The organism is Allorhizobium sp. NPDC080224, assembly GCF_050281005.1.
In the GTDB taxonomy this organism is placed as follows: Bacteria; Pseudomonadota; Alphaproteobacteria; order Rhizobiales; family Rhizobiaceae; genus Allorhizobium.
Genome location: NZ_JBNNWJ010000001.1, coordinates 1564439 through 1620684, shown reverse-complemented (window position 1 = coordinate 1620684; position 56246 = coordinate 1564439). Strand labels below are relative to the sequence as shown.

The following is a 56246-nucleotide window of genomic DNA, read 5'->3' as shown; positions in this document are numbered from 1 at the left end:
TTAATCTGAATGATAAAATTCGATGGAGTGATCCTACCCTTACATCAAACCAGTTCGACGTCGAGCACGCCGGGGGTCGAGCGCATGGCGGCGGCGATCTCGGGGGAGATTCGGAAGCGTTCGGTCAGTTCCACCTCGATTTCGCGCTGGCCTTCGTCCTTGATCACGATGAAGGAGACGAGCCCGTCGCCCCTTGCGTTCAGATGTGCGGCGACAGCGCGCAAGGGACCGGAATCCCGGACGAAGACGCGCATCGCCTTCTGCATGCGGATCGACTGTTCTTCCAGCGACTGCGCCGTCTGGATGCGCAATCCGATGCCCTCGGGCCGCTCTTCCGCCTGAACTGTCAGCACCAGCGATTTCCCCGCTTCCAGAAGGTCGCGATACTGGTTGAGGCCTTCAGAGAAGAGAACCGCTTCATACTGGCCAGAGGCATCCGAGAAGGTAATGATGCCCATCTTGTTGCCGGTGCGGGTCTTGCGCTCCTGGCGCGAGATGACGGTGCCGGCGAGGCGGCCGGCGGAGGCGCCCTGCTTTACGGCCACCGAGAAATCCGCGAAATTCTGGACGCGCAGCTTGTCGAGCAAGTCTCGGTAAGCGTCGAGCGGGTGGGCAGACAGGTAGAAGCCGAGCACCTGGAATTCACGCATCAGCTTTTCGGAGGAAAGCCAGGGCGTATATGGGGCAAAAGCGATCCGCTCAGGGCCGCTTGCACCGCCGGAGCCGAACATGTCGGACTGGCCGCTGACGGCATTTTCCTGGGCGCGCTGGGCATAACCCATGATGCGATCGATGCTGCCGACGAGTTCCGCACGGTCGCGACCGAAGCAGTCGAAGGCGCCGGCGGCAATCAGGCTTTCGAAAACACGGCGATTGATCTGCTTCGGGTCGATCCTGAGGCAGAAATCCTCGATGCTGTCGAAGGGCTTGTCGCCGCGCACCTCGACGATGTGATCGACGGCGCCTTCGCCGACACCCTTGAGGGCGGCGAGCGCATAGTAGATGCGGTTCGGCCCGGTCTGGAAGTGACGGTAGGAGGTCTGGACAGAAGGCGGCACGACTTCGATGCCGAGGCGGCCGGCATCCTGACGAAAGTCGACCAGCTTTTCGGTGTTCGACATATCGAGCGTCATCGATGCGGCGAGGAACTCGACCGGATAATGCGCCTTCATATAGGCCGTCTGATAGGAGACGATGGCGTAGGCTGCAGCGTGCGACTTATTGAAGCCGTAGTTGGCGAATTTGGCCAGCAGCTCGAAGATGTTGTTGGCCTGCGGCTTCGAGACACCGTTCTTCATTGCGCCATCGACGAAACGGACCGACTGCTGGTCCATTTCCGCCTTGATCTTCTTACCCATGGCGCGGCGCAGAAGGTCTGCTTCGCCGAGCGAGTAGCCCGACAGGACCTGCGCGATCTGCATGACCTGTTCCTGGTAGACGATAACGCCCTGGGTTTCCTTGAGCAGGTAATCGATCTTCGGATGGATCGAGGCGATCTCTTCCTCGCCATGCTTGCGGGCATTGTAGACGGGGATGTTTTCCATCGGGCCCGGGCGATAGAGGGCCACGAGCGCGATGATGTCCTCGATGCAGTCGGGGCGCATGCCGATCAGGGCCTTGCGCATGCCGGCACTTTCCACCTGGAACACGCCGACCGTTTCACCGCGCGAGAGCATCTCGTAGGTCAAGGTGTCATCCAGCGGGATGGCGGCGAGGTCGACCTTGATACCGCGCTGCTCCTCGACGAAGTCGACGGCCGTCTTCAGCACCGTCAGCGTCTTCAGGCCGAGGAAGTCGAACTTCACGAGGCCGGCCTGTTCGACCCATTTCATGTTGAATTGGGTGACCGGCATGTCGGAGCGTGGATCGCGATACATCGGCACCAGCTTCGACAGCGGGCGGTCACCGATGACGATACCGGCGGCATGCGTCGAGGCGTGGCGGTAAAGGCCTTCGATTTTCTGGGCGATCTCCAGCAGGCGCGCAACGACAGGCTCTTCTTCAGCGGCCTCCTGGAGCTTGGGCTCCTCCTCGATCGCCTTGGAGAGCGGCGTCGGATTGGCCGGATTGTTCGGGACCAGCTTGCAGATCTTGTCGACCTGGCCATAGGGCATTTCGAGCACGCGGCCGACGTCGCGGAGCGCCGCGCGCGCCTGCAGCGATCCGAAGGTGATGATCTGGCCCACCTGCTCGCGACCATATTTGCGCTGCACGTAGCGAATGACTTCTTCGCGGCGCTCCTGGCAAAAGTCGATGTCGAAGTCGGGCATCGAGACGCGTTCCGGATTGAGGAAGCGTTCGAAGAGCAGCGAGAAGCGCAAGGGATCGACGTCGGTGATGGTCAGCGCATAGGCAACGAGCGAGCCCGCACCCGAACCACGGCCCGGGCCGACCGGGATGTCATGCTGCTTTGCCCATTTGATGAAGTCCGAAACGATCAGGAAGTAGCCGGGGAACTTCATGCGTTCGATGACCGAAAGCTCGAACTCCAGCCGGTCGCGGTATTCCTTTTCCTCATAGCCCGGCGCCATGCCGAGGGCTGCCAGACGCTGGTCAAGACCCTCGACCGCCTGGCGGCGCAGTTCGAGTGCTTCTTCCCGTTCGGCTTCCTCCGGATCATCGCTGCCACCGGTGAAGCGCGGCAGGATGGGCTTTCGGGTATCGAGCACGAAAGAGCAGCGGCGGGCGATCTCGACGGAATTCTGAAGCGCCTCCGGCAGGTCGGCGAAGAGCTTCATCATGTCCGCCCGGCTCTTCAGATAGTGGTCCGGGGTCAGGCGGAAGCGGTCGTCGTTCGATACGATGGCATTGTGGGCCACAGCCATCAGCGCATCATGGGCATCGTAGTCGTCGCGGGCCGGGAAAAAGGCCTCGTTGGTCGCGACCAGCGGCAGGTCATGCTCATAGGCGAGCTGGACCATGCGCCGCTCATGCGTACGATCATACTCACCATGCCGCTGCAATTCGACATAGAGGCGGTCGCCGAACAGACGCTTCAAGGCAAGCAGACGGCTCTCGGCCTGGGCCTTGTGACCATCTTTGAGCATACGATCGATTGGCCCGCCACCGGCGCCCGTCAACAGGATCAGGCCTTCGGTGCCGCTCTCTTCGAGCCAGGAGAGCTTTACATGGGTCGGCTGACCCGCGTCGCCGCCGAGATAGGCGCGGCTGACGAGATCGACGAGGCGCTCATAGCCTTCGGCATCCGATGCCAGAACGACGACGGCCGGCAGATCGGGCATATGACCGTTGCCGCCACGCTTCTCGCCGGTCGAATCCTCCATGTCGATCGACAACTGGCAGCCGATGATCGGTTGGATGCCATCACCGAGCGCCTTTTGCGAAAACTCGAGCGCGACGAAGAGATTGTTGGTGTCGGTGATCGCGATCGCCGGCTGGTCGTCGGCGACAGCCTTGCCGAGGATCTTCTTCAGCGGCAGCGCGCCCTCGAGCAGCGAATAAGCGGAATGCACGCGCAGATGCACGAAACCCGGACCGTCACCCACTCCACCGGACGCCTTTCTGTCGACGCTGTCCTCGCCCATACCGCTTCATTCCTTGATTTCTGAATCGGTCGGGATTTTCGGCTTTCAGGCTCACGAAGTCCAGAAGTAAGTCGGGCGGCAAGGCCTTGGTCACCAGCTTTGCCGCCCCAAAATGTCAGAGCGCCATCATCAGCAAAGCCATGCTGGATACGAAAACCGCCATCGAGGCAAATGCAGCAACGTCACGAAGAATTTCGGTCATTTCTGTCTCCTTGTCCCTTTATGTTTTTATTTTGTTCTTCTCTTGTTCCAATGTCAACCCAAAAAAACCGCAGCCTCGGTGGAACAAATTCCACAGAGGCGCAGGGACATCAGGAAAAAGGAGAAGAAAGCGGGCTGAGATCAGACGACGAGTTCGACGACCTTGCCGTCGACCAAGGTAACGCAGCGGTCCATCCGGCGGGCAATGTCGTGATTGTGGGTCGCGATCATGGCCGAGAGACCGGACTGACGGACCAGCGCTTCGAGCGCCGAGAAGACATAGCTTGCCGTTTCGGGATCGAGGTTGCCGGTCGGTTCGTCGGCAAGCAGCACCAGAGGGGCGTTGGCGACTGCGCGGGCAATCGCCACGCGCTGCTGTTCGCCGCCGGAGAGTTCGGCCGGGCGGTGATCGGCGCGATGACCGACACGCATGTAATCCAGAAGTTGCTTGGCGCGTTCGGCCGCCTCTGGCTTGGTGAGTCCGGCGATCAGCTGCGGCATCATCACGTTTTCCAGCGCGGAGAATTCCGGCAGCAGATGATGGAACTGGTAGACGAAGCCGATCGACTTGCGGCGAATGGCCGTTCGCTGCTCGTCGCCCAGTTCCTGGCAGGCAACGCCGCCAACGGTCACTTCGCCGCCGTCGGGATGCTCCAGAAGCCCGGCAACATGCAGAAGCGTCGACTTGCCCGTACCCGAAGGGGCGACCAGCGCCACGGTCTCGCCGGTGCGCAAGGTGAAGTCCGCACCTTTCAGGATCGAGAGTACGGTTTCGCCCTGGCCATAGTGGCGATCGATGCCGGCAAGCGAGAGAACCACGTCTTTTGCCATTGATTTCGGCATCCTCATTCGTAACGCAGAGCCTGGACGGGATCCAGGCGCGAGGCCCGCCAGGCCGGGAAGATGGTGGCCATAAAGGACAGGCTGAGCGCCATGATGATAACCGATACGGTCTCACTGGCGTTCATGTCCGCGGGAAGCTGGCTCAGGAAATAAAGTTCGGGATCGAAGATCATCGTTCCGGAGACCCAGGAGAAGAACTGGCGGATGCTTTCGATGTTCAGACAGACGATCACGCCGAGCACGACACCTGCCAGAGTTCCTGCCGTGCCGATCGCGGCACCCGTCATGAAGAAGATGCGCATGATGGCGCCCGATGTAGCGCCCATGGTGCGCAGGATGGCAATGTCGCTCGCCTTGTCCTTCACCAGCATGATCAGGCCGGAAATGATGTTCAGCGCCGCGACAAGCACGATCAGCGTCAGGATCATGAACATGACGTTGCGCTCGACCTGAAGGGCCGAGAAGAAGGTCTGGTTGCGCTGGCGCCAATCGGTGAGGAAGATCTGGCGGCCGGCAGCCTCCTCGATCAACGGACGCAGCTCGTCCACGGCATCCGGATTGGAGATGAAGAGCTCGATCGACTGAACGATGCCTTCGACGTTGAAATAGATCTGCGATTCCTCGAGCGGCATATAGATGATCGAGGCATCATATTCCGACATGCCGATTTCGAAGATGGCCGAGACCGGATAGGACTTCACCCGCGGATTGACGCCAAGCGGCGTCACATCGCCTTCGGGAGAGACCAGAGTGATCGTGTCTCCCGCCGAAAGCCCCAGCTGGGCCGCCATGCGCGAGCCAATGAGAACGCCCTCCCCGGTTGCAAAACCGACCAGGTCGCCGGAGCGGATGTTGGAGGAAACGACCGACAGCTTCGTCAGATCATCGGGGCGAATGCCGCGCACCAGCGCTCCGGTACCAGCACCCTCACGACCCGAAGCGAGCGTCTGCCCCTCAACCAGCGGCAGTGCCATGGTCACGCCCGGAACGGCGGCGAAACGCTCGGCCAAGCCGGCATAGTCGCTCAGCGGCTGGTCGACAGCCTGGACGACCATGTGGCCGTTAATGCCGAGAATGCGCGAGACGAGTTCCGTGCGGAAGCCGTTCATCACGGCCATGACGATGATCAGCGTCGCTACGCCGAGCATGATGCCGATGAAGGAGAAGCCGGCAATGACGGAAATGAAGGCTTCCTTGCGCCGGGCACGCAGATAGCGCCAGGCCACCATGCGTTCAAAGCCGGAAAAGGCGCGCGCAGATGCGGCCTTGTCCGTGTCCACCGTCTCGTTGCCAACGGCCGTCGTCGCCATGGTTTCTCCTTGCCTCGGGATCAAGTCTCAAGACCCGACCTTGGTTCGGCGTAAGGCTTTTGCCTTAGGCCGTCAGCTTGTTGATCGCCGCTTCGATCGTCAGCGTCTCACGCGCACCGGTCTTGCGGTCCTTGAGCTCGACTTCACCTGCAGCGACGGCACGCGGGCCCGCGATGACCTGGACCGGCACGCCGATCAGATCGGCGGTGGCGAACTTCGTGCCGGCACGATCGTCGGTGTCGTCATAGAGCACGTCCTTGCCGGCATTCTGCAGCGCGACATAGAGGCGATCGCAGGTGGTGTCGCAAGCCTCGTCACCCGGCTTCATGTTGATGACAACGGCGTCGAAAGGCGCGACCGAAGCCGGCCAGATGATTCCGTTCTCGTCATGCGAGGCTTCGATGATGGCCGGAACAAGGCGCGTCGGGCCGATACCGTAGGAACCCATGTGGACAAGATGCTCCTTGCCGTCCGGCCCTTGCACCTTGGCGCCCATCGGCTCGGAATATTTGGTGCCGAAATAGAAGATGTGGCCGACCTCGATACCGCGCGCGGAGAGGCGGTCGCCTTCCGGGATCGTGCCGAAAGCCGCTTCGTCATGCATTTCAGACGTCGCGGCGTAAACCGAGGTCCATTTGTCGAAAACGGACTGCAGGCCATCAACGCTGTCGAAATCGGTATCAGCAGCCGGAATGTCGAAATCGACGAAGCTCTTATGGCAATAGACTTCAGATTCGCCGGTGTCGGCGAGAATGATGAATTCGTGGCTGTGATTGCCGCCGATCGGGCCGGTGTCGGCACGCATCGGAATGGCGCGCAGGCCAAGGCGATCGAAGGTGCGCAGGTAAGCGACGAACATCTTGTTGTAGGAATGGATCGCGTCGGCCTGGGTCAGGTCGAAGGAATAGGCATCCTTCATCAGGAATTCGCGCGAGCGCATGGTGCCGAAGCGCGGACGGATCTCGTCACGGAACTTCAGCTGGATGTGGTAGAGGTTGAGCGGCAGGCTCTTGTAGGACTTGACCGACGAGCGGAAGATGTCGGTGATCATCTCCTCATTGGTCGGACCATAGAGCATCGGACGGTCCTGCCGGTCGCGGATGCGCAGCATTTCCTTGCCGTAATCCTCGTAGCGACCGCTTTCCTGCCAGAGCTCGGCCGACTGCAAGGTCGGCATGGACAGCTCGATGGCGCCCGCGCGGTTCTGCTCTTCGCGGATGATGGCGTTCACTTTGTCGAGCACGCGCTTGCCGAGCGGCAGCCAGGAATAGATGCCCTGGCTCTGCTGGCGGATCATGCCCGTCCGCAGCATCAGGCGGTGGGAGACGATCTCGGCTTCCTTGGGGTTTTCCTTCAGGATCGGCATGAAGTAGCGCGACAGACGCATAACGAATTCCAGATGGTTGTCGATGCCGCCGTATTGGCGGAATCAGCGATTGAAACGGGATGTCAGGAAGCGTTCATAGCCGGTTGGACTGGAGAAGAAAACCCGCAAGCGCCGTTCGCTCGCCTCGCCCACAGCCGGCATGCCAAGCGCCCAATTCGGATGCGCAGCCGGCAAGACAATGTCCCGTCAAAACCTGCAAATCAGGTCATTGCATGACCCTTATGCGACAAAGCGGCATGATTGAAATTTTTTTGGATGAGTGTAACAAATCTGCAAGATTCAGGGGTGACAAGGACCAATGATTGGGCTAGGTTCAGCCCATAAAAGAGGCAGGGAGTTCAAATCTTTGCCACACTCGCGGTCAAGTCTTGGGAGGATCAGATCTAGGCGCGCTTGTCGCAGCCCCTTAATTGGTGAAGGATCACGCGAAGCTTCGAACAAGGTCTTTTGACCTTGTTTTTTTTTGCCTAGTCGACGGAATGGGTGTGCTGAGAGGCGCCGATCAGCCTTGCGGCTCTACGCCCGGCATGATGACCGGCAGATCGTTGAAGCTGATGCCGAAATAAGTGCCGGCGACATACCAGGCTCCATAAATCAGTGCAGAGACGATGGAAGTTGTCAGGAAGATGCGCGCCGCACGGAAGCGGGTGGGAGCACTGGCGACCGTACCCGGGACCACGTTCTGATCCTCGTCCTGGGTGCGAAGGCCGATCGGCAAGACGGCAAACAGCACCAGCCACCAGATCACAAAATAGACCGCCAGTCCCGACAGGATCGCCATGATGTTTCGCTCCAGACATGAGATGGCGCCAAACGTTGCGCCTGCGCCGCTCTTTCTCCCCCTATAATCGCGGAAGCTCCCAGGCACAAAGACAAAAGCGTCGCAGGCCCGAACGACCCGCGATCAACAAGACTTCATCGGTTGGTGAATGGGCCTCAGACCTGTTCGAGTTCGATCAGGGTGCCGAAGAAGTCCTTCGGATGCAGAAACAGGACCGGCTTGCCATGGGCGCCGATCTTCGGCTCGCCACTGCCGAGTACACGAGCTCCAGACGCTGAGAGCTGGTCGCGGGCGGCAAGGATATCGGCGACCTCGTAGCAGATGTGGTGCATGCCGCCCGAGGGAGCCTTCTCAAGGAAGGCGGCAATCGGCGAATTCTCGCCAAGCGGTTCGAGGAGTTCGACCTTGGTGTTCTCTAGTTCGACAAAGACGACAGTAACACCGTGCTCAGGAAGCGCCTGGGCCTGGGACACGTTGGCGCCGAGCGTATCACGATAGCTCGCGGTCGCGGCGGTGAGATCCGGAACGGCGATGGCGATGTGATTGACGCGGCCGAGCATGTCTTCCTCCAGTCGTTGCGGGCAAAGATTAAGTCATCCCTGCCCGCCTCGTCCCTCAGACTTTGGTCAGGAACACCGTGACGATCGGCTTCTTGCCCCAGACTTCGTTGGCAGTCGAGCGCACCGCGCGGCGGATGGACTCGCGAACGGTGTCGAGATCCTTGCGACGGCTGCGCGGAATGCTTTCGACGGCGCCGAGAACGGCGTCGTAAAGCGTGTCCTCCATCAGCTCGCCCTCGTGGTCGACTTCGGGCAGACCGAAGGCAACGACATCGGGGTCGCCGAGGAAATCGAAACGGCTGTCGAGCAGCACGCTGACGGCGACATGGCCGACATAGGAGAGCTTTTTGCGGTCGGCGATGCCCATCTCTTCGATGTCGCCGACGAGCTTGCCGTCCTTGTAGACGCGGCCGAAGGGTGCCTGATCGATGACTTCGGCGGGGCCCGGCGCGACGCGCAGCACGTCGCCATTGCGGACACGCGGTACGGTCGGGATACCTGACTGAAGCGCCAGTTCCGTCTGGGCAACCAGATGGGCGGCCTCACCATGCACTGGCACGAGGATCTGCGGACGGACCCACTCGTACATCTTGAGCAGTTCGTTGCGGCGCGGATGGCCCGAAACGTGGACCAGCGCGTCATTGTCGGTGATGATGTGGACGCCCTGCTCGATCAGGCCGTTCTTGATCTCAAGAATCGCCTTCTCGTTGCCCGGGATGGCACGCGAGGAGAAGACGACCGTGTCGCCCTTCGTCAGCGCCACATTGCGCATCTCGTCGCGCGAGAGCTTGGCGAGCGCTGCACGCGCTTCGCCCTGACTGCCAGTCAGGATGATGACGACCTTGTCACGCGGTATGAAGCCGAATTCGTCCTCGGCAAGGAAGGGCTTGATGCCCTCCATGATGCCGATGTCCTGAGCAACGTTCGTGACGCGCTTCAGCGAACTTCCAAGCAGCAGCACTTCACGGCCGGCCGCCTCCGCTGCCTGGGCAATCGAGCGGATACGCCCGACATTCGAGGAGAAGGTGGTGATCGCCACACGGCCTTCCGCCGCTTCGATGATCTTCTGCAAGCCTGCGGAGACTTCCTCTTCGGAAGGCGAGACGCCGTCGCGCATGGCGTTGGTCGAATCGCAAAACATCGCCAGCACGCCCTCGTCGCCAACGGCACGGAAGCGCTCTTCATCGGTCAGCGGGCCGAGTGACGGATTGTGGTCAATCTTCCAGTCACCCGTATGGATGAGATTGCCGAGCGGCGTGCGGATGACGAGCGACATCGGCTCAGGGATCGAGTGGTTGACGCCAATCGCCTCGATCTCAAAGGGGCCGACATTGATGCGGTCGCCCTGCTTGAACGGCGTGATCGGAATCTCGGCGCGCGAGCCTTCATAGTCGCGCTTGGCTTCCAGCATGCCGGCGGTGAAGCGCGAGGCGTAGACAGGTACGTTGAGACCCGGCCAGAGGTCGTTCAGCGCACCGTAATGATCTTCATGGGCATGGGTGATGATGATGCCCTTGAGGTTCTTCTTCTGCTTCTTGATGAAGCTGATATCGGGTAGCACGAGATCCACACCCGGCAGGTCCGGACCGGCGAAAGTCACGCCGCAGTCGACCATGATCCACTGGCGATTGGACGGCGGACCATAGCCGTACAATGCGAGGTTCATGCCGATTTCTCCCACGCCGCCCAGCGGCAGGAAAACCAGTTCGTCGTTATTGGCCATTCTCAGTTCCGATCCAGTCTACCCGAAAAACACGTCTCCGGCGGCAACCGACATCATTCCGTCGGAGCCCCGGTCGAGCAACAAAATTCCCTTATCATCGATTCCGGAAAAGATACCGGAAATCGAGCGGTCCGGGAGGTTCACAGTTATTTTCTCGCCGATGCCACAGGCAACGCAACGCCAGCGCCGCACGATCTCGGCGATCCCCCTGCCCTCGTCCCAGACGGAAAGAACCTCTGCCATCTCGGCGAACAGATGGGCGAAAAACTCCGGCGGCGAGATCGACACGCCCTGGTCGGCAAGCGAGGTTACCGGATAAAGCGTCAAATCCGGGCGGTGGGCGATATTGATCCCGATCCCGATGGCAAGTGCCAGACGGCCATCGGCAATCCGTTCCGCTTCGAGCAATATTCCTGAGGTCTTCTTCCGGCCGATCAGTACATCGTTCGGCCATTTGATTTCGACTGGCTCGGCGCCCGGCGGCATCACCGATTGCACGGATGCATGAACGGCCAGCGCCACGGCAAGCGGCAGTGAGCCCAGCTCTTCGGCCGGTGCTGGATCCATCAGCAGAAGGGTCGAATAGAGATTGCCACGCTCGGACACCCAGGGACGACCGCGGCGGCCACGACCACCGGTCTGGCGCTCAGCCGTTAGCCATAAAAAACCGGAATCGCCCGCGCGAGCGCGGGCGAATGCTTCCGTATTGGTGGACGAAACTTCGTCGAGGGCTTCGTGCCGGAAATCGTCGAGCGAAATCCGGCGCGGTCTACCGAGGCTGGTCAATTAAACAACGTCTTTGCCGCAGCTTCAGCAGCGGTACCGAGAGGGCCGCCGACGAGGACATAACCGACCACGAAGAGACCGGAGAGACCGAAGACGAGGCGCAGCTCGACCGCCGTGCGGGCGAATTCGCCCTTAGCTTCGTCGAACCACATGACCTTGATGATGCGCAGGTAGTAATAGGCGCCGATGACCGAGGCCAGAACACCTATGATGGCAAGCGCATAGAGCTTGGCTTCGATGGCCGCCACGAAGACGAAGTACTTGGCAAAGAAGCCGGCGAGCGGCGGAATGCCGGCGAGCGAGAACATCAGCGCGGTCAGCACGAAAGCCATGAAGGGGCGCGTCGTCGACAAGCCGGCGAGATCGTCGATGTTCTCGACATTGCCGCCTTCCTTCTGGCGCATGGCCATGATGCAGGCGAAGGTGCCGAGCGTCATCACCAGATAGATCATCATATAGAGCAGGACGCCGGCGACGCCGGTGTCGTTGCCAGCTGCGAGGCCGACCAGCGCATAGCCCATGTGACCGATGGACGAATAGGCCATCAGTCGCTTGATGTTCTTCTGGCCGATTGCGGCAACCGAACCCAGCACCATCGAGGCAATCGCAATGAAGACGACGATCTGCTGCCACTCGGCGAAGATCGGCTGGAAGGCTTCGATGACGATGCGGACGAAGATCGCCATGGCGCCGATCTTCGGGGCAGCCGCCAGGAAGGCGGTGACCGGGGTCGGCGCGCCTTCGTAGACGTCGGGCGTCCACATGTGGAACGGAACGGCGGAGATCTTGAAAGCCAGACCAGCCAGTACGAAGACGAGGCCGAAGATCAGGCCAAGCGACGGTTCGCCCTGCGACAGAACAGCCGCGATTTCATCAAAGCCGGTGTTGCCAGTGAAGCCGTAGACCAGCGACATACCGTAGAGCAGCATGCCAGACGAAAGCGCGCCAAGGACGAAGTACTTGAGGCCGGCTTCCGTCGAACGCAGGCTGTCACGGTTGATGGCCGCAACGACATAGAGCGCGAGCGACATCAGCTCGAGGCCGAGATAAAGGGAAATCAGGTCATTGGCCGAGATCAGCAGCATGACGCCGAGGGTCGCGAGCACCAGCAGGACCGGAAACTCGAACTTGTCGAGATGGTCATAGCGGGCGTGCCCGACCGCCATGATCATAGCCGTGACCGAACCAATCAGGGCGAGGACCTTCATGAAGGTGGCGTAGCCGTCGGCGAGGTAGGCGCCATTGAAGGCCTCTCCTTCCGCGCCGGAGAAGACGAGCCAGGCACCAGAGAAGATTAGCAAAGCAATCGCCAGGCCCGTGACGACACTGTTCGACTTCTCGCCCGAAAACACGCCGATCATGAGCAGCACCATGGCGCCGACCGCCAGGATCAATTCCGGCGTGACCAGATGCAGGCTAGCAATGAGAGTTTCAACGGTCATGTCCAAAGGATCCTGTCGTCAGTTCGCAACCAGCGCCAGCGACTGGGCTGCTTGCAATGCTGCGGAGTAGTTGTTCACCAGATTGTCGACGGAAGCGGCGGTCGCATCAAGGATGGGAGCCGGATAAACGCCGAAGAAGATGGTGAGAGCGATCAGCGGATAAAGGGTCAGCTTTTCGCGTGTGGAAAGGTCGAGCATGCTCTTCAGGCTCTCCTTTTCGAGCGCGCCGAAGACGACGCGGCGATAAAGCCAGAGCGCATAAGCTGCCGAGAGGATGACGCCCGTGGCTGCAAAGAGCGCGACCCAGGTGTTGACGCGGAAGACGCCGATCAAGGTCAGAAACTCGCCGACAAAGCCCGAGGTGCCCGGCAGGCCGACATTGGCCATGGTGAAGACCATGAAGGCGAGCGCATATTTCGGCATGTTGTTGACCAGGCCGCCATAGGCCGCGATCTCGCGGGTATGGAGACGGTCGTAGATCACGCCGACGCAGAGGAAGAGCGCGCCCGATACGAAGCCGTGGCTGATCATCTGGAAGATCGCACCCTGAACGCCCTGCTGGTTGGCAGCAAAGATACCCATGGTGACGTAACCCATGTGCGCGACCGAGGAATAGGCGATCAGCTTCTTCATGTCGTCCTGCATCAGAGCGACCAGCGACGTGTAGACGATGGCGATGACGGACAGCGTGAAGACGAAGGGCGCAAAGAAATCCGACGCCAGCGGGAACATCGGCAGGGAGAAGCGCAGGAAGCCATAGCCGCCAAGCTTCAAGAGGATGCCCGCCAGGATGACGGAGCCTGCCGTCGGTGCCTGAACGTGGGCGTCCGGCAGCCAGGTATGAACAGGCCACATCGGCATCTTCACCGCAAACGAGGCGAAGAAAGCAAGCCATAGCCATGTCTGCATCTGCGGCGGGAAGTCGTGCTGCAGAAGGGCTGCGATGTCAGTCGTGCCGGCATCCCAATACATTGCCATGATGGCGAGCAGCATCAGCACCGAGCCGAGCAGCGTGTAGAGGAAGAACTTGTAGGACGCGTAGACGCGATCCTTGCCACCCCAGACGCCGATGATGATGAACATCGGGATGAGGCCGGCCTCGAAGAAGACGTAGAAGAGCACGATGTCGAGCGACACGAAGACGCCGATCATCAGGGTCTCGAGGACCAGGAAGGCGATCATGTATTCCTTCAGGCGCTTCTCGACCGAGGTCCAGCTCGCAAGAATGCAGAAGGGCATGAGCAGCGTTGTCAGGATGACGAACAGCATCGAGATGCCGTCGACGCCGACATGGTAGGAGATGCCGGTACCGAGCCAGGCATGCTTCTCCACCATCTGGAAACCGGTGTTCGAATTGTCGAAGTTGATCCAGATGAACAGCGACACAACGAAGGTGAAGACCGTCGTCAGCAGCGAGACGTTCAGGATGTTGCGGCGGCCGAGAGAAGTATCACCACGGGTCAGCAGAAGCAGGGCCACGCCGACCAGGGGAAGGAAGGTGACCGTCGAGAGAATGGGCCAATCGGTCATCAGAGGGAGCTCCCGAGCATCATCCAGGTAACAAGTGCCGCAATGCCGATGAGCATCGCGAAGGCATAGTGATAGAGGTAACCCGACTGCAGGCGAACGACCTTTTGGGTCAGGCCGCCGACGGCCGAAGCAACTCCGTTCGGGCCATAGGCGTCGATGGTTGCGACGTCACCCTTCTTCCAGAGGAAGCGGCCGAGCGCCTTGGAGGACCGAACGAAGAGGAAGTCGTAGAGCTCGTCGAAGTACCACTTGTTGAGCAGGAACTGGTAGAGCATCCACTGCTGTTCAGCGAGCTTCTTCGGTGCCGATGGGTTCTTGATATACATGTACCAGGCGGTGACGAAGCCAAGCGTCATGGCAATGAACGGGCTCCACTTCACCCACTTCGGAACGTCATGGAACTCTTCCAGTACCGTGTTGGTCGGAAGCGTGAAGAGCGCGCCCTTCCAGAACTCGGCATAGTGATGGCCGAAGAAGTAGTCGTGGAAGATGAAGCCGGCAAACAGTGCGCCGAAACCGAGCAGATAGAACGGGATCAGCATGACCTGCGGGCTTTCATGCACATGGTGCATGACGTCGGCAGACGCACGCGGCTTGCCGAAGAAGGTGAGGAAAGCAAGGCGCCACGAATAGAAGCTCGTGAACAGAGCCGCGATCACCAGCATTGTGAAGGCAAAACCACCGACGGCCGAGCTGGAAGCGAAGGCAGACTCGATGATGTAATCCTTCGAGAAGAAGCCGGCAGTACCGATCAGAGTTCCTGGGATGCCGACGCCAGTCAGAGCGATCGTGCCGATCGTCATGGCCCAGAAGGTCACGGGGATGTGCTTTCGCAGACCACCCATGTAGCGCATGTCCTGCTCGCCATCGACGGCATGGATGACGGAGCCCGCGCCCAAGAACAGCAGCGCCTTGAAGAAGGCGTGCGTGAAGAGGTGGAAAACCGCTGCGCCATAGGCGCCGACGCCGAGCGCCACGAACATATAACCGAGCTGCGAGCAGGTCGAATAGGCGATGACGCGCTTGATGTCGTTCTGCACAAGGCCGACGGTCGCGGCGAAGAAGGCGGTGATCGCACCGATGATGGTGACAACGGTCAAGGCATCGGGCGACAGTTCAAAGACCGGCGACATGCGGGCGACGAGGAAGACGCCAGCGGTGACCATGGTTGCCGCGTGAATGAGGGCCGAAACCGGGGTCGGGCCTTCCATGGCGTCCGGCAGCCAGGTGTGCAGCAGGAACTGCGCCGACTTACCCATGGCACCCATGAAGAGCAGCAGGCAGGCACCGGTCAGCGCATGGCTGCGGTCGAGCTCAAGGCCGAAGAGGTTGAGGACCACTTCAGGCGACGCAGCGGGATCTGCCGGCAGGTAGGACTGGGCGGAAGCGAAGATCGTTTCGAAATTGATCGATCCGAACATCACGAAAAGCGCCGAAATGCCGAGGATGAAGCCGAAGTCGCCGACGCGGTTGACGATGAAGGCCTTCATGGCGGCGGCAGATGCCGAAGGCTTCTTGTACCAGAAACCGATCAGCAGATAGGACGCGAGGCCCACGCCTTCCCAGCCGAAGAACATCTGCAGCAGGTTGTCCGACGTGATCAGCATCAGCATCGCGAAGGTGAAGAGCGACAGATAGGCAAAGAAGCGCGGCCGATGCGGATCGTGATGCATGTAGCCGATCGAGTAGAGGTGCACGAGGCACGATACCGAATTGACGACCACGAACATGACGGCGGTCAGCGTATCGACGCGGAAGGCCCATTCGACATCGATACCGCCGGACTGGATCCAGCGTAGCACCGGAACCTTGATGACCTCGTGGGCCTCGTGGCTCATGGCGACGTTGAAGAACACGATCCAAGAGAGGACCGCGACGATGATCATCAGACCGGTGGTGATGTATTCCGAAGCCTTGGCGCCGATCTGGCGGCCAAGCAAGCCGGCGATCAGGAAGCCGATCAGGGGGAGAAAGACGATAGCCTTGTAGATCATGACCCGATCAGCCCTTCATCATGTTGACGTCTTCGACGGCGATGGAGCCGCGATTACGGTAGAATACCACCAGGATCGCGAGACCAATGGCCGCTTCGGCGGCCGCAACCGTCAGGATGAACAGCGCGAACACCTGGCCGACGAGATCGCCGAGGAAACTCGAGAAGGCCACCATGTTGATGTTGACCGCGAGCAGGATCAGTTCGACCGACATCAGAATGACGATGACGTTCTTGCGGTTGAGAAAGATGCCGAAGACCCCGAGGGTAAAGAGGATGGCACTGACCGTGAGGTAGTGGGAAAGCCCGATTTCCATAATTCTGTTCCTTGACCTCTTGCTCGGCTCAGACGCCCTGGCCCGGCTTGACCTTGACCACCTTGACGGCGGTTTCCGGCGTGCGGGCGACCTGGGCGGAGATGTCCTGGCGCTTGATGTTGGTGCGGTGGCGCAGCGTCAGCACGATCGCGCCGATCATGGCGACGAACAGGACGAGACCGGCGATCTGGAAGAAGAAGACGTAGTCCGTATAGAGCACGTCGCCGAGCGCCTGCGTGTTCTGGCGTTCAGCCACGGCCGGGATCGGCTGGGTGATCGCGTTCAGTGCTTCCGGGCTGATCGCAGTTCCGCCGATGACCACGACAAGTTCGACCGCAACGATCAGGCCGATGAGCGCGCCGATCGGGGCGTATTTCGCCGCCCCCGCCCTCAGTTCCGTGAAGTCGATGTCGAGCATCATCACGACGAAGAGGAAGAGAACCGCGACTGCGCCGACATAGACGACCAGCAGGATCATCGCCAGGAATTCAGCTCCGGTGAGGAGCAGAAGACCCGCTGCGTTGATGAAGGTCAGAATGAGGAACAGGACCGAATGGACCGGGTTCCGAGCCGATATCACCATGAAGGCCGAAGCCACCGCGACAAAGGCGAAGAGATAGAAAAAGAGAGCCTGAAGACCCATGTTGGTGCCTTTTCATCTTCCCCCGGACGAGGGCCCTGCCCCGCCGCCCGATTAGGCGTGACCGATATCCCCATCGGCACGCCCGTTACAAATTTCATCATGTGCCCCGGCGAAGCCCCGCGCTCCGCCTTAGGCGATCGATCCCGAGGGATCAGCGGTAAGGAGAGTCCATCGCGATGTTGCGCGCGATTTCCCGTTCCCAGCGGTCGCCGTTGTCGAGCAGGCGCGCCTTGTCGAAATAGAGTTCTTCGCGGGTCTCGGTGGCGAACTCGAAGTTCGGTCCCTCGACGATCGCATCCACCGGGCAGGCTTCCTGACAGAAACCGCAATAGATGCACTTCACCATGTCGATGTCGTAGCGCACCGTACGGCGGGTGCCATCGTTGCGGCGCGGACCAGCCTCGATGGTGATGGCCTGGGCAGGACAGATCGCCTCGCAGAGCTTGCAGGCGATGCAGCGCTCTTCCCCGTTCGGATAGCGGCGAAGCGCATGCTCGCCTCGGAAGCGCGGCGAGACAGGCCCCTTTTCGAACGGGTAGTTGATCGTCGCCTTCTGCTTGAAGAAGTAGCGCATCGACAGGAAGAAAGCGCCGACGAACTCCTTCAGGAAGAGCGAATTGATAGCTTGTGCAATTGCCATCTTATTCTCCAATGCAGCTGAGGTTACGGCCGGGCGTCATCACGCCCAACCCATCAGCTTCAGCACGAATGCCGTGATGATGACCATGGCGAGCGAGATCGGAAGGAAGACCTTCCACCCAAGACGCATCAGCTGGTCATAGCGGTAGCGCGGAACGAATGCCTTCACCATGGCGAACATGAAGAAGACCATCGACGCCTTCAGCACGAACCAGATGATGCCAGGAACCCAATTCAGGAACCAGACGTCGACCGGTGGCAGCCAGCCCCCGAGGAAGAGGATCGTGGTCAGCGAGCACATCAGCACGATAGCTGCATATTCGCCGAGCATGAACATCATGTAGGGGGTGGAGCCGTACTCGACCATGAAGCCGGCGACGAGTTCGGATTCTGCTTCCGGAAGGTCGAAAGGCGGACGGTTGGTTTCTGCCAATGCCGAGATGAAGAAGATCACAAACATCGGGAAGAGCGCCAGCCAGTGCCAGTCGAGGAAGGAGGCGGGCAGACCCATCATAGTGCCGAGACCGTTGTTCTGGGCAAGCACGATATCGGTCAGGTTCAGCGAGCCGACGCAGAGCAGGACGGTGACGATAACGAAGCCCATCGAGACTTCGTAGGACACCATCTGCGCTGCCGAGCGAAGCGCGCCGAGGAAGGGATACTTCGAGTTCGACGCCCAGCCACCCATGATGATGCCATAGACTTCGAGCGACGAGACCGCAAAGACGAAAAGGATGCCGACATTGATGTTGGCGATCACCCATCCGGCGTTGACCGGGATGACGGCCCAGGTCGCAAGCGCCAGCGTCACGGCGACGAGCGGGGCGAGCAGGAAGACGCCCTTGTTGGCGCCGGCCGGAATGACCGGTTCCTTGAAGACGAACTTGAGCAAGTCGGCGAAGGACTGGAAGAGCCCCCAGGGGCCGACAACGTTCGGGCCACGACGCAGCTGGACGGCTGCCCAGATCTTGCGGTCTGCGAGCAGGATGTAGGCGATGAAGACGAGCAGGCAGACGAGCAGCAGAAGGGACTGCCCGATCATGATGGCCGCCGGCCACACATAGGTGGAAACGAAATTATCCATGGTCCCCTGCCCTTACTCTGCCGCGGCCTTGAAATTGTTGCGGGCCAATGCCGAGCACTCTGCCATGACGGCCGAAGCGCGTGCGATCGGGTTCGTCAAATAGAAGTCTTTGACCGGCGACGCAAACAGAGACTTGCCCATCTTCCCGGGTTTTTTCGCCAGTGCAGCAATATCGGCCGAAGAGCCCGGCGCGATCTCGTCGATCTCGGCGAAATGCGGGTAGGCTTCATAGAGCTGGCCACGCAGCTGCGACAGCGAATCAAACGGCAGCTTCTTGCCGAGCACGTCGGAGAGTGCACGCAGGATCGCCCAATCTTCGCGGGCCTCGCCCGGCGCGAAGCCGGCGCGGTTGCCCATCTGGACGCGGCCTTCGGTGTTGACCCAGGTGCCCGACTTCTCGGTATAGGTCGCACCCGGCAGGATGACGTCGGCATAGTGTGCGCCGTTGTCGCCATGGCTGCCGATATAGACGACGCACTTTGCGGTTTTGGTGGAGAAATCCAGTTCGTCGGCGCCGAGCAGGAAGACGACGTCGAGAGACGAGAGCATTTCACCGGCGGCAACCGCACCTTCTCCCGGCACGAAGCCGAGGTCGAGCGCACCAACGCGGGCGGCTGCGGTGTGCAGCACGGCAAAACCATTCCACTCATCGGTGATAGCACCAACATCGGCTGCGAGCTTTGCAGCGTTTGCCAGAACCGCCTTGCCGTCCGGACCGGAGATCGCGCCCTGGCCGATGATAATAAGCGGGTTCTTCGCGGCCTTCAGGATCTCGGCAAAATTGTTCTTGCCCGAGACCAGTTCGCCGAGCGTTTCGGTGCCTGCACCGAGATACTCGTAAGGGTAGCGCAGCTCGCCGCCTTCACCGATCACGCCGATCGGCAGGCCGCCACGACGCCAGCGCTTGCGAATGCGGGCGTTGAGCACAGCTGCTTCGTAGCGCGGGTTGGCGCCAATGATCAGGATTGCGTCAGCGGCTTCAATGCCTTCGATGCCGGCGTTGAAGAGATAGGTAGAGCGACCGAGCGACGGATCAAGTGCCGTCCCATCCTGCCGACAGTCGGTATTCGACGATCCCAGTGCGTTGACCAGCGACTTCAGCGCGAAGATCTCTTCGACCGAAGCGAGGTCACCGGCGACAGCACCGATCTTGTCGGCGGAGGTCGAAGCCACTGCCGCCTTGATCGTTGCGAAGGCTTCGCCCCAGGTGGCTGGCTGCAGGCGGCCACCCTTCTTGACGTAGGGGCGGTCGAGACGCTGGGTTTTCAGACCATCCCAAACGAAGCGGCTCTTGTCGGAGATCCACTCTTCGTTGATCTGCTCGTTGACGCGCGGCATGATGCGCATGACTTCGCGGCCGCGGGTATCGACGCGGATCGCAGAGCCGAGCGCGTCCATGACGTCGACCGATTCGGTCTTGTTCAGTTCCCACGGACGAGCGGTGAAGGCGAAGGGCTTGGAGGTCAGTGCGCCGACCGGGCAAAGGTCGACGACATTGCCCTGCAACTCGGAGGTCATCGCCTGCTCGAGATAAGTGGTGATCTCGGCGTCTTCGCCACGGCCGATCAGGCCGAGTTCGGCGATACCGGCGACTTCGGTGGTGAAGCGGACGCAGCGCGTGCAGTGAATGCAGCGGTTCATCACGGTCTTGACCAGCGGTCCGATATATTTGTCTTCGACGGCGCGCTTGTTCTCGGTGTAGCGCGAGCTATCGATACCGAAGGCCATGGCCTGGTCCTGTAGGTCGCATTCGCCACCCTGGTCGCAGATCGGGCAATCCAACGGGTGGTTGATCAGCAGGAATTCCATCACGCCTTCGCGGGCCTTTTTGACCATCGGCGTGTTGGTGAAGACTTCCGGCAGTTCGCCGTTCGGTCCGCCACGGATGTCGCGCACGCCCATGGCGCAGGAGGCGGCCGGCTTCGGCGGGCCACCCTTCACCTCGACAAGGCACATACGGCAATTGCCGGCGACCGACAGCCGCTCATGGAAACAAAAGCGCGGAACCTCGGCGCCGGCTTCCTCGCACGCCTGCAACAGCGTGAAATGATCCGGAACCTCGATCTCTTTTCCGTCGATCTTCAGCTTAGTCATATTCGCCTTCCTGCCTCACGCTTCCGCGCATCCTGCCGGGGCATTCCTGCCGCGACTGACAGTCTTCGTCCGCAGCGGATGAAAACTGCCGGTTTTATCCCTCAAGTCCGACGCATCGCCCCCGCGCGGCCGAACCTTAATCTTAACTGCCTGACCGAGCCTTGCCGCCCGCCAACCGGCGCGCCTGGCCTGCCCAGTCGTCTCGCAGCACACGGCCGTCGAGACCCAATTCCTTGTCCAGCGCGACAAGCGCCTTCTCATCCATCTCAGCGAGGTCCTTGAGGCGGGTCACTCCCCTGCCCTTCAGGACCTGCTCGACCTTCGGGCCGATGCCGTCGATCCTCTTCAGATCGCCGGCCTTGCCGGAGGCCTTTTTCGGCTTCGCTGCTCCCGCGGCCAGCTCGACCTTTGCACTCGGCGGAGCCTTCGCTTTCGGCGCGGCCTTCGCCTTCGTTGCAGCGGTCGGCTTGGCAGCAGCCTTGGCCTTCGGCTTTTCAGCCTTGGCTGGTGCCGGCTTCACCGGGGCTTCGGCCTTGGCCTTGACCTTCGGCGCGACCGGCTTCTTCGCCTTGACCTCTGCCGGGACCGGTTGAGGCTCTGCGGTCTCGGCGCGCGCCTCGACCTTGTCTTCGGGCTCGGTCGTCTGCTTGGCTTCCGCCGCCTTGCGTTCGTCCTCAAGTTGCCGCGCAATCTGGCCGGTCACTTCCATGGCGCCCTGGATCGAGCCGAGGAAGAGCTTGCTCATCTGCGCCGCCACGCCGAAGCCGAAAGCGGTGGCGGCGGCCATGGCGGCCGCCGGGTTGGTCATCAGGTCGTCGAGACCTTCGGGAGCACGAGCATCCGAAGCCTTCTCGTCCGGCCCCTTCTTCCCGCCCTTGTCCGAAGAGCTCGTCATCCCTTTTGTCCCTTACTCTGCCGCTTCCATGACCACCCCGTGGGCGATCGCGTTGCGGGTGTATTGATCGATGCGCTTTTCCATCTCCGGACGGAAATGCTTGATCAGGCCCTGGATCGGCCAGGCAGCCGCATCACCGAGCGCACAGATGGTGTGGCCTTCGACCTGCTTCGTCACCTGGAAGAGCATGTCGATTTCCCGCTTCTGGGCATTGCCCTTCACCATGCGTTCCATGACGCGCATCATCCAGCCCGTGCCTTCGCGGCACGGCGTGCACTGACCGCAGCTCTCGTGCTTGTAGAAAGCCGAGAGGCGCCAGATGGCCTTCACGATGTCGGTCGACTTGTCCATGACGATGACAGCGGCGGTGCCGAGGCCGGAGCCCAGTTCGCGCAGACCGTCATAGTCCATGATCGCGTCCTTCATCTGGGCGCCCGGCACGCAAGGTACCGAGGAACCGCCCGGGATGACGGCGAGCAGGTTGTCCCAGCCGCCACGGATGCCGCCACAGTGCTTTTCGATCAACTCCTGGAAGGTGATCGACATGGCTTCTTCGACCGTGCACGGCTTGTTGACGTGGCCGGAGACCGAGAAGAGCTTGGTGCCGGCATTGTTCGGACGGCCGAAGCTCGAATACCAGGACGCACCGCGACGCAGGATGGTCGGGGCAACGGCAATCGACTCGACGTTGTTGACCGTGGTTGGGCAGCCGTAGAGACCCATGTTGGCCGGGAACGGCGGCTTCAGACGCGGCTGGCCCTTCTTGCCCTCGAGGCTTTCGAGAAGTGCGGTTTCTTCGCCGCAGATATAGGCGCCGGCGCCATGGTGCACGACGATGTCGATGTCATAGCCGAGCTTGTTGTTCTTGCCGAGCAGACCGTAGTCGTAGCACTCGTCGATCGCTGCCTGCAGGGCTTCACGCTCGCGCATGAACTCACCGCGGACATAGATGAAGGCATGATGCGCGCCCATGGCGAAGGACGCGATGACGCAGCCTTCGATCAGGGTGTGCGGATCATGGCGCATGATCTCGCGGTCCTTGCAGGTGCCGGGCTCCGACTCGTCGGCATTGACAACGAGATAGTGCGGACGGCCATCCGATTCCTTCGGCATGAAGGACCACTTGAGACCGGTCGGGAAGCCTGCGCCGCCGCGACCACGAAGACCTGAGGCCTTCATCTCGTTGATGATCCAGTCCCGGCCCTTTTCGAGGATTTGCTTGGTGCCATCCCAGTGGCCGCGCGACATCGCGCCCTTCAGGGACTTGTCCTTGAGGCCGTAGATATTGGTAAAGATGCGATCCTGATCTCTCAACATAACCTAACCTCTCAGCGCGGCTTCTTGCCGAAGACCTTGATGTATTCCGCTTCGCCGCCCTTGGCGAGCGCCTTGGCCTGCTTGACCCAGTCGTCCCGCTCGATGCGGCCGGAGAACTTGAGATAGGTATCCACCCACTCGCGCTCCGCCTTCTTCCACTTGGCGATCTGTTCGAACTTGTAGACGCCAAGGCCGTTCAATGTTGCTTCAATCTTCGGACCGACGCCGGAGATCATCTTCAGATCATCAGGCGTTTCGGGACGCTCGATGCCTTGAGGACGGTTTTTCTCATCCATGACCGGGGCAACAGGAGACGCTACGGCTTCCTTCTCGACCGGACGGGCCGTATCGGCGCTGTCGCCCTTCAGCTTGACGTTTTCGGCAGCAGCCTTCTTGGCGGTCGCCGGGGTCTTCAGCTTCGTGTCCGTTTCAGGCGCATCGGTCACCGGCTTTGCAGCATTGGCCGGAGGCACGGCAGCCTCTTCGGTCTTTGCCGGCGCCGGCGTGTCGGTGAAGCGGATCGGCTGGATGTCGTCGGTCAGCGTGGTCGGACCACCGACCGGCGCCGAGAAGATGCGATCGACCTGCGGGCCCGGCTTGATGTCCGCACCCTTGCCCGCCGCAAAGCGATCGATGATGTGCTCGAGCTGGGTGACCGTCAGGTCTTCATAGGCATCCTTGAAGATCATCACCATCGGCGCATTGACGCAGGCGCCCTGACACTCGACTTCTTCCCAGGACAAGGTGCCGTCTGCGTTGCGCTCGAAAGGCTCCGGATGGATCTTCGACTTGCAGACGTGAATGAGGTCTTCCGCACCGCGCAGCATGCAGGGCGTCGTGCCGCAGACCTGGATATGGGCGCGTGTGCCGACCGGCTTCAGCTGGAACTGCGTGTAGAAGGTCGCGACTTCGAGGACGCGGATATAGGGCATGTCGAGCTTTTCAGCGACATACTCGATCGCAGCCTTGGTCACCCAGCCTTCCTGTTCCTGTGCGCGCATCAGAAGTGGGATGACCGCCGATTGCTGGCGACCCGCCGGATACTTGCGAATGGTGGCTTCAGCCCAGGTCGCATTTTCCGCATTGAATGCGAATGCTGCGGGCTGGAATTGCTCTTCGGCTAGTCGACGAACGGACATACTTCCTCACGCCTTGTCTCAGTTTATGGAACCACACCGCGTATTCGTCACATTGGCGAATTCGCAGGCATAGGCCGAATTGTCTTTCTGAAGGAATACGAAGAGCTTCGAGCCGGTCCAACTGGAGCTCTTGATCTCGTATCCATCCTGGATCAGCTTGGCCATCGGTACTGAATCCCTCGACGATACAGCTCTGTTCTCCTGGGCCACCGCCTGGGTGGCGCCGAGACAGATCAGCACGGTTGCGAGGGCTCTCAGCATCAGCGGTCTACTTCTCCGAACACGATGTCGAGCGAGCCGAGGATCGCCGAGACGTCGGCCAGCTGGTGGCCGCGGCACAGGAAATCCATGGCCTGCAGATGTGCATAACCCGGGGCGCGGATCTTGCAGCGATAGGGCTTGTTGGTGCCGTCGGAAACGAGGAAGACGCCGAACTCGCCCTTCGGGGCTTCAACAGCGGCATAAACCTCACCGGCCGGCACGTGATAGCCTTCGGTGTAGAGCTTGAAGTGGTGGATCAGGCCTTCCATTGAGCGCTTCATCTCGCCGCGCTTCGGCGGAACGACCTTGCCGTCCAGCGACGAGACCGGGCCGATCTTCGCGTCACCCAGCAGGCGGTTGACGCACTGCTTCATGATCTTCACCGACTCGCGCATTTCGAACATGCGGATCAGGTAACGATCGTAGCAGTCACCGTTCTTGCCGACCATAATGTCGAAGTCGAGATCGGAGTAGCACTCGTAGGGCTGCGACTTGCGCAGGTCCCAGGCAGCGCCCGAACCGCGGACCATGACGCCCGAGAAGCCCCAGGCCCAGCAATCATCGAGGCTGACGACGCCGATGTCGACGTTGCGCTGCTTGAAGATGCGGTTGCCGGTCAAAAGGTCGTCGATGTCATCGAGCTTTTCCGGGAACTGGTCGCACCACTTGCCGATATCCTCAACCAGCTGATGCGGCAGATCCTGGTGCACGCCACCCGGACGGACATAAGCTGCGTGCATGCGGGCGCCAGAGGCGCGCTCATAGAACACCATCAGCTTTTCGCGCTCTTCGAAGCCCCAGAGCGGCGGCGTCAGCGCGCCGACGTCCATGGCCTGCGTGGTGACGTTGAGGAGGTGCGAGAGGATACGACCGATTTCAGAATAGAGAACGCGGATCAGCTGACCACGGATCGGAATCTGGATGTCGAGGAGCTTTTCGACGGCCAGCGAATAGGCATGCTCCTGGTTCATCGGCGCGACATAGTCGAGGCGATCGAAATAGGGCAGCGCCTGCAGATAGGTCTTGGTCTCGATCAGCTTTTCGGTGCCGCGATGAAGCAGGCCGATGTGCGGATCGACACGCTCGACGATTTCCCCATCCAATTCCAGAACGAGGCGAAGAACGCCGTGCGCCGCCGGGTGCTGCGGGCCGAAGTTGATGTTGAAGTTGCGGACGTTGTGTTCAGTCATGGTCTCTGCCCTTCCGCTCACTTGGCCGCTTTTTCATCGCCAGGCAGCACGTAGTCCGTGCCTTCCCAGGGCGAGAGGAAGTCGAAATTGCGGAATTCCTGCTTGAGCTCAACGGGCTCGTAGACGACGCGCTTGGCGCTATCGTCGTAGCGAACCTCGACGAAACCGGTCGTGGGGAAGTCCTTGCGCAGCGGATGACCCTCGAAGCCATAGTCTGTAAGAATACGGCGCAGGTCCGGGTGATCGGTGAACAGGATGCCGTACATGTCCCAGGCTTCGCGCTCGAACCAGTCGGCACCAGGGAAAACCTGGCAGGCCGAAGGGACCGGCTGGAACTCGCCGGTCGCGACCTTGATGCGGATGCGCAGGTTCTGGCGCGGCGACAGCAGATGGTAGACCACGTCGAAGCGGTCTTCGCGCTTCGGGTAGTCGACGCCGCAGATGTCGATCAGGTTGACGAAGCCGCACTGGACATCGTCACGCAGAAAAGTCAGCAGCGGGATCAGGTTTTCCGACTTCGCGGTCAGCGTCAGTTCGCCGAAGCGGATCTCGCTCGACGAAATCAGCGCACCACGGACCTCTGCGAGATAGGAAGCGAGCTCGTTCAGGGCTTCACTCATGTTTTCAGTCCCTTCGCCTTACCGCTCGATCGTGCCCGTGCGCCGGATCTTCTTCTGCAGGAGCATCACACCGTAGAGCAGAGCTTCTGCCGTGGGGGGACAGCCCGGCACATAGATATCGACCGGCACGACGCGATCGCAGCCGCGCACGACGGAATAAGAATAATGGTAATAGCCGCCGCCGTTGGCGCAGGAGCCCATCGAGATCACGTAACGCGGCTCCGGCATCTGGTCGTAGACCTTGCGGAGTGCGGGCGCCATCTTGTTGGTCAGCGTGCCGGCGACGATCATGACGTCGGACTGACGCGGGCTTGCGCGCGGCGCAAAGCCGAAGCGCTCGGCGTCGTAACGCGGCATCGACAGCTGCATCATTTCGACAGCGCAGCAGGCGAGACCGAAGGTCATCCACATCAGCGAGCCGGTACGGGCCCAGTTGATCAGCTCGTCTGTCGAGGTGACCAGGAAGCCCTTGTCGGCGAGCTCATTGTTGATCTCGCCGAAGAAGCGGTCATCGGCGCCAACAGGCTTGCCGGTATTGGGATCGATGATACCCTTCGCCTGCGGCGCGATCATCGTCGTATCGGACTGGATCACTCCCATTCGAGCGCCCCCTTCTTCCATTCATAGATAAAGCCGACGGTGAGAACACCGAGGAAAACCATCATCGACCAGAAGCCGAACCAGCCGATCTCACCGAAAGATACTGCCCAGGGGAACAGGAAGGCGACTTCGAGGTCGAAGATGATGAAGAGGATCGACACCAGATAGAATCGAATGTCGAACTTCATGCGGGCATCATCGAACGCGTTGAAGCCGCACTCATAGGCCGACAGCTTCTCCGAATCGGGCGCCTTGTAGGCAACGGCAAACGGCGCCACCAGGAGCGCAATACCGATGATCAAGGATATGCCGACAAAGATGGCGATCGGAAGGTAAGAACTGAGCAGATCAGTCATCATATCACCCTGCTTGTCTCGCATGCCTGACGGCATTTAGGGCGGAGGCGACAAGCCGTAAAGAGAGTTGCAACGCGCCGTGGTTAGCGCAGGCAGCCACCCAGCGCAAGTCCAACCAAAGCCTTTTCACCCGATACCGGACCGCACCTTACCAGCGGGTAAAATGCATGTCTCGCGCAATCGCGCGTGCGGTGCAAAAACCCACGGCAATCACGACGCCGACTGGGCGCGCCATATCTGAGAAGTCAAGGAGTAGAAGAAGAAGTGGCGCGAGTGACGGGGCTCGAACCCGCGACCTCCGGCGTGACAGGCCGGCACTCTAACCGACTGAGCTACACCCGCGCATTTCATGAGGATTTCCCCATGTCTTCGCTGCCTTAAGCAGCGTGCCCTGAAGGCTTTGGAATGGCGCGAGTGACGGGGCTCGAACCCGCGACCTCCGGCGTGACAGGCCGGCACTCTAACCAACTGAGCTACACCCGCGCATTTCCAAATCGGGGTTCAAGGCGATCCCCGTCGAGCGGCTTGCCGTTCGATGAGCGGCTCTCTACGGGGTTCATCTGGAGGTGTCAAGCAGGTTTCAAGACAAAACCGTGACCGCCCGATTTTTTCCCCTGCCCCTCCCCTGAGCTTGCCGGAAGCTCCCTGCTCGCGACAACGCGCCGCAGGCGCAAAACAAGGATTCTGCTCAGTTTTCCACAAGGCCCGATCGACCGCATGACAAAAAAACAAAAAATCTGCACAAACACTCTTGCGGATTTTCCGCGATCCGCATAGATCACGGCCACCGACGCGGCAGACATGATCCGCCAAGCGTACGGGCGATTAGCTCAGTTGGTAGAGCGCTTCGTTTACACCGAAGATGTCGGGAGTTCGAGTCTCTCATCGCCCACCATTTTTCCTCCTTTGTTTAGCTTTTCTTGCGCAGCTTGATGCGCATCGCCTTTCCGTCTGTCTGGTCGACGTCGAAGGCACCCGTCTTCCGGATCAGATCGCTCAATTTTGAACATCCATAAGTTCGCGAATCGAAATCTGACTTGAGGTTGGATAGCTGAGTCCCCAACGCAGAAAGTGCGACCCAGCCATCCTCGCTGTCGATGTCGGACAAGACACGTTTGATGATCGGGACGGCAGCGCTCGGCGTTTTGAGCGGCGGCACTGCCTTCGCGTCACCATCCGGCGATGCCTGGACCCCAATGTTTTCCGTGTAGATGAAGCGCCGGCAAGCCTGACGGAAACTCTCGGGCGTTTTCTGCTCCCCAAAGCCGAAAACATCGACACCCTGCTCACGAATGCGGGAGGCGAGTCGGGTGAAATCACTATCCGACGACACGAGGCAGAAACCATCAAATCGCCCGCTCAGCAGGAGATCCATCGCATCAATGACGAGCGCAATGTCAGAGGCATTCTCGCCGGTCGTGTAGGCAAACTGCTGCTGAGGTATGATTGCGTGGCGCGTAAGGGTTTCGATCCACCCTTTTGATCTGGGACTGGCGAAATCGCCATAGATGCGTCTGACACTCGCCTCTCCAAGGCGCGCAATTTCCTCGAACAGCCCATCGGCGATCTTGCTTGATGTATTGTCCGCATCAATCAAAACGGCGAGACGCTTCAAACGATCGTTCGGTGCCATTTCAAGTCTCCCCGTTGCAACCAGAGCGGAAACTGCTCTTTGACTGCAGCCTCGAAGACTTGCTTCGCATTGGCAAGTGCGACAACGTCAAATAGCAAGAGACCCGCCGGATCGCTCCGACGGGCCTGGCTCATCTCAATGCCGCTGCAGCTTACTTCCCGCCAACAGGCCGGGTCGCCGCTGCCTTCTCCACCATCGCCGTCACTTCCGCACGGCGGGCGCCCTGAAGCGGCATGCGGGGCATGCGGACGCGCTCGGAGCCGCGGCCCATGATCTGCTCGGCGAGCTTGATCGACTGCACGAGGTCGTGTTCGGCGTCGAGATGCAGAAGCGGCATGAACCAGCGGTAGATGCGGCGGGCTTCCATCCAGTCGCCACGGTCGGCGGCAGCGACCAGGGCCACCGATTCGGCCGGGAAGGCGCTGGTGAGGCCGGAGACCCAGCCCTTGGCGCCGAGCATCAGGCCCTCGAGTGCCACGTCGTCGAGGCCGGCAAAGATGTCGTAGCGGTCACCGAAGGCGTTGATCAGGTCGGTGAAGCGGCGCGGATCCGGCGCGCTTTCCTTGACGGCCTTGATGTTCTTCACGCCATCGAGCGCTTCCAGCACTTCCGCACCGATGTTGACGCGGTAGGCCGGCGGGTTGTTGTAGAGCATGATCGGCAGGCCGGTTGCTTCCGCAACGGTCTTGAAATGGGCGACCAGCTCATGCGGCTTCGGCACATAGACCATGGCCGGCAGGAGCATCAGGCCGTCAGCGCCGATCTTTTCCGCATCGCGCGCATAGGCCGAGGCGCGGCGGGTGTCGAATTCCGACACGCCGGTGACGATCGGCACGCGGCCGTTCACCACCTCGACGGCGGCCTTCAGGATGGTGCGCTTTTCTTCCGGATCGAGCGAGTTGTTCTCGCCGCAGGTGCCCATGACGATCAGGCCGTTGACGCCGTCGTTGACGAGGGCGTCGAGCACGCGCTGGGTGGCGTCGATATCGACCGAGAGATCTTCATGGAATTGAGTCGTTGCGGCGGGGAAAACGCCGTGCCAGCCGGTGGTCATGGGATGCTCCTGTTGAAGTGGCGAAATCACAGTATACAGTTTGTCGACAAAAACAAGAGGTGCATTTCAGCGACCGCTGAAACGGGGTCGCAGGGGTCAGATGTCGGGAAGTTCGGCGGCAGCGGCGATGTTGCGGGCGACGTAATCCTGGATCTGGCGGACGATCTGGTCGGCATGGGCGACGGACAGCCGATCGGCCTCCTCGACATCGCCTGCGCGGATCGCCTCGATGATCTTCTCGTGCTCCTCGACATAGCGACGCGGCAGGCGATCATCGAAGGTCTGATAGTAGAGGCGCAGGATCCGGCGCCCCTCGTCGAGCAGGCGGGCGAAGAAGGTCGTGTAATAGGGGTTGCCGGCGCGCTCGGCGATGGCGACGTGGAATTCCCTGTTAGCCTCGATCATGGCGAAAGCGTCCTGGGCCTCGACGGCGCGGGAAAAGGCTTCCTGGTGGCGGACGATTTCGGCCATCCAAGCCTCGCCGGAGCGCTGGGCAGCACCCCGCGTGGTGACGCGGTACATCAGGCAAAGCGCTTCGAAATAGGTGGGCAGGCTGGAGAAATCGATGACTGCGACGATCGTGTTGCGATTCGGCAGACTGGTCACCAGGCCGTCCGAGGTCAGCCGCAGCAGCGCCTCGCGAATCGGAGTGCGCGACATGCCGAAATGTTCGGAGAGCCGCGTTTCATCGAGCGGACTGCCGGGCGCGCGCTCCATCGTCAGGATTTCGTGGCGCAGCGCCTTGTAGACCGATTCCGAACCGGAGCCGCGGGTGCGTGCCCCCTCACCTTTGCCAGTGTCGGCATCCGCTCCGCACGTCTCGTTCATGCCCATCCATCGACCCGTATGCTGCCTCGGTTGGAGGCCAGCACAGCGACGAACGGCGGGCAAAGTCAAGTCCGGGAGGAAAACCTCGAAGGTTGGTCAGTGGTCAGACGAGCTGGCCTGTTGGTGTCTCGTCGCCCCAAAGCAGCGGGTTCCAGGCCAGTTCGGGCGGGACGGCGTGAAAAAGGGTGCGCGCCGGATAGGCAGAGCGGGGACGCTTGCCGAGCGGCACGTGCTGGAAGCCATGGCCGATCATCTCGTCTTCGTCGAAGACATTGCGCAGATCGACCACGACAGGCGATTTCATCAGATCTTTCAGACGCGGCAGATCCAGCGACTTGAACTGATCCCATTCGGTGACGAGAACGATGGCGTCCGCACCCTCTGCGACCTCGTAGGCGTTGCGCCGGTATTTGACCGCGCCAAGAACTGCCCTCGCCGCCTCCATGCCTGCGGGGTCGTAGACATGCACATCCGCGCCGCCATCGAGCAGTGTTCTGATGATGGCGATCGAGGGCGCCTCGCGCATGTCGTCGGTATTGGGTTTGAAGGTCAGGCCGAGGACACCGATACGCTTGCCGCGTACGCTGCCGTCACAGGCAGCAATCACCCGGCGGCCCATGGCCCGTTTGCGGTTATCGTTGATTGCGACCGTCGTCTCGATCAGTTTCAAGGGCCGGTCGTAATCCTGTGCCGTCTTCACCAGCGCCAGCGTGTCCTTCGGGAAGCAGGACCCGCCGAAGCCGGGACCCGCCTGGAGGAACTTGTCGCCGATACGGCGATCCATGCCCATGCCCTTGGCAACCTTCTGCACGTCGGCACCAAGTTCCTCGCAGAGATCCGCCATTTCGTTGATGAAGGTGATCTTCATCGCGAGGAAGGCGTTCGAGGCATATTTGATCAGCTCCGCCGTGCGGCGCTCGCAGAAATAGAGCGGCATCTCCTTGAGATCGAGCGCCTCATAGATGTCGCGCATGACCTCGGTAGACCGTTCGTCATCCGAGCCCACCACGATTCGATCAGGGCGGCGGAAATCGGAAATGGCCGCACCTTCCCGCAGGAATTCGGGATTGGAGACGACGGCGATGTCCTTTTGCGGGAATTCTTCCCGGAAGATGCGTTCGATCTCGTCACCTGTGCCGACGGGCACGGTGGACTTGGTGACCACGACGGTGAAACCGGTGGCAGCGGCAGCAATCTCACGGGCAGCGGCATAGACATGGCTGAGATCAGCGTGACCATCGACGAGACGCGACGGTGTGCCGACCGCGATGAAGACCGCATCGGCTGCCGCCACGGGCCCAACGAGATCGCCGGAGAAGCTCAGGCGACCGGCCGCACAATTGTCGGCGATTACAATTTCCAGACCGGGCTCATAAATCGGCACTTTGCCCGCCTGCAGCGCCTCGATCTTGTCCCGGCTCTTGTCGACACAGACCACGTCATGACCCAGCGCCGCGAGGCAAGCCCCGGAGACAAGCCCCACATATCCCGAACCGATCATCACAATGCGCATCCGTGACCCTTCCCGAGAGAATCGTCTTTGATCTCAACGGTGTCACATTTGCCGAAACTCACGACGTCCGGATGACAGCCTCTCGCCAGGTCGCAGCGACGGGTGGTCAGATAGCGGATCGTCTTGTTTCAGGCGCCGAGGCTTGCGCGCAATTTCTGATGGGCCGCCTCGTCGAGGGAGAAATTCCACATCAGGGCGATGGCCGCGAGCTTGGGGAGGATCGGCAGGAAGGCGTAAAGGGCGGAAAGCGTCGTCAGTGCCTGCGGTGTCTGGGTGGCCGTCTGGCTGCCGATGAAGCCGGCAAGATCGAGAAGCGGGAAGACGACGCCTGCGGAGAGTGCCACTGCAAGCTTGGTGGTGAAGCTCCAGGCGGCGAAGTAAAGGCCGGAGCGCTGCTCGCCGGATGAAACCGTGTCGTTGTCGATCACGTCGGCCTGGATCGCCGGTGGCAGTGTCAGATCGAAACCGAGCAGCAGGCCGGTGACGACACAGACGACGGTGAAGGCGAGCACATCGCCCTCGCGAAGGAAACCGGCCACCGAGAAGACGGCACAAGCCAGCATCATGGCGTAGCACCAGGCGCGGTGTTTGCCGAGGCGCCTGGCGGTGGCAACAGCCAGCGGCACGCCGGCGATGGCGCAGAGAAAATAGGTGAAGAGCAACGGCCCCTGCATGGCGGGCGCATCGAGACGCTGGCCGACGAAATAGATGAAGAGCGAGGCAGGGATCGCATTCGCAAAGCTGTTCAAGAGGAAGGCGCTGACCAGTCGGAGGAAGGGACCGTTGGCGCGCAGATGGCGGAAGCCTTCCCGCAGAGAGAGCTTGCGTTGCGAGAGATCGACCGGTTCTGGCACCACGGCCACCGCCAGCAGTCCCGCCAAGGGTAGCGCGACGGCAATAAAGACGGCAACCCAGGCCAGGCCATGAAAGCCGGTCGCCGTGTCCAAGCCGCCGACGAATGGCAGGGTGATCGCGATCAGCGAGCCGATCAGGGTGGCGCCCTCGCGCCAGGCCGACAGCTTGACCCGCGCCTGATAACCGGTCGCGAGTTCCGCACCCCAGGCGGTGTAGGGCAAAAGCGACCAGGTGGCGCCGATCGAGAGCGCCACGCCCCAGAAGGCGAGATAGCCGACACCGGCATCTGCCGGCGGCCAGAAGAGCATGAAGGCGGCCAGTGCCGTCAGCGGCGTGGAGATGACGAAGAAGAAACGGCGGCGGCCATAGCGGGAGCGGACACGGTCGGACAGCCAGCCGAACAGGGGATCGGTGATCGCGTCGACCAGCCGGATGGCAAGCAGCAGCGTGCCGATGGTTGCGAGCGACAGGGCGAAGTGATCGGCGTAGAAGGTCGGCACCACGATGTAGAAGGGCAGCGCAATGGCGGCCATGGGTATTGCGGGAAGCGCGTAGAAAGCAAGGCGCTTCGACGACGGGGCCTGGTCTGTCATGGGGATCCGATCACTGAACTCTCTGGAAAGGTCTACGGCTTGTCGGCGTTAACGGTTTTGCCCGTGCGGCGGCAGCGCTCCGAACAGTAGATGACATTGTCCCAGTCCCGCTCCCACTTCTTGCGCCAGGCAAAGGGCTTGCGGCAGACGGGACAGGTCTTCTGGGGCAGATCGCCCTTGCGGATCATCTTCGGCATTTGTGTCTCTCGCTTCCTGCGATGCAATTCGCATCCGGGGCCGGAGCGGATCACTTCAAGACATCCGAGCGGTTGAAGCTTGCCACCCCCTGCCCCACTTGCTAGCTCGAAACCGCAATCACGGGAGAGACATCACGATGCGAGAACATAAATTCGGCCGGACGGAATTCACCGTCAGCGATATCGGCTTCGGCGCCTGGCAGATCGGCGGATCTTGGGGAGAAGTATCGGAGGCCGACGGCCGTGCAGCGCTGAATGCGGCGCTCGATGCCGGCATGACCTTCATCGACACGGCAGACGTCTATGGCGACGGTCGCTCGGAAAAGATCATTGCCGAGGTGCTCAAGGCGCGTGGCGGCAAGCGGCCGATGGTGGCATCCAAGGCCGGTCGGAGGCTCAACCCGCATGTGGCCGATGGTTACACCAAGGCGAATATCGAGGCCTTCATCGACCGTTCCTTAAAGAACCTCGAGATCGACAGCCTCGATCTCGTGCAGCTGCATTGCCCGCCGACCGATGTCTACTATCGTCAGGAGATGTTCGAGGGGCTGGAAGAGATCCGCAAGGCCGGCAAGATCAAGCATTACGGCGTGTCCGTCGAGAAGGTTGAGGAAGCGCTGAAGGCGATCGAGTATCCGGGCGTCGTCTCGGTCCAGATCATCTTCAATATGTTCCGCCAGCGCCCGGCTGCCCTCTTCTTCCAGGAAGCCAAGCGCCGTAACGTCGCGGTCATCGCGCGCGTGCCGCTGGCAAGCGGCCTGCTTTCGGGCAAGATCACCGCGAGCACCCAGTTTGCTGCCGAAGATCACCGCAACTTCAACCGCAATGGCGAAGCCTTCGATGTCGGCGAGACCTTTGCCGGCGTTCCCTTCGAGACCGGTCTCGCCGCCGTCGAGGAAGTGCGCAAGCTGGTGCCGGAAGGCGCTTCCATGGCGCAGTTCGCGCTGCGCTGGATCCTGATGCACGAGGCCGTCACGGTCGTCATCCCCGGCGCACGCAATGGTGAGCAGGCGAAGGCGAATGCCGCGGCCTCCGATCTAGCGGCGCTGTCGGTCGACGTAATGGCAGCATCGCGCGAGGTTTATGAGCGGCTGATCGCACCGCATGTGCATCAACGCTGGTAGGACTGAGCGGTATCGACATAAAAAGAGGCCGGGTGAGCGATCACCCGGCCTCTTCTGTTTCAGCTGGCCCGATCTTTCGATCAGTTGGTGCCCTGAAGGTTCACTTCCCAGAACAGGGTCTCGCCAGACGAGTCATCCACGCCGTCATTGTCGGTCACGGCAAAGGCCTTGCCCGATGCGTCGAAGGCAAAGCCTTCGAGCTTGTCGACGACATAACCATTGGTGGCGGCCTTCAGGTCCGGGATGAAGTCGTGGACTTCTTCCTTCGTAACCGTCGGCAGCTCTTCTCCGATCTTGGCGGGCTTAAGGTCGGCAATGGCAACGCGGTAAAGCTTCTTGAGCTTGGCATTGTCACCGATCTGGTTGTCACGCTCGACGATGTAGACATGGTCGCCATGGGCGGTGATCTCGGAAAGACCGACCCAGCCGGCATCCGCCTTTTCGAGCGGATAACGAACGGCGCCCCATTCCTTGGACTTCGGGTTGTAGGAGAGGAGCTTGACCGAGCCCTTCTCGTCATCGCCCCATTCGCGCTGAACCGCCATCCAGAGCGTCATGTCGTCGCCGGTGCCCACGCTGGTGATGCCTTCGAGACCGAAGCGGGTCTGGCCGGCGAGGAGTTCGACCGGGAAGCCGACCTCAGCCTTGATCTCTCCCTTGGCATCGACATTGTAGAGGCCGTGCCCGACGAGCTTGGCCGGATCGCCTTCGGAGGCGACCCAAAAGCCGCCCTTGCCGTCGAGCGTAATGCCTTCGAGGTCGAGCTTCTGAGCTGCAGCACCACCACGGGTGATCGGCAGGGCCGTGGTGATGACGGCAGGCTTCTGCGTTGCGTCGATCGTGAAGATCGTCGGCTGCATGGCGTAGAAGCTGTCATTGACGGCATAAAGGGTGCCAGCCTTTTCGGCATCACCGACGAGACCGGAAAGCGCGCCCCAACCGATCGGTGCGCCATCGACCATGGCCGACTGGATCATCGGATAGGCCGGCGTGCCCTCAGCCAGTTCGTAGAGCATGACATGCGAGCGGGGGCCGCCGTCTTCGCCGAGGTCGACCTCGTTGGCGGTTACCAGAAGGTTGCGCGAGGGAATGGCAACGGCGCCTTCCGGTGAGACGCCAGATGGCAGAAGCTGGGTGAGTTCAGGCTCGGCGCCGGTGTCCTTGTAGACGCCAACAATCGAAGAACGCTCAGCGAGAACGAAGAAGTAGTTTTGATCGCCGAAGGTGGCAGCTTCCAGGCCTTCGGGCTCAACACCCTTGGAACGGGCGCGCTTGTCCGGGAAGTGGCCGATCTGAGCGATCGCCATTTCAAAAGAAGCGCCCGATTCATAGGCCATCTTGCCGGTCTTGTCGAAGATGGTGAAACCGCGGGAGCCGCCGTTCCAGTCGCCCTCGTTGGCGATGACCAGCCTATCGTTGTCGAGCCACTTCACGGCGTCGGGTTCGCGCGGAACACCTTCCTTGGTGCCGGTGAACTTCAGCGCGCCATCGGACTTGGTATCGACTCCTTGAAGATCGACCGTACCAGCCGAGAAGTGGTTCTTCACTTCGCCTGTCTTGCCGTCGACGATGGCGATGTGGTTGTTTTCCTGCAGCGTCACGGCAATTTCGCCGAGGCTGTTGATCGCAACGAATTCCGGCTCCGGATCTTCAGGCGCGATCTCGGCAAGACCGGTGAGCGCGACGCGCTTCATAGTGCCGCAATCTGCAACGCCGTCGTTCAGCGAGATGATGACGAGATCGCCGGCCGGCATCTGCGGCAGGGCGCCATCGTTGGCGTCTTCGTCACGCTCGTTTTCGATGGCGATTGCGACAAAGCTATTGTCCGGCGACACGGCGATAGAATCGGGCTGACCGCCGATATCGCAGGTCGCCTCGACAGCCTTGGAAGCCAGATCGACGACGGCCAGATTGCCCGACGGGTTGGTGAAGCTCTCGGACGTGTTGACGCCGACGAGAACCTTGGCGCCGGCAACCGCAACCGAGGTGGGCTCGCCGTCCATCATCAGGGCGCCTGCAGCTTTCGGCGCCTTGGCGTCGGTGATGTCAATGAAACCGATGCCACCGAGCGGGCTGTCGGAATAGATCAGCGTGTTGCCGTCTTCCGAGGCCGTGATGATCTCGGCAGAGGTAGTGGAAAGCTTATCCTTGTCGGCCGGAAGGTTGGTGGCGACCGGGAAAGTGGCGATTCGATTGAAAACCTGTTCGGCCGTGGCCGGCAGGGCCACGGATGCAAAGAGCGCCGCCGTGAGGGCGACGCGGGAGAGACCATGGGTCATAGGGAAACCTCCAGTATCCAGAAATGGAACATTGGGGTTTCTGAGCCAGTCCGATGACAGTCGAATGACAAGGCGGGAATGAACCCAATTTTCACCGGTTCAGGTTTGAGGTGAATTTTCCTTGCCAGCCTCGCGCAGCATCAGGAAGAGCGATGCGCCGAGGATGAGGAGAGCGCCGAACCAGAGATAGCCGCTCGGCGCATAGCCAAAGACGAGCCAGCCGGCAAACACGTTGAGCGGCAATTTTAGGTCGTCGAAGGGCTGAACATAGGCCGCGTCCGCCGCATTGTAGGCGAGCGTCAGCAGATACTGGCCGATGGCAGTCAGAAGCCCTGCAGCGAGCAGCAGCCAGAGGGCCAACCCCTCCGGCACAACGAAGCCGCCGGCAACCGCGAGACCGGCATTGATCGGCGTCAGCAGCACCAGGAGCCAGACGGTCACGGTCTCCGGCGCCTCGTAGTGGGTGAGGTTTTTCATGATGAGCGAGGAACCGCCCCATAGAAGCGCAGAGAGAACCGGCAACAGGGCGGCGAGCGTGAAGCTGTCCGACCAGGGCTGCAGGATGATCATCGCGCCGACGAAGCCGGTGAGCGTTGCGAACCAGCGATCACGGCCGACGGTCTCACCGAGGAAGAGGCGCGCGCCGATGATGATGAAGAAGGGCGAGGTCATGACGAGCGCGATCGCCTGCCAGATCGGAACAGTGGCCAATCCGGTGACCCAGGCCTGGACGCCGAAGGCGGCGAGCAGGACGCGCAGGATGTGGCGGACCGGATAGGCCGTCTTCATGGCGCGGAGGCCGAGACGGAAGAGCAGCGGCAGCGAGAGGATGAGGGCAAAGCCATATTGCCAGAAGGCGGTCGATGCCGGCGGGAAGCCGAGCGTCATGGCGAGCCATTGGGTGACGACATTGAGTACGGCGAAGGCGATACCGGCCAACACCATGAAGCCGGCACCAACAACGGCCCGGGAGCGCAGAACAGAAACGGAGCTCTGATTCATGTCATGTTTCCTTGTCCAAAGGACCAACACAAATCAGGACAGATGAGGACGACGAAAAGCCGCTCCAGGACGGAGACGGCACTGCGAAGCCGCGACTCCGACCCGCCTGAAACGGACAGAAGCGCAGCCTGACCTCATTCTCTTTCATCCGGACTTTAACCGTCGGCTCCGGAGTTACACCGGATCTGCTGACCCTGCCCTCCCCTTCGGAAGATCAGGCGCTCGCGGGCTTGGAGTTTCTCCTCCTTACCGCCGGTGGGGAATTTCACCCCGCCCTGAGAACGAATGCCGGACAATCCGGCGCAACAGAAATATGACAGCCCATGCTGCAACGCAAGAGCGCAAAAAGAAAGCCCGGCGCAGAGGCCGGGCTAACCAGGGTGTCAGCTGACCATCGGCACCGAAGGGTGGCGACGGTCACGACGGATCAGCTGTTGACAGCGTCCTTCAGGCCCTTGCCGGCCGTGAACTTCGGCACGTTGCGAGCCGGGATATCGACTTCAGCGCCGGTGGACGGGTTGCGGCCCTTGGAGGCTTCGCGACGGGCGACGGTGAAGGCGCCGAAGCCAGCGAGACGGATGTCGCCGCCGTTCTTCAGTTCAGCCTGGACCGTTTCAAAAACGGCATCAACGGCAGAGGCAGCGTCAGCCTTGGTGAGGCCAGCCTTCTCGGCGACCGCGGATACGAGTTCGTTCTTGTTCATGTTTCCACCCTTTCTGATTGGTATGAAACGACTCAAAAGATTAAGTCGGGCGGAGAATACGAAAGCTTCTGCCCTTCGCAACTCAAAAGCACCCGAAAGCCCCGGAAAACAAGCCTTTTAAGCGGCTTTTCACAAAAAAGGCTGGCAAAAATGCCAGCCTTTTTGTGGGTTGTGGAGCTTTGTGGCTCACTTATGGCAGAATTGCCTCAGTGAGCGATTGTTGCACCGGTTTCATCGGCCCCATCGACGACGCCGATGGCCGGCGTTTCAACGGTTCCATCCCACTCGATCGGCTCCGGCACGCGCACCAGAGCGTGTCTGATGACCTCGCCCATGCGGGACACCGGAACGATCTCCATGTTGTTCTTCACGTTGTCCGGAATGTCGGCCAGATCCTTGGCGTTCTCTTCCGGAATGAGCACCTTCTTGATGCCGCCGCGAAGTGCTGCGAGCAGCTTTTCCTTCAGGCCACCGATCGGCAGGACGCGACCACGCAGGGTCACTTCGCCTGTCATCGCGATATCCTTCGAGACCGGAATGCCGGTCATGATGGAGACGATGGCGGTTGCCATGGCGATACCGGCGGACGGACCGTCCTTCGGGGTAGCGCCCTCGGGAACGTGGACGTGGATATCGGACTTGTCGAAGCGCGGCGGCTCGACGCCGAAATCGACGGCTCTGCTGCGAACGTAGGACGCAGCGGCGGAAATCGATTCCTTCATCACTTCCTTCAGGTTGCCCGTGACGGTCATGCGACCCTTGCCCGGCATCATCACGCCTTCGATGGTCAGCAGTTCGCCACCGACTTCCGTCCAGGCCAGACCCGTGACAACGCCGACCTGGTCCTCGCCCTCGGCTTCGCCATGGCGGAAGCGCGGGACGCCCAGATATTCGTTGATATTCTCACCGGTCACGGCGACCGAGGTCACCTTGCCCTTGATGATTTCAGTAACGGCCTTGCGGGCGAGCTTCATCAGTTCGCGTTCAAAGGAGCGCACACCGGCTTCGCGGGTATACTGCTGAATGATCGCCAGGATCGCCGAGTCGGCCACGGAGAATTCTTCCGGACGCAGGGCATGTTCCTTGATCGCCTTCGGCAGCAGGTGCCGCTTGGCGATCTCGAGCTTCTCATCCTCGGTATAGCCGGCGATCCGGATGATCTCCATGCGGTCCATCAGTGGACCCGGGATGTTGAGCGTATTGGCGGTCGTCACGAACATGACGTTCGACAGGTCATATTCCACTTCGAGATAGTGGTCCATGAAGGTCGAGTTCTGTTCGGGATCGAGCACCTCGAGCAGAGCCGAAGACGGATCGCCGCGGAAATCCATGCCCATCTTGTCGATCTCGTCGAGCAGGAAGAGCGGGTTGGACTTCTTGGCCTTCTTCATCGACTGGACGATCTTGCCAGGCATGGAGCCGATATAGGTGCGGCGGTGACCGCGGATTTCGGCTTCGTCACGCACACCACCAAGCGCCATGCGCACGTATTCGCGGCCGGTCGCTTTCGCGATCGACTTGGCAAGCGAGGTCTTGCCGACGCCCGGAGGACCGACGAGGCAAAGGATCGGGCCCTTCAGCTTCGTCGCGCGTGCCTGGACGGCGAGATATTCGACGATGCGTTCCTTGACCTTGTCGAGGCCGAAATGATCCTCGTCGAGAACCTTCTCCGCCGCGTTCAGGTCGATCTTGACCTTGGACTTCTTGCCCCAGGGCAGACCGAGCAGCCAGTCGAGATAGTTGCGCACGACGGTGGCTTCTGCCGACATCGGGCTCATGTGGCGCAGCTTCTTCAGCTCCGCATCAGCCTTTTCCTTGGCTTCCTTGGAAAGCTTGGTCTTGGCGATGCGCTCTTCCAGTTCGGCCATCTCGTCACGGCCGTCTTCGCCGTCGCCGAGTTCCTTCTGGATCGCCTTCATCTGTTCGTTGAGGTAGTATTCACGCTGGGTCTTCTCCATCTGGCGCTTGACGCGCGAGCGGATACGCTTCTCGACCTGAAGAACCGAGATCTCGCCTTCCATGAAGCCGAGCGCCTTTTCAAGACGCGTCTTCACGCTCACCGTTTCCAGCATCTCCTGCTTTTCGGTGATCTTGATGGAGAGGTGCGACGCGACCGTATCGGCCAGCTTCGAGTAATCCTCGATCTGGCTTGCAGCGCCGACGACCTCAGGCGAGATCTTCTTGTTCAGCTTGACGTAGTTTTCAAACTCGGAAACCACGGAGCGCGACAGAGCCTCGATCTCGACGGTATCTTCCGCCGGCTCGGCGAGGATGCTGGCCTTGGCTTCGTAGTAATCTTCGCGGCCGGTATAGCTTTCGACCTTGGCGCGCGCACGGCCTTCGATCAGCACCTTCACGGTGCCGTCGGGCAGCTTCAGGAGCTGGAGGACATTGGCGACGGTGCCGACTTCGTAGATGGCATCCGGGGCCGGATCGTCATCACTCGCATTGATCTGCGTGGCCAGCATGATCTGCTTGTCGGAACCCATCACCTCTTCCAGAGCGCGAATGGACTTCTCACGACCGACGAACAGCGGAACGATCATGTGAGGAAACACCACGATGTCGCGCAGAGGAAGCACCGGATAGGTGTTCACCTCGTTTGCAGCTGACGTATTCGTCATTTCACTTCCTTTCAAACGTCCCGGGGAAACCGGGACTCCATGCCGACCCAAAAGAGGCATCAGGCATATTTTTCGATCCTCCAACAAGTGGAGTGGCGCTCCCGCCAATTCAAGCCTGCCGCCTGTGCCCGCGCCGAATCTGTGACATCAGCATGACACACCCTGCCCGCTTTGACAGTAGATCGCGGACCTGATGCGAACCATGCGCGTCACTTCGTCGCCCGAGGGGCAGCCGGTCGTCGCATGGATGATCGGGGGACGCGGATATGCGGTAACGGCGACGCAGCACTCGAGCGTTCACTAGCCTCTGTTCTAGCCCAATCAACGGGCCTGACAACAGCGGAGTACGGTAAATGGGCAAGGGCTCCGGAGATAACCACAGGCAGCACCAAAAAAGATCGCCGGAAACGGAAAAGCCCGCCACAAGGGCGGGCTTTTCGCTGCAATCGATCCGAACCGATCAGGCGGAGGCGTTGGCCTTCTCTTCCTGGCGATCGGCATAAATGTAGAGCGGGCGGGAATTGCCGTTGACGACGTCGTCGGAGATGACGACTTCGCGAACGCCTTCCAGTTCCGGCAGTTCGAACATCGTGTCGAGCAGGATCTTTTCCATGATCGAGCGAAGACCACGGGCGCCGGTCTTGCGGGTGATCGCCTTGCGGGCGATCTCGCGAAGTGCGTCCTCGTGGAACGTCAGCTCCACGTCTTCCATCTCGAACAGGCGCTGGTACTGCTTGACGAGCGCGTTCTTCGGCTCAGACAGGATCTGGATCAGGGCGTCCTCGTCGAGATCCTCGAGCGTTGCCAGGACCGGCAGACGACCGATAAATTCCGGGATGAGGCCGAACTTGACCAGGTCTTCCGGCTCCAGTTCGCGCAGAACTTCGCCAACGCGACGATCGTCTTCGGCCTTCACCGTTGCGCCAAAACCGATCGAGGTCTTTTCGCCACGGGCCGAGATGATCTTGTCGAGGCCGGCAAAGGCGCCGCCGCAGATGAACAGGATGTTGGTCGTATCCACCTGCAGGAATTCCTGCTGCGGATGCTTGCGGCCACCCTGCGGAGGAACGGAGGCAACCGTACCTTCCATGATCTTCAGAAGCGCCTGCTGAACGCCCTCGCCCGACACGTCGCGGGTGATCGAGGGATTGTCCGACTTGCGGGAGATCTTGTCGACTTCGTCGATGTAGACGATGCCGCGCTGAGCGCGCTCGACGTTGTAGTCGGCAGCCTGGAGCAGCTTCAGGATGATGTTTTCGACGTCTTCACCGACATAACCGGCTTCGGTCAGGGTCGTGGCGTCCGCCATGGTGAATGGAACGTCGATGATGCGGGCGAGCGTCTGGGCAAGATAGGTCTTGCCGCAACCGGTCGGGCCGACGAGCATGATGTTCGACTTCGCCAGCTCGACTTCGCCGCCCTTGGAGGCATGCGACAGGCGCTTGTAGTGGTTGTGCACGGCCACCGACAGGATCTTCTTCGCCTGCTTCTGACCGATCACGTATTCGTCGAGGATCTTGATGATGTCCTGCGGCGTGGGAACACCGTCGCGGGACTTGACCATCGAAGACTTGTTCTCTTCGCGGATGATGTCCATGCAGAGTTCGACGCATTCATCACAGATGAACACCGTCGGTCCGGCAATCAGCTTGCGGACCTCGTGCTGGCTCTTGCCGCAGAAGGAACAATAAAGGGTATTCTTGGAGTCACCGCCGTTGCTTCCGCTGACTTTGCTCATGTCTTTATCCTTCCAGCACGCCGCGCCACCGCAGTCACGGCAGGGCGGTCACTCACACTGTCCGGCTTCCACCGCCGCCTTTGGTGGAAACCTCTTCCGATCCGGAGCTACTAGCCGATCCGACCTTGTCGGAGCGGCGGCAACGAAAACTCCCGTTCTCGGCAGACTATGTCACAAAGATTCAACATAGCCTTAATCCTACTATTAGCGCTTTTGCGCCGACTTTAAACCCCAGTCGCCATCACGTCTGCCGGCATCGGTCCGATACCGGCATCCGCAACGAGGGTCAGGCCGACGGTGCCGCGCCTTCCATTTCGGCGCGCGACGTCAGGATGCGGTCAATCAGACCCCACTCCTTCGCTTCGCTCGATTCCATGAAGTGGTCACGATCAAGCGTGTTCTCGACTTCGTCATATGTCTTGCCCGTATGCTTGACATAGACCTCGTTCAAGCGACGCTTCATCTTAATGATGTCACGAGCATGGCGCTCAATGTCAGAGGCCTGGCCCTGGAAGCCACCGGAAGGCTGGTGAACCATAATCCGCGAGTTCGGGGTGGCAAAGCGCATGCCCTTTTCGCCAGCGGCGAGAAGCAGCGAGCCCATCGACGCAGCCTGGCCGATGCAAAGCGTCGAGACGGCCGGACGGATGAACTGCATCGTGTCGTAGATCGCCATGCCGGAGGTGACGACACCGCCCGGCGAATTGATGTAGATGGCGATTTCCTTCTTCGGGTTCTCGGCTTCGAGGAAGAGAAGCTGGGCGCAGACGAGCGACGCCATGGTGTCTTCGACCGGCCCCGTCAGGAAGATGATCCGTTCCTTCAGCAGGCGGGAGAAGATGTCGTAGGAGCGCTCGCCACGATTGGTCTGTTCGACGACCATCGGCACCAGAGCGAGAGCGGTATCAACGGGATTTCTCATGTCGGTCCTTTTCAGCCTCTCCCCGGCACATGCCGTGGCGGGAATCACGTAATCTTTGTCAATCCCTACATAGAGTGTCCGCACCCCGACATTCAAGACACGAGGACGGGATATCCTTAATGGTCGAGACGCGCTCCGCGCTGGAGAACCTGCGTTTCCGGAAGACGACGTCCCGCTGAAGACCGGCCATGTCGCATCGATGCACAAGAAATAGCTAACATGGTGAAATTTCGGTAAGTCTCGCAACCAGTCGCGCCGGGAGCGACCCTCAGATCCTGCGGGTTTTCATAGTGACTGTTTAACCGGCTTGCGCCATTGTTGGGCGATTGTTTGCCGAATTCATTTCAGGAATTGTATCGTGATCGACGTGAAGACCGCGTTTTTGCTGTGGGTCATCCAGGCCAACACGCTTGCGATTCTGCTTCTGGCCATCTGGCTGCATGGCCGCGAGCAAAAACATTTCCTCTGGTTCGGCCTCGGGTTTCTGCTGCATGCAAGCGGGCTCGGCCTTGTCGGGCTACGCGATCAGATCCCCGACGCCCTTTCGATCCAGGCGGCAAACGCCATTTCGCTTCTGGGCTTCAGCCTGTGGGCAAAGGGACTTGCGGCGCTTGACCACCGCCCTGCCCCTCGCCTGATCTGGTTGCCCCCGCTGGTGTGGATCGTCGGCATCCTCGTTCCGGTCATCCGCGATGAATTCGCGCTGCGGGTCTCGCTCTATCATGTCGGCGCGTCGATCGGCTTTGCCATGCTCGCGATGATCGCCGCGCGTGCGCGCTTCAGCACCGGCCGGTATCGCGCCTTCCTGACCGTGACCTGGGGGAGCCAGGCCTGCGCCGGATTGGCCTATGGCATCTTCGTCCTCTTCCAGCGTCCGGCGAGCTTTGCCGACAATCTCTTCGGCGTGTGGATGGGCACCATCGCCGTCATCGGCTTCATTACCTCGGTGATCATTCTCGCCAAGATCACCATGGACCGTTCGCAGGAACAGCTGCAGACGCTTGTCAGGACCGATCCGCTGACGGGAGTGCTCAACCGGCGCGGGTTTGCCGAGGCCTATCAGGGACTGGTCGAGAGTTCGCCGCTCGACGCACTCGGGGTGCTGATCTTCGACCTCGACCATTTCAAGCAGATCAACGACCGGCACGGGCATTCGATCGGCGACCGGGTCCTGCAGGAATTCGCCGATGTCTGCCGCTCGCTCCTTCCGCAACGGGCGGTCTTTGCCCGCACCGGCGGGGAGGAGTTCGCAGCCGTGCTGGCAATATCGGAGCCGAGGGATGCAGCGCTGTTCGCCGAGACAGTGCGCCTTGCGCTCGCGGACCGCACCATTTCAACAGGCGAGGAAATGATCTCGGTGACGACGAGTGTCGGCATCTCGGTCAGCCCGCGACACAAGGCCGATCTCGAGCAACTCCTGTCGGAAGCCGATATCGCGCTCTACACGGCAAAGGCGCAAGGGCGAAACCGGACCTCGCTGCGTTCGGGCGACCGGACGGTGACCGTGCCGCCAGCGCGCGACGATAACATACAGGTAGAGGTCGATCGGCAGGCGAGCCGACAGGTGGCCATTCTCAAACGCATCTCTGCCGTTGCCCACAAGCTGGACGACTGAGCGCAATCGCATCCCCTTGCGCGCGGGGATGCAAAGGATAAACAGAACGCATGACACAGACATCCTTCCTTTCCATCGACCCCGCCACGCGCCGGGTCTCCCTCGACGCTCGCGACCCCGCCTTCTACAGCGATCCGAACAAGACCTATGCGGCCCTGCACGCCAGCTGTCCGACCTTCTACTGGGAGGAACAGAAACAGTGGTTCTTCACCGGCTATGATCATGTGAACGCGCTTCTGCGCGATCGGCGCTTCGGCCGGCAGATCCTGCATATCGCGACGCGTGAGGAACTCGGCATGCCGGAACCGGCCGAGCACACGCGCCACTTCGACAAGGCCGAAGAGCACTCGCTGCTCGAGATCGAACCGCCGGAACACACGCGGCTTCGCACGCTGGTCAATCGCGCCTTCGTTTCGCGCCACGTCGAGAAGATGACGCCCGAGATCGAAGAGCTCGCGAACCGGTTGATCGACGGCTTCGAGACGGATGGAAAGACAGAGCTTCTGTCGACCTTTGCTGACATTATCCCGGTCACCATGATCGCGCGGATGATCGGCATCCCGGAAGAGATGGGCCCGCAGCTGCTCAAATGGAGCCACGACTATGTCGGCATGTATATGTTCAAGCGGACCCGGGCCGACGAAGAGGCCGCGGATCGCTCAGCAAAGGAATTCGCCGACTATGTGCGGACGGTCATTGCCGAACGCCGCGCCAATCCGCGCGACGATCTCCTGAGCCACATGATCCATACCGAACACAAGGGCCAGTTCCTCACCGAGGATGAACTGATCTCAACGACCATCGTGCTGCTCAATGCAGGCCACGAGGCGACAGTGCACCAGATCGGCAATTCGGTTCGCGTGATCCTCGACAGCGGCATCGATCCCTCAACGCTGTTTTCCGACGAGAAGACGACCGAACGGACCGTCGAGGAGACGCTCCGGATCTGCGCGCCCGTGCATATCTTCCAGCGCTGGTGCCTGGAGCCCTGCGAAATCGATGGCGTGTCTTTCAAGCGCGGCGACAAGGTGAGCCTGATCCTGGCTGCGGCCAATCTCGATCCGCAGAAGTTTCCGGAGCCGCTCGCCTTCAAGCCCTCGCGGGATGAAGGGGCCAACCTCTCCTTCGGCGCCGGCATTCATTTCTGCATCGGCGCGCCGCTCGCGCGTCTCGAACTCAACATCGTGCTGCCGCTGCTCTTCAAGCGGCTGCCGGGGCTGAAGATCGCAGCGACGCCCACGGTCAAGGATGTCTATCACTTCCACGGACTGGAACGGCTGGATCTCACCTGGTGAGGGCAGCCGGCTCCGCATAGCGGGCCACCAGGGTCTCCACGGCCCGACGCATGGCATGCTTCAGCTCCGGCGGGTCGATGACCTCGACCTCCGTTGTGAGCTTCAGCATTTCGGAGACGGCCATGCGCTCATGGGCAACCGGCAGGCGGACCGTCTGCCAGCCCTCCTCGTCCGGCTCTCCGATGAATTCGAGATTGGCGCGCACACAGGGCGGCGCCATGTGCTTGATTTCCTTCAGTCCCCAGGGCGAGAGCCGGATGGTCGCCCAGTTGGGGTAGAGCTCCAGTTCGAGGCGTTGCGTGTTTTCGGTCCAATAGGCTGCGAGGTCGAAATCCCTGGGCCAGTCGAAGCGCTCTTCGGTGACAACAAGGTCGAGGACACGGGAAATGCGATAGGTGCGGACGGTGCCGTCGACGCGAGCGGCGAGATACCAGGCTCCGCCCTTCATGACGATACCGAGCGGTTCGGCAACCCGGTTCTTTTCCGCCTTCCAGGAGCGGTAGCGCATGCGAATGCGCTTGGAATTCCAGACAGCATCGGCGATCGCCTGCAAATAGACGGGCTGTTCACCCTCCGCGAGCCAGGCCGGCGCATCAAGGTGGAACTTCTGCTGCATGCGCCGAGCGCTTTCGCGCAGATCTTCCGGTAGCGCGGCTGTCAGCTTCTTTTGGGCGCCAGCCATCAGCGAACCGAGACCGAGATCGGCAGCGGCACCGGGAATGCCGGACAGGAACATGGCCTCTGCCTCCGCTGGCGTCAGGCCATTCAGCCGCACACGATAGCCATCCAGCAGCCGATAGCCGCCAACAGAGCCCCGCTCGCTGTAGACGGGGATGCCAGAGAGCGAGAGCGCGTCGATATCCCGGTAAATGGTGCGGACGGATACGGCATTTTCCGCGGCCAATGCCTCGGCGGTCACCAATCCCTTCGCCTGAAGGGTGGTCAGGATGTTGATCAGCCGGCTTGCTCGCATGGGGAAAATCCTCGCTCCGGCGATTATCCTAAACCAACCTGACACAATCTGACAGGTATGGTGGCGCAGTCTCCTGCCATCGCCTCTCGGCGCAGTTCATTTCAAAAGGGAGACTTTCGATGACCAGAGACCTGCCAATCACCCTCTTCTACTCGCCGCAGACCCGCGCCACCGGTGCGCGTGTGCTGCTGGAAGAACTGAAGGTGCCCTACGAATTGCATGTGCTCAACATGAAAGCGGGCGAGCAGCGCCAGCCGGCCTACCTCGCCATCAATCCGCTCGGCAAGGTGCCAGCGGTGCGCGTCGGTGACACGCTCGTGACCGAACAGGGCGCGATTTATCTCTATCTTGCCGATCTCTTCCCCGAAACGGGTCTCGCCCCTGCTCTCACGGATCCGGATCGCGGCGCCTATCTTCGCTGGCTCTTCATCTATGGCAGTTGCTTCGAACCGGCGGTCGTCGATCGCTTCATGAAGCGCGAGCCGGGCTCGATGAACGAGACGCCCTATGCGAGCTATGAGTCTCTGATCGACATGCTGGAGGACACGCTGAAAACAGGACCTTACCTGCTCGGTGAGCGCTTTACCGCGGCCGATCTTTTGTGGGGTATCGCACTGAACTGGACGACGATGTTCGGCCTCGTCGAAGCCCGCTCTGCCTTTAAGGCCTACATGGAACGGCTCAACAGCCGAGCGAGCATCCAGAAGGTATCCGCCGAGGATGTTGCCATGGCCGCAGAACACGAGGCCGCCGCGGCCCATCTGAAAGCGGGCTGATCACCTACTAGTCCGCCTGCAGTCGTTCAGATCCAACTCCGGCTATCCGGAGCGCCGCAGCCATAGGGCGGGACACTGTTCGGAAAAGACTGCTGCAGCCGATCGCATCCCCATTTGCGCAGAACGTGCGGAAGACGGCTGTTGATCTCGATTCCGACTTCGTCATAGGGGCTGCTGGTGTTGCTGACATAGGCATACCAGCGGCCACCGACGATAACAAAAAGCCCGACAATGACGATGAGGGCGACGCGAAATATTTTCATTCAGGTGACCTAGCGCTGCGAAATGATGGCAGCCTCCTAGCGCGACCATCGATCGACCGTCAGTGACCTGCCGCACCTCAGATGCCAGGAACTGCCATCCCCCTAGAGCCTGATCACGTAATCCTTGCGAGTCGTTTCAAGGACTTCCCAGGTTCCCTTGAAGCCGGGTCTGAGGATCAGGCGGTCGCCAGCCTTCAGCTGGATCGGTTCGCCGCCATCCTCGGTGACGACAGAGTGGCCTTCGAGAATGTGGAAATACTCCCACTCATCGTAGGAGATCCGCCACTTGCCCGGCGTCGATTGCCAGATGCCGGCATAGATGCCGCCGTCTGCTTCCTCGATATTCCAGGTGGTGAAGCGCGGGTCACCGGAAATAAGCCGATCGGCGGCGGGAGCGCCCTCTTCGGGCGTAAAGGGCGAAGGATCGAATCGCAGGGACAGGCTCATGAAGCTCTCCAGGTAAAAAAGCAGCGGTGTTTCACACCGCCGCTCAACGACAGATCAGGCCGAGGCCAGCGCCTGTTCGAGATCGGCGATGATGTCGTCGGCGTCCTCGATGCCAATGGACAGGCGCACGACATCAGGGCCAGCGCCGGCGGCAATCTGCTGCGCTTCCGAGAGCTGCGCATGGGTCGTCGACGCCGGATGGATGATCAGCGAGCGGGTGTCGCCAATGTTCGCCAGGTGCGAGAAGAGCTTCAAACCACCGACCAGCGCCTTGCCGGCTTCAAGCCCGCCCTTGATGCCGAAGGTAAAGACCGACCCGGCGCCCTTCGGCGAGTAACGTTTCTGGAGCGCATTGTTCGGATCGTCAGGCAGGCCGGCATAGTTGACCCAGGCGACCTTTGGGTGGCTCTTCAGCCAGGTGGCAACCTTCATGGCGTTGTCGCAGTGGCGCTGCATGCGCAGCGGCAGGGTTTCGATGCCGGTCAGCAGCAGGAACGCGTTCATAGGCGCAATCGCTGGCCCGAGGTCACGCAGGCCGAGGACGCGGCAAGCGATGGCGAAGGCGAAGTTGCCGAAGGCCTGGTGCAGGACAACGCCGTTGTATTCGGGGCGCGGCTCCGACAGCATCGGATACTTACCCGGCTTGGCCGACCAGTCGAAGGTGCCGCCATCGACGATGACGCCGCCCATGGAATTGCCGTGACCGCCCAAGAACTTGGTGACGGAATGGACGATGATGTCGGCGCCGTGTTCGAGTGGACGGATCAGGTAGGGGCTCGCCATGGTGTTGTCGACGATCAGCGGCAGGCCGTGGCGATGGGCGACTTCGGCAATGGCTGCGATGTCGACGAAGGTGCCGCCGGGATTTGCGAGGCTCTCGATGTAGACGGCCTTGGTCTTGTCATCGATCTGCGCTGCGAAGCTCTCCGGATCGGCAGGATCGGCCCAGCGGACCTGCCAGCCGAAATTCTTGAAGGCATGGCCGAACTGGTTGATTGAGCCGCCATAGAGCTTCTTCGCCGCAACGAAGTTGTCGCCGGGCTGCATCAGCGAGTGGAAGATCAGGAGCTGCGCTGCATGGCCCGAGGCGACCGCGAGCGCTGCCGTGCCGCCTTCAAGGGCTGCGATCCGCTCTTCCAGAACGCCCTGGGTGGGGTTCATGATGCGGGTGTAGATATTGCCGAACTCCTTGAGGGCAAAGAGATTTGCGGCATGGTCGCTATCGTTGAAGACATAGGCCGTAGTCTGGTAGATCGGCGTGATGCGCGCGCCGGTGGTCGGGTCTGGCTGGGCACCGGCATGGATGGCGAGCGTTGCGAAACCCGGATTCTTCTCCGACATTGTCTGGTCCTCCCTTGATGACGTGGGCCGGATCATAATCAGTCGCCGCCCGATGTCAGCCCGGATTATTCCAAAGTTCGGGGGTGTTCGGGAAATTCATACTTGATCGAGGTCAATGCGACCCCGCGACTAGCTGGCATTCTCTTCACAGTCGAAGGAGAGCCCCCATGACACTGACGATCGCCGATCCGGTCCGCCATACCGTGCAGCACATCCTCTCCTGGTTTGCCCAGGGGTTCGAACATGCCACCGAGAGCGACATGCTCGCCGGTCTTTCCGATGCCGAAGTCGAGGCGCTTGCCGATGATTGTGGCATCAGCGCCCATCAGCTGCTGGCGCTCGTGAAGGCCGGCCCGCATGCCGCCGACGAGATGCCGGCCATGATGCGGGCACTGAACATTGATCCGGCCGAGGTCGAGTACCGCATGCGCCGCGTCTTCCGCGACATGCAGATCACCTGTGCCCAATGTTCGTCGAAGGACACCTGCCGCAACCATCTGCAGCAGGGCAAGGCCGAGCGAACATTCGTTGAATACTGCGGCAATGCCGATACGCTGAATGCGTTGCGAGCCAATCCCGACCTGCTGATCGAGGCCTAAGCCTTCAAAGCCCGAGCCGCGGGATCTCGATCGCCGGGCAACGATCCATCACCACCCGGATGCCGGCCGCTTCGGCCGGCTTCACCGCTTCATCGTCGCGCACCGTCAGCTGACCCCAGATGACTTTGGGACGGTTCGGCAAAGCGAGCGACTCTGCGACGACCTCGCCAAGGTATTCTGGTGCCCTGAAGACATCGACCATGTCGATCGGTTCTGGGATGTCCGCCATGGTCGCGTAGACGGTCTGGCCGAGGATCTCCTTGCCGGCTTGGCCCGGATTGACCGGATAGACCGTATAGCCCTTCGACAGAAGGAAACGCATGACGCCGAAACTCGGACGATCCGGCTTTGGCGACGCGCCGAGCAACGCGATCGTTCGGACGCTTCCTAGGATGTCCCGCAGGTCATCCGCGCTGTAGTGATCGTGATCGGCCATCTCAGTCTCCTCATCTCGCCAGATCAGGATTAAATGGTGTGGCGGCCGTCGAGAACAAGGCGGAACCGCCCTGCCCGGCCACACGTTGATCTGCCGTCTGAAGGAGGACCGCCATGCGCCCGACACAGCTTGCCATCACCACCATCGCAGCCCTGCTGCTTGCCCAGCCGGCGCTTGCAATCTCGCGCTACAATTCCACCACGCTGACCTGCGACCAGGTGCGCCAGCGGGTCCTGAACGAGGGCGCGGTCATTTTGCGCTACCCGTCGACGCGGGTGCAGGGCATGACGCTTTACGACCGCTATGTCACCCGGAACGCCATGTGCGATCCGCATGAATACGCAGAGCGTGCCTATGTACCGACGCGCGACACGGCGCGCTGCCCGGTTCTGAACTGCCAGGAATACGATCCGGAAACGCGTCGTTTCGGCTTTGGAAAACCGATCATCCGCTTCTGAATCGCCTGAGCATATCAGGCTGCATGACCTTGCGCCGAGCCCGGATGCAGCCGCTCATAGACAAGCGGGTATTCGGAGACCAGCGCGCGGTTCATGACCATGCTGATGCCTGCTTCCTCTGCCTTTTCGGCCGCTGCATCATCCCGAATGCCGAGCTGACACCAGATCGCCAAGGGCCGGGGCGACATTGCCAGGACCTCGTCAACGATGCCCGCTAGGCATTCCGTGCGGCGGAAGACATCGACGAGATGAACCGGCTCCGGGATCTCCGCCAACGATCCGTAGACCTGCTGCCCGAGGATGGTTTCTCCGCGATGCAGCGGATTGACGGGGAAGACGTGATAGCCCTTTCCGAGCAGGAAGCCGGAGATCCAGTGACTGGGGCGCTTGTCATCAGGCGAGGCGCCGACGACGGCCACGTTCTTGGCCGTCGCAAGGATATCGGCGAGATAGCTGTTGAGGTAGGTGTCATGGTTCATGGACGTTCCTCCCGGCCCGCAAAGGCCTTTGGTTTACCCGTCCATCTTGTCCCAATCACACTCTAGCGCGGACCGCTTAACGAGGGCGTATCCATATCGGTCAAATGCGAGCGATCATTCCGGAAGGACGACGTGTCCGTGTTCGTCCTGCGGGAAGAAGGGGTTGAAGGCGATCTCCCACAAATGACCATCGGGATCCGCGACGTAGCCGGCGTAACCACCCCAGAAGACTTTCTCCGGCGACTTGACCAGCCTTGCCCCGCAGGACACGGCAAACTTCACGACAGCATCGACGCCGATCTCGCTCGAGACATTGTAGGCGAGCGTGACGCCGGAAAAGCCCGAGGGTGTGTCTTCGACATGCGCATCTTCCGCCAGGCTGGCGCGCGAAAACAGCCCGAGGGCCGTGCCCTTCAGCTGGATGAACGTCACCTGGTCATTGGATGCGGAGGATTTTGTCCAACCCAGCCTCGCATAAAACTCGGTGCTGCGAGCGACGTCGGCAACGCCGAGCGTGATGAGCGAAATTCGGCGTTCGAGCGACATGGCGTTCTCCGTTGACGACCTCCGCCGTTACGTTCGGTTTATGTTTTCATTATGTTCATGCGAATATTAGCAAAATCATGGGTTGCGCTGACAATTATGACACGTCTGTTCCATTTGCTTGCTTCGTTGGAATGCGAAATTCCGTCCTTTCCGGTTGATTGACGCGGTCATGGAGTCTGATGCCGACAGCGATCGACATGCGGTAAAATAACACCACACACTCAAGTCATTGTTTTAATTTCTGTTTCTCCGCGCCCGTCCAACTGCCGTGATCTTGACCTCCAACAGCAGTCACTCTATACCCCTCCTCGGAACGCGGCCCTTCGGGACCGCTTTCTTTTTTGCGTCGAAAACGGCGCGAAACAAGCAACAAGAAACGCCTGTCGCTCCCCCAGTTGGGAAACACAGGATCACACTGAAAGAGACCTCAATGTCTACCTTCGTTCAGAAGCCTGCAGAGGTGGAGAAGAAGTGGATCCTCATCGACGCCGAAGGGCTCGTTGTCGGCCGCCTCGCCACCATTATCGCCATGCACCTGCGTGGCAAGCACAAGGCCACCTACACCCCGCACGTTGACGACGGCGACAACGTCATCGTCATCAATGCCGAAAAGGTCGTCTTCACCGGCAAGAAGTATGCCGACAAGAAGTACTACTGGCACACCGGTTATCCGGGCGGCATCAAGGAGCGTACGGCTCGCCAGATCATCGAAGGCCGCTTCCCTGAGCGCGTTCTCGAGAAGGCCGTCGAGCGCATGATCCCGCGTGGCCCGCTCGGTCGTCGCCAGATGAAGAACCTGCGCGTCTATCCTGGCACGAACCACCCGCATGAAGCTCAGCAGCCCGTCGCTCTCGACGTTGCTTCGCTGAATAGCAAGAACACAAGGAGCGCCTAAGTATGGCCGATCTTTCTTCCCTGAAGGACCTTGCCCCGGCACAGGACGCAGCTCCGGCTCACGTCCGCAAGGTCGACTCCCTGGGTCGCTCCTACGCCACCGGCAAGCGCAAGAACGCTGTTGCCCGCGTATGGGTCAAGCCGGGCACCGGCAAGATCACCATCAACGGCCGCGAGTTCCGCACCTACTTCGCACGTCCGGTCCTGCAGATGGTTCTGCAGCAGCCGATCGTCGCAGTTGCCCGTGACGGCCAGTTCGACATCATCGCAACCGTTCACGGCGGCGGTCTCTCCGGCCAGGCCGGTGCCGTTCGTCACGGTCTCTCGAAGGCCCTCACCTACTTCGAGCCGGGCCTGCGCTCGGTCCTGAAGAAGGGTGGCTTCCTGACCCGCGACAGCCGCGTCGTCGAGCGTAAGAAGTACGGCAAGGCGAAGGCCCGTCGTTCGTTCCAGTTCTCCAAGCGTTAATCGCTGGACAACCGGAAACGGAAATCAAGGCGGGGCTTCGGCTCCGCCTTTTTTCATGGCCGAAGGGCAAGGCTTTCGCGAGCCGGTGCGATTGCGCTTCCCCTGCCGGCTAGCTAGGTTGCCGCCGAAGATTTGCCGGGAGACAAAGATGGCCAGCAAGACAATCGACAACGCCTTTACCGCCAAGGCCCTGCGTGGCGCCGCGACCGACCCGACCTATGCGGGCGTGCTCTCCTTCATGCGTCGTAAGTATTCCAAGGACGTCAGCGACGTCGATGCGGTCGTGCTCGGCATTCCCTTCGATGCCGCCGTCTCCAACCGGCCCGGCGCCCGTTTCGGACCACAAGCAATCCGGCGCGCATCCGCCATCTTCGACAACGACCCGCAATATCCCTTCGCCCGCGATCTCTTCGAGCAGATGGCTGTCATCGACTATGGCGACGTGCTGCTCGACTATGGCAATCACCAGAACACCCCTGCCCTGATCGAGCAGGAGGCCGCGAAGATCATTGCCTCCGGCGCCTATCTGCTCGGCCTTGGCGGCGACCACTTCGTCACCTGGCCGCTTCTGAAAGCCCATGCAGCGAAGCACGGGCCGCTGGCGCTGGTGCATTTCGATGCGCATCAGGACACCTGGGACGATGACGGTCAGCGGATCGACCATGGTTCCTTCGTCTGCCGGGCCGTGCGCGAAGGCGTGATCGATCCGACGAAGTCGATCCAGATCGGTATCCGCACAGAAGCGCCCGAAGATTTCGGCATCAAGATCATCCCCGGCTACGAGGTCGAGGATATGGGCGCGCAGGCGATCGCCGACGCGATCCTCTCGCATGTTGGCACGGCCCCCACCTATCTGACCTTCGACATCGACTGCCTCGACCCGGCCTATGCGCCGGGTACGGGCACACCGGTCGCGGGCGGCCCCTCCTCGGCGAAGATGCTGTCTGTCCTGCGCAAGCTCGGGGCCCTCGACATCCGGGGCTCTGACATCGTCGAGGTGGCGCCCGCCTATGACCATGCCGATATCACCGCAATTGCCGGTGCGACGGTTGCAATGTATATGCTGGGCCTGTGCGCGGAGAAGCTTGCGACACGCGCCTGACACATTGATTCAACACACTCACAATCAGATTCCGCATTCTCATCCAAACCTCTGACAGGATTAGACAAATGGCAGCGAAGATCTTCATCGACGGCGAACATGGCACAACGGGTCTGCAGATCCGCACGCGCCTGGCCGACCGCCGCGATCTCGAACTGCTGTCGATCCCGGAAGCCGAGCGGCGGAACGAGAAGATGCGCGAGGACATGCTGAACAGCGCCGACATCGCCATC

General features: G+C 60.8%; 54 protein-coding genes, 3 tRNA genes and 1 riboswitch (1 of these 58 cut by a window edge). Of the genes, 12 read left to right on the top strand and 45 right to left on the bottom strand.

All coding sequences use genetic code 11. From position 1 onward, the window contains the following. Positions 1-44: 44 nt before the first annotated feature. From dnaE to proS, 4 genes are all read right to left on the bottom strand, one after another. Entirely contained in the window at positions 45-3545 is a 3501-nt protein-coding gene (dnaE, locus tag ACQKP1_RS08080) for a DNA polymerase III subunit alpha (RefSeq protein WP_427274871.1), read from the bottom strand. A 342-nt stretch (positions 3546-3887) separates the two neighbouring features. Then, positions 3888-4577 (bottom strand): ABC transporter ATP-binding protein, encoded by a 690-nt coding sequence (locus ACQKP1_RS08075; RefSeq protein WP_006727590.1) that lies wholly within the window; start codon positions 4575-4577, stop codon positions 3888-3890. Positions 4578-4591: 14 nt separating this feature from the next. Further along, the gene (locus tag ACQKP1_RS08070) at positions 4592-5899 is read right to left on the bottom strand and encodes a lipoprotein-releasing ABC transporter permease subunit (protein WP_427274870.1); all 1308 of its coding nucleotides are present in this window, start codon (positions 5897-5899) and stop codon (positions 4592-4594) included. Between the two features lie 64 nt (positions 5900-5963). Beyond that, positions 5964-7286 carry a proline--tRNA ligase gene (gene proS, locus ACQKP1_RS08065; RefSeq protein ID WP_006727588.1) on the bottom strand — a complete coding sequence of 441 codons (1323 nt, stop codon included), beginning with the start codon at positions 7284-7286 and terminating at the stop codon, positions 5964-5966. Positions 7287-7298: 12 nt separating this feature from the next. Between proS and ACQKP1_RS08060 the strand changes: the two genes are divergently transcribed. Continuing rightward, positions 7299-7502 carry a hypothetical protein gene (locus tag ACQKP1_RS08060; RefSeq protein ID WP_427274869.1) on the top strand — a complete coding sequence of 68 codons (204 nt, stop codon included), beginning with the start codon at positions 7299-7301 and terminating at the stop codon, positions 7500-7502. Positions 7503-7788: 286 nt separating this feature from the next. On the opposite strand, the gene ACQKP1_RS08055 is transcribed toward ACQKP1_RS08060, so the two are convergent. From ACQKP1_RS08055 to ACQKP1_RS07950, 22 genes are all read right to left on the bottom strand, one after another. Further along, on the bottom strand, positions 7789-8067 hold the full coding sequence (locus ACQKP1_RS08055) for a DUF1467 family protein (protein ID WP_054150634.1): 279 nt from the start codon (positions 8065-8067) through the stop codon (positions 7789-7791). Between the two features lie 155 nt (positions 8068-8222). Then, positions 8223-8627, bottom strand: a complete 405-nt coding sequence (gene mce, locus ACQKP1_RS08050; protein ID WP_427274868.1) for a methylmalonyl-CoA epimerase — start codon at positions 8625-8627, stop codon at positions 8223-8225. Between the two features lie 55 nt (positions 8628-8682). After that, a complete protein-coding gene (locus ACQKP1_RS08045; RefSeq protein ID WP_427274867.1) occupies positions 8683-10350 on the bottom strand; it encodes a ribonuclease J in 1668 nt (555 codons plus the stop codon). Positions 10351-10368: 18 nt separating this feature from the next. Beyond that, positions 10369-11136: a biotin--[acetyl-CoA-carboxylase] ligase gene (locus ACQKP1_RS08040; protein ID WP_427274866.1), complete on the bottom strand. Its 768-nt coding sequence runs from the start codon at positions 11134-11136 to the stop codon at positions 10369-10371. Next, the gene (nuoN, locus tag ACQKP1_RS08035) at positions 11133-12578 is read right to left on the bottom strand and encodes an NADH-quinone oxidoreductase subunit NuoN (protein WP_427274865.1); all 1446 of its coding nucleotides are present in this window, start codon (positions 12576-12578) and stop codon (positions 11133-11135) included. The genes ACQKP1_RS08040 and nuoN overlap by 4 nt, the downstream gene beginning before the upstream one ends. A gap of 18 nt (positions 12579-12596) precedes the next feature. Next, positions 12597-14108, bottom strand: coding sequence for an NADH-quinone oxidoreductase subunit M (locus tag ACQKP1_RS08030; RefSeq protein ID WP_427274864.1), 1512 nt, complete (start codon positions 14106-14108; stop codon positions 12597-12599). Then, positions 14108-16102, bottom strand: a complete 1995-nt coding sequence (gene nuoL / locus ACQKP1_RS08025; protein ID WP_427274863.1) for an NADH-quinone oxidoreductase subunit L — start codon at positions 16100-16102, stop codon at positions 14108-14110. Before nuoL ends, ACQKP1_RS08030 begins: the two co-directional genes overlap by 1 nt. Before the next feature lie 7 nt (positions 16103-16109). Next, entirely contained in the window at positions 16110-16418 is a 309-nt protein-coding gene (gene nuoK / locus ACQKP1_RS08020) for an NADH-quinone oxidoreductase subunit NuoK (RefSeq protein ID WP_427274862.1), read from the bottom strand. Positions 16419-16446: 28 nt separating this feature from the next. Then, positions 16447-17061 (bottom strand): NADH-quinone oxidoreductase subunit J, encoded by a 615-nt coding sequence (locus ACQKP1_RS08015; protein WP_427274861.1) that lies wholly within the window; start codon positions 17059-17061, stop codon positions 16447-16449. 151 nt (positions 17062-17212) lie between these two features. Then, the gene (nuoI, locus tag ACQKP1_RS08010; RefSeq protein ID WP_006727578.1) at positions 17213-17701 is read right to left on the bottom strand and encodes an NADH-quinone oxidoreductase subunit NuoI; all 489 of its coding nucleotides are present in this window, start codon (positions 17699-17701) and stop codon (positions 17213-17215) included. A 39-nt stretch (positions 17702-17740) separates the two neighbouring features. After that, entirely contained in the window at positions 17741-18784 is a 1044-nt protein-coding gene (gene nuoH, locus ACQKP1_RS08005) for an NADH-quinone oxidoreductase subunit NuoH (RefSeq protein ID WP_006727577.1), read from the bottom strand. A gap of 12 nt (positions 18785-18796) precedes the next feature. Next, the gene (gene nuoG, locus ACQKP1_RS08000) at positions 18797-20878 is read right to left on the bottom strand and encodes an NADH-quinone oxidoreductase subunit NuoG (RefSeq protein WP_427274860.1); all 2082 of its coding nucleotides are present in this window, start codon (positions 20876-20878) and stop codon (positions 18797-18799) included. Between the two features lie 142 nt (positions 20879-21020). Then, positions 21021-21773: a 5' DNA nuclease gene (locus ACQKP1_RS07995; RefSeq protein WP_427274859.1), complete on the bottom strand. Its 753-nt coding sequence runs from the start codon at positions 21771-21773 to the stop codon at positions 21021-21023. A 12-nt stretch (positions 21774-21785) separates the two neighbouring features. Next, positions 21786-23090: an NADH-quinone oxidoreductase subunit NuoF gene (gene nuoF, locus ACQKP1_RS07990; RefSeq protein WP_203014958.1), complete on the bottom strand. Its 1305-nt coding sequence runs from the start codon at positions 23088-23090 to the stop codon at positions 21786-21788. Positions 23091-23101: 11 nt separating this feature from the next. Next, the gene (gene nuoE / locus ACQKP1_RS07985; RefSeq protein WP_427274858.1) at positions 23102-24229 is read right to left on the bottom strand and encodes an NADH-quinone oxidoreductase subunit NuoE; all 1128 of its coding nucleotides are present in this window, start codon (positions 24227-24229) and stop codon (positions 23102-23104) included. Positions 24230-24247: 18 nt separating this feature from the next. Then, a complete protein-coding gene (locus ACQKP1_RS07980) occupies positions 24248-24490 on the bottom strand; it encodes a hypothetical protein (RefSeq protein WP_203014953.1) in 243 nt (80 codons plus the stop codon). After that, complete coding sequence (locus ACQKP1_RS07975) at positions 24490-25680, bottom strand: NADH-quinone oxidoreductase subunit D (RefSeq protein ID WP_427274857.1); 1191 nt, start codon at positions 25678-25680, stop codon at positions 24490-24492. Before ACQKP1_RS07975 ends, ACQKP1_RS07980 begins: the two co-directional genes overlap by 1 nt. Positions 25681-25697: 17 nt before the next feature. After that, on the bottom strand, positions 25698-26300 hold the full coding sequence (locus ACQKP1_RS07970) for an NADH-quinone oxidoreductase subunit C (protein ID WP_427274856.1): 603 nt from the start codon (positions 26298-26300) through the stop codon (positions 25698-25700). 18 nt (positions 26301-26318) lie between these two features. After that, on the bottom strand, positions 26319-26900 hold the full coding sequence (locus ACQKP1_RS07965; RefSeq protein ID WP_006727568.1) for a NuoB/complex I 20 kDa subunit family protein: 582 nt from the start codon (positions 26898-26900) through the stop codon (positions 26319-26321). Continuing rightward, positions 26891-27256 carry an NADH-quinone oxidoreductase subunit A gene (locus tag ACQKP1_RS07960; RefSeq protein ID WP_427276424.1) on the bottom strand — a complete coding sequence of 122 codons (366 nt, stop codon included), beginning with the start codon at positions 27254-27256 and terminating at the stop codon, positions 26891-26893. The genes ACQKP1_RS07965 and ACQKP1_RS07960 overlap by 10 nt, the downstream gene beginning before the upstream one ends. 265 nt (positions 27257-27521) lie before the next feature. Then, positions 27522-27598 (bottom strand) — tRNA-Asp (locus ACQKP1_RS07955). Between the two features lie 64 nt (positions 27599-27662). Further along, a tRNA-Asp gene (locus ACQKP1_RS07950) sits at positions 27663-27739 on the bottom strand. 336 nt (positions 27740-28075) lie between these two features. On the opposite strand from ACQKP1_RS07950, the gene ACQKP1_RS07945 reads away from it, so the two are divergent. Further along, positions 28076-28151: transfer RNA gene (locus ACQKP1_RS07945), tRNA-Val, on the top strand. 15 nt (positions 28152-28166) lie between these two features. Here ACQKP1_RS07945 and ACQKP1_RS07940 read toward each other — a convergent pair. The 6 genes from ACQKP1_RS07940 to ACQKP1_RS07915 form a co-directional block, all read right to left on the bottom strand. Next, the gene (locus tag ACQKP1_RS07940) at positions 28167-28889 is read right to left on the bottom strand and encodes an NYN domain-containing protein (protein ID WP_427274855.1); all 723 of its coding nucleotides are present in this window, start codon (positions 28887-28889) and stop codon (positions 28167-28169) included. A 151-nt stretch (positions 28890-29040) separates the two neighbouring features. Then, the gene (locus ACQKP1_RS07935) at positions 29041-29943 is read right to left on the bottom strand and encodes a dihydrodipicolinate synthase family protein (protein WP_427274854.1); all 903 of its coding nucleotides are present in this window, start codon (positions 29941-29943) and stop codon (positions 29041-29043) included. 96 nt (positions 29944-30039) lie between these two features. Continuing rightward, a complete protein-coding gene (locus ACQKP1_RS07930) occupies positions 30040-30777 on the bottom strand; it encodes a GntR family transcriptional regulator (protein ID WP_427274853.1) in 738 nt (245 codons plus the stop codon). A 97-nt stretch (positions 30778-30874) separates the two neighbouring features. Beyond that, positions 30875-32284, bottom strand: coding sequence for a UDP-glucose dehydrogenase family protein (locus ACQKP1_RS07925; RefSeq protein ID WP_427274852.1), 1410 nt, complete (start codon positions 32282-32284; stop codon positions 30875-30877). A gap of 128 nt (positions 32285-32412) precedes the next feature. Then, a complete protein-coding gene (locus ACQKP1_RS07920; protein ID WP_427274851.1) occupies positions 32413-33732 on the bottom strand; it encodes an MFS transporter in 1320 nt (439 codons plus the stop codon). Between the two features lie 32 nt (positions 33733-33764). Then, positions 33765-33929, bottom strand: a complete 165-nt coding sequence (locus tag ACQKP1_RS07915) for a DUF2256 domain-containing protein (RefSeq protein ID WP_427274850.1) — start codon at positions 33927-33929, stop codon at positions 33765-33767. 137 nt (positions 33930-34066) lie between these two features. Between ACQKP1_RS07915 and ACQKP1_RS07910 the strand changes: the two genes are divergently transcribed. Beyond that, on the top strand, positions 34067-35053 hold the full coding sequence (locus ACQKP1_RS07910) for an aldo/keto reductase (RefSeq protein WP_427274849.1): 987 nt from the start codon (positions 34067-34069) through the stop codon (positions 35051-35053). 80 nt (positions 35054-35133) lie between these two features. Here the strand turns inward: ACQKP1_RS07910 and ACQKP1_RS07905 are convergent, their stop codons facing one another. From ACQKP1_RS07905 to clpP, 6 genes are all read right to left on the bottom strand, one after another. Continuing rightward, positions 35134-37332 carry an esterase-like activity of phytase family protein gene (locus tag ACQKP1_RS07905; protein WP_427274848.1) on the bottom strand — a complete coding sequence of 733 codons (2199 nt, stop codon included), beginning with the start codon at positions 37330-37332 and terminating at the stop codon, positions 35134-35136. 99 nt (positions 37333-37431) lie between these two features. Beyond that, positions 37432-38334, bottom strand: coding sequence for a DMT family transporter (locus ACQKP1_RS07900; RefSeq protein WP_427274847.1), 903 nt, complete (start codon positions 38332-38334; stop codon positions 37432-37434). Positions 38335-38466: 132 nt separating this feature from the next. Then, positions 38467-38621, bottom strand: a riboswitch (FMN riboswitch). 140 nt (positions 38622-38761) lie between these two features. Beyond that, positions 38762-39037 (bottom strand): DNA-binding protein HupB, encoded by a 276-nt coding sequence (hupB, locus tag ACQKP1_RS07895; RefSeq protein ID WP_006727558.1) that lies wholly within the window; start codon positions 39035-39037, stop codon positions 38762-38764. A 206-nt stretch (positions 39038-39243) separates the two neighbouring features. Continuing rightward, on the bottom strand, positions 39244-41661 hold the full coding sequence (lon, locus tag ACQKP1_RS07890; RefSeq protein WP_427274846.1) for an endopeptidase La: 2418 nt from the start codon (positions 41659-41661) through the stop codon (positions 39244-39246). 460 nt (positions 41662-42121) lie between these two features. Next, positions 42122-43399: an ATP-dependent Clp protease ATP-binding subunit ClpX gene (gene clpX / locus ACQKP1_RS07885; protein WP_427274845.1), complete on the bottom strand. Its 1278-nt coding sequence runs from the start codon at positions 43397-43399 to the stop codon at positions 42122-42124. A 286-nt stretch (positions 43400-43685) separates the two neighbouring features. Further along, complete coding sequence (clpP, locus tag ACQKP1_RS07880) at positions 43686-44321, bottom strand: ATP-dependent Clp endopeptidase proteolytic subunit ClpP (RefSeq protein WP_054150607.1); 636 nt, start codon at positions 44319-44321, stop codon at positions 43686-43688. Positions 44322-44679: 358 nt separating this feature from the next. Between clpP and ACQKP1_RS07875 the strand changes: the two genes are divergently transcribed. Both ACQKP1_RS07875 and ACQKP1_RS07870 read left to right on the top strand, forming a co-directional pair. Continuing rightward, on the top strand, positions 44680-45936 hold the full coding sequence (locus ACQKP1_RS07875; RefSeq protein ID WP_427274844.1) for a diguanylate cyclase: 1257 nt from the start codon (positions 44680-44682) through the stop codon (positions 45934-45936). 50 nt (positions 45937-45986) lie between these two features. Beyond that, entirely contained in the window at positions 45987-47231 is a 1245-nt protein-coding gene (locus ACQKP1_RS07870) for a cytochrome P450 (RefSeq protein WP_427274843.1), read from the top strand. On the opposite strand, the gene ACQKP1_RS07865 is transcribed toward ACQKP1_RS07870, so the two are convergent. Then, positions 47221-48204, bottom strand: a complete 984-nt coding sequence (locus tag ACQKP1_RS07865) for a helix-turn-helix transcriptional regulator (protein ID WP_427274842.1) — start codon at positions 48202-48204, stop codon at positions 47221-47223. The two genes, ACQKP1_RS07870 and ACQKP1_RS07865, sit on opposite strands and share 11 nt — an antisense overlap. 119 nt (positions 48205-48323) lie before the next feature. Between ACQKP1_RS07865 and ACQKP1_RS07860 the strand changes: the two genes are divergently transcribed. Next, complete coding sequence (locus tag ACQKP1_RS07860) at positions 48324-48980, top strand: glutathione S-transferase family protein (RefSeq protein ID WP_203014899.1); 657 nt, start codon at positions 48324-48326, stop codon at positions 48978-48980. A gap of 26 nt (positions 48981-49006) precedes the next feature. Here the strand turns inward: ACQKP1_RS07860 and ACQKP1_RS07855 are convergent, their stop codons facing one another. From ACQKP1_RS07855 to ACQKP1_RS07845, 3 genes are all read right to left on the bottom strand, one after another. Beyond that, complete coding sequence (locus ACQKP1_RS07855; protein ID WP_203014897.1) at positions 49007-49243, bottom strand: hypothetical protein; 237 nt, start codon at positions 49241-49243, stop codon at positions 49007-49009. Between the two features lie 102 nt (positions 49244-49345). Beyond that, entirely contained in the window at positions 49346-49690 is a 345-nt protein-coding gene (locus tag ACQKP1_RS07850; RefSeq protein WP_427274841.1) for a cupin domain-containing protein, read from the bottom strand. 54 nt (positions 49691-49744) lie between these two features. Then, positions 49745-51031 carry an O-acetylhomoserine aminocarboxypropyltransferase gene (locus ACQKP1_RS07845; RefSeq protein ID WP_427274840.1) on the bottom strand — a complete coding sequence of 429 codons (1287 nt, stop codon included), beginning with the start codon at positions 51029-51031 and terminating at the stop codon, positions 49745-49747. 167 nt (positions 51032-51198) lie between these two features. Between ACQKP1_RS07845 and ACQKP1_RS07840 the strand changes: the two genes are divergently transcribed. Next, positions 51199-51630, top strand: coding sequence for a DUF6455 family protein (locus ACQKP1_RS07840; protein ID WP_203014887.1), 432 nt, complete (start codon positions 51199-51201; stop codon positions 51628-51630). 4 nt (positions 51631-51634) lie between these two features. On the opposite strand, the gene ACQKP1_RS07835 is transcribed toward ACQKP1_RS07840, so the two are convergent. Further along, entirely contained in the window at positions 51635-52066 is a 432-nt protein-coding gene (locus tag ACQKP1_RS07835) for a CoA-binding protein (protein ID WP_203014884.1), read from the bottom strand. A gap of 113 nt (positions 52067-52179) precedes the next feature. Here ACQKP1_RS07835 and ACQKP1_RS07830 point away from each other — a divergent pair, with 113 nt between their 5' ends. After that, entirely contained in the window at positions 52180-52524 is a 345-nt protein-coding gene (locus ACQKP1_RS07830) for a hypothetical protein (protein WP_427274839.1), read from the top strand. A 14-nt stretch (positions 52525-52538) separates the two neighbouring features. Here the strand turns inward: ACQKP1_RS07830 and ACQKP1_RS07825 are convergent, their stop codons facing one another. Beyond that, a complete protein-coding gene (locus tag ACQKP1_RS07825; protein ID WP_427274838.1) occupies positions 52539-53003 on the bottom strand; it encodes a CoA-binding protein in 465 nt (154 codons plus the stop codon). A 114-nt stretch (positions 53004-53117) separates the two neighbouring features. Further along, entirely contained in the window at positions 53118-53549 is a 432-nt protein-coding gene (locus ACQKP1_RS07820; protein ID WP_427274837.1) for a VOC family protein, read from the bottom strand. Between the two features lie 430 nt (positions 53550-53979). Here ACQKP1_RS07820 and rplM point away from each other — a divergent pair, with 430 nt between their 5' ends. The 4 genes from rplM to argC all read left to right on the top strand — a co-directional run. Then, positions 53980-54444, top strand: coding sequence for a 50S ribosomal protein L13 (gene rplM / locus ACQKP1_RS07815; RefSeq protein ID WP_076395700.1), 465 nt, complete (start codon positions 53980-53982; stop codon positions 54442-54444). A 2-nt stretch (positions 54445-54446) separates the two neighbouring features. Further along, positions 54447-54911, top strand: a complete 465-nt coding sequence (gene rpsI / locus ACQKP1_RS07810) for a 30S ribosomal protein S9 (RefSeq protein ID WP_203014864.1) — start codon at positions 54447-54449, stop codon at positions 54909-54911. Between the two features lie 148 nt (positions 54912-55059). After that, positions 55060-56013, top strand: a complete 954-nt coding sequence (gene speB / locus ACQKP1_RS07805) for an agmatinase (RefSeq protein ID WP_427274836.1) — start codon at positions 55060-55062, stop codon at positions 56011-56013. 68 nt (positions 56014-56081) lie between these two features. After that, on the top strand, positions 56082-56246 hold the 5' portion of the coding sequence (argC, locus tag ACQKP1_RS07800; protein WP_427274835.1) for an N-acetyl-gamma-glutamyl-phosphate reductase. Its footprint extends 768 nt past the window's final position; the window shows 165 of its 933 coding nt (coding positions 1-165); its start codon is at positions 56082-56084; its stop codon lies off the right edge, out of view.

Coding starts and splice junctions, on each gene's coding strand:
- dnaE (WP_427274871.1), bottom strand. CDS start 3,545: ATGGGCGAGGACAGCGTCGACAGAAAGGCGTCCGGTGGAGTGGGTGAC.
- ACQKP1_RS08055 (WP_054150634.1), bottom strand. CDS start 8,067: ATGGCGATCCTGTCGGGACTGGCGGTCTATTTTGTGATCTGGTGGCTG.
- clpX (WP_427274845.1), bottom strand. CDS start 43,399: ATGAGCAAAGTCAGCGGAAGCAACGGCGGTGACTCCAAGAATACCCTT.
- proS (WP_006727588.1), bottom strand. CDS start 7,286: ATGCGTCTGTCGCGCTACTTCATGCCGATCCTGAAGGAAAACCCCAAG.
- nuoL (WP_427274863.1), bottom strand. CDS start 16,102: ATGATCTACAAGGCTATCGTCTTTCTCCCCCTGATCGGCTTCCTGATC.
- ACQKP1_RS07820 (WP_427274837.1), bottom strand. CDS start 53,549: ATGTCGCTCGAACGCCGAATTTCGCTCATCACGCTCGGCGTTGCCGAC.
- mce (WP_427274868.1), bottom strand. CDS start 8,627: ATGCTCGGCCGCGTCAATCACATCGCCATCGCCGTTCCGGATCTCACC.
- nuoN (WP_427274865.1), bottom strand. CDS start 12,578: ATGACCGTTGAAACTCTCATTGCTAGCCTGCATCTGGTCACGCCGGAA.
- ACQKP1_RS08045 (WP_427274867.1), bottom strand. CDS start 10,350: ATGGCCAATAACGACGAACTGGTTTTCCTGCCGCTGGGCGGCGTGGGA.
- nuoG (WP_427274860.1), bottom strand. CDS start 20,878: ATGACTAAGCTGAAGATCGACGGAAAAGAGATCGAGGTTCCGGATCAT.
- ACQKP1_RS07900 (WP_427274847.1), bottom strand. CDS start 38,334: ATGAATCAGAGCTCCGTTTCTGTTCTGCGCTCCCGGGCCGTTGTTGGT.
- ACQKP1_RS08060 (WP_427274869.1), top strand. CDS start 7,299: ATGGTTGTCGATGCCGCCGTATTGGCGGAATCAGCGATTGAAACGGGA.
- ACQKP1_RS08075 (WP_006727590.1), bottom strand. CDS start 4,577: ATGGCAAAAGACGTGGTTCTCTCGCTTGCCGGCATCGATCGCCACTAT.
- ACQKP1_RS07905 (WP_427274848.1), bottom strand. CDS start 37,332: ATGACCCATGGTCTCTCCCGCGTCGCCCTCACGGCGGCGCTCTTTGCA.
- ACQKP1_RS07920 (WP_427274851.1), bottom strand. CDS start 33,732: ATGACAGACCAGGCCCCGTCGTCGAAGCGCCTTGCTTTCTACGCGCTT.
- ACQKP1_RS07845 (WP_427274840.1), bottom strand. CDS start 51,031: ATGTCGGAGAAGAATCCGGGTTTCGCAACGCTCGCCATCCATGCCGGT.
- ACQKP1_RS07870 (WP_427274843.1), top strand. CDS start 45,987: ATGACACAGACATCCTTCCTTTCCATCGACCCCGCCACGCGCCGGGTC.
- ACQKP1_RS07975 (WP_427274857.1), bottom strand. CDS start 25,680: ATGACTGAACACAACGTCCGCAACTTCAACATCAACTTCGGCCCGCAG.
- ACQKP1_RS07925 (WP_427274852.1), bottom strand. CDS start 32,284: ATGCGCATTGTGATGATCGGTTCGGGATATGTGGGGCTTGTCTCCGGG.
- lon (WP_427274846.1), bottom strand. CDS start 41,661: ATGACGAATACGTCAGCTGCAAACGAGGTGAACACCTATCCGGTGCTT.
- ACQKP1_RS07960 (WP_427276424.1), bottom strand. CDS start 27,256: ATGACTGATCTGCTCAGTTCTTACCTTCCGATCGCCATCTTTGTCGGC.
- nuoI (WP_006727578.1), bottom strand. CDS start 17,701: ATGGCAATTGCACAAGCTATCAATTCGCTCTTCCTGAAGGAGTTCGTC.
- clpP (WP_054150607.1), bottom strand. CDS start 44,321: ATGAGAAATCCCGTTGATACCGCTCTCGCTCTGGTGCCGATGGTCGTC.
- rpsI (WP_203014864.1), top strand. CDS start 54,447: ATGGCCGATCTTTCTTCCCTGAAGGACCTTGCCCCGGCACAGGACGCA.
- ACQKP1_RS07935 (WP_427274854.1), bottom strand. CDS start 29,943: ATGACCACCGGCTGGCACGGCGTTTTCCCCGCCGCAACGACTCAATTC.
- rplM (WP_076395700.1), top strand. CDS start 53,980: ATGTCTACCTTCGTTCAGAAGCCTGCAGAGGTGGAGAAGAAGTGGATC.
- ACQKP1_RS08015 (WP_427274861.1), bottom strand. CDS start 17,061: ATGGGTCTTCAGGCTCTCTTTTTCTATCTCTTCGCCTTTGTCGCGGTG.
- ACQKP1_RS07910 (WP_427274849.1), top strand. CDS start 34,067: ATGCGAGAACATAAATTCGGCCGGACGGAATTCACCGTCAGCGATATC.
- ACQKP1_RS08070 (WP_427274870.1), bottom strand. CDS start 5,899: ATGGCGACGACGGCCGTTGGCAACGAGACGGTGGACACGGACAAGGCC.
- ACQKP1_RS07850 (WP_427274841.1), bottom strand. CDS start 49,690: ATGAGCCTGTCCCTGCGATTCGATCCTTCGCCCTTTACGCCCGAAGAG.
- ACQKP1_RS07995 (WP_427274859.1), bottom strand. CDS start 21,773: ATGACGAGCTCTTCGGACAAGGGCGGGAAGAAGGGGCCGGACGAGAAG.
- ACQKP1_RS08030 (WP_427274864.1), bottom strand. CDS start 14,108: ATGACCGATTGGCCCATTCTCTCGACGGTCACCTTCCTTCCCCTGGTC.
- ACQKP1_RS07830 (WP_427274839.1), top strand. CDS start 52,180: ATGCGCCCGACACAGCTTGCCATCACCACCATCGCAGCCCTGCTGCTT.
- ACQKP1_RS07970 (WP_427274856.1), bottom strand. CDS start 26,300: ATGAGTGAAGCCCTGAACGAGCTCGCTTCCTATCTCGCAGAGGTCCGT.
- nuoF (WP_203014958.1), bottom strand. CDS start 23,090: ATGTTGAGAGATCAGGATCGCATCTTTACCAATATCTACGGCCTCAAG.
- ACQKP1_RS07965 (WP_006727568.1), bottom strand. CDS start 26,900: ATGGGAGTGATCCAGTCCGATACGACGATGATCGCGCCGCAGGCGAAG.
- ACQKP1_RS07825 (WP_427274838.1), bottom strand. CDS start 53,003: ATGAACCATGACACCTACCTCAACAGCTATCTCGCCGATATCCTTGCG.
- hupB (WP_006727558.1), bottom strand. CDS start 39,037: ATGAACAAGAACGAACTCGTATCCGCGGTCGCCGAGAAGGCTGGCCTC.
- ACQKP1_RS07860 (WP_203014899.1), top strand. CDS start 48,324: ATGACCAGAGACCTGCCAATCACCCTCTTCTACTCGCCGCAGACCCGC.
- ACQKP1_RS07980 (WP_203014953.1), bottom strand. CDS start 24,490: ATGCTGAGAGCCCTCGCAACCGTGCTGATCTGTCTCGGCGCCACCCAG.
- nuoE (WP_427274858.1), bottom strand. CDS start 24,229: ATGTCCGTTCGTCGACTAGCCGAAGAGCAATTCCAGCCCGCAGCATTC.
- nuoH (WP_006727577.1), bottom strand. CDS start 18,784: ATGGATAATTTCGTTTCCACCTATGTGTGGCCGGCGGCCATCATGATC.
- ACQKP1_RS07915 (WP_427274850.1), bottom strand. CDS start 33,929: ATGCCGAAGATGATCCGCAAGGGCGATCTGCCCCAGAAGACCTGTCCC.
- ACQKP1_RS07865 (WP_427274842.1), bottom strand. CDS start 48,204: ATGCGAGCAAGCCGGCTGATCAACATCCTGACCACCCTTCAGGCGAAG.
- ACQKP1_RS07855 (WP_203014897.1), bottom strand. CDS start 49,243: ATGAAAATATTTCGCGTCGCCCTCATCGTCATTGTCGGGCTTTTTGTT.
- ACQKP1_RS07930 (WP_427274853.1), bottom strand. CDS start 30,777: ATGGGCATGAACGAGACGTGCGGAGCGGATGCCGACACTGGCAAAGGT.
- speB (WP_427274836.1), top strand. CDS start 55,060: ATGGCCAGCAAGACAATCGACAACGCCTTTACCGCCAAGGCCCTGCGT.
- ACQKP1_RS07940 (WP_427274855.1), bottom strand. CDS start 28,889: ATGGCACCGAACGATCGTTTGAAGCGTCTCGCCGTTTTGATTGATGCG.
- ACQKP1_RS07840 (WP_203014887.1), top strand. CDS start 51,199: ATGACACTGACGATCGCCGATCCGGTCCGCCATACCGTGCAGCACATC.
- ACQKP1_RS07835 (WP_203014884.1), bottom strand. CDS start 52,066: ATGGCCGATCACGATCACTACAGCGCGGATGACCTGCGGGACATCCTA.
- nuoK (WP_427274862.1), bottom strand. CDS start 16,418: ATGGAAATCGGGCTTTCCCACTACCTCACGGTCAGTGCCATCCTCTTT.